This window comes from Paenarthrobacter sp. NPDC089322, assembly GCF_040684895.1.
GTDB lineage: Bacteria > Actinomycetota > Actinomycetes > Actinomycetales > Micrococcaceae > Arthrobacter.
The window spans coordinates 56348-113651 of the sequence record NZ_JBFBGW010000013.1; the positions used below are offsets into that span (position 1 = coordinate 56348).

Below are 57304 nucleotides of genomic sequence, written 5' to 3' on the forward strand. Positions count from 1 at the left end.
GCCACGGGAAATACGGATCATCTCTTCACGCGGAACAACCTTGATGCGCTCGCGGACCACGCCGTTGCCCGCAGCCTCCGCCTCGCCATCGCCATTGCTTCCTTCGACGCCGGCCGCGGACTCGGACCATGCGGTGCCGAGTGCGATCTCGTGTGCGTCCAAGCGGTTCCACCCTTCCCAGGTGGTGTATTCGATGCCGCGTTCTTCCAGAAGGTCGATGATCGCCTGCGGATCCGGGTTTTCAGCGGGCGGCAGGTTAAGGCGGTCCTCCAGGAGGCAGCCGATGGTTTCCAAAGCATCCCCCTTGGTGTGGCCGATCAGACCGACGGGGCCGCGCTTGATCCATCCGGTCGCATAGATGCCCGGCACGTGCTTGCCGTCGGCGTCCAGGACGCGTCCGCCGTCGTTGGGGATGACGCCGCGGCGGGCATCGTACGGAAGTTCTTCCAGCGGCGAGCCGTGGTATCCGATAGCCCGGTAGACCGACTGCACGGGGTACTCCAGGAACTCCCCTGTGCCCTTAACGTTGCCGGTACCGTCCAGTTCCATCCGCTCAAACTTGATGGCGGAGACTTTGCCGGGGTTCTGGGGAGAATCGAGGATTTCCACCGGGCTGTGCAGGAAGTGCAGGTGCAGGCGCCGGGAGGACGGCTCCTCAGCTTCGGCGTGCTCCTCCACCAGCCAGTTGGTCAGCGTGTTGACCATGGTCTTGATCTGGTTGTTGCTCCGGATGGCTTCGTCGGAAGCTTCGTCGAACTCGAAGTCCTCCGGGTACAGCACGATGTCCACGTCATCGCAGTGCGACAATTCGCGAAGTTCCAAGGGCGTGAACTTTACCTGGGCGGGGCCGCGGCGCCCGAAGACGTGCACGTCGGTGACGGGAGACTTCTTGAGGCCTTCGTAGACGTTCGCCGGAATTTCGGTGACGAGCAGTTCTTCGGGGTGCTTTACCAGCATCCGGGCCACGTCCAGAGCCACATTTCCGTTTCCGATGACGGCGATTTCCTTGGCGTCGAGGGGCCAGTCACGGGGAACGTCGGGGTGTCCGTCGTACCAGGACACGAAGTCGGCGCCACCGAACGAGCCCTCAAGTTCAATGCCGGGGATGTTCAGGTCCGCGTCCTTGATGGCTCCGGTGGAAAAAATCACGGCGTCATAGAAGGAACGGAAATCGTGGAGCGTCAGGTCGCGGCCGTAGGTCACATTGCCCAGGAAGCGGATGTCGCCGCGGTCCAGCACCTTGTGCAACGCATTGACGATGCCCTTGATGCGCGGGTGGTCAGGAGCAACGCCGTAGCGGATCAGACCATAGGGCGCCGGGTAGGCCTCAAAAAGGTCAATGCTGACCTCGACGTCTCCACCTTTGACTTCGTTGGATTTGGTCAGGATGTCCGCGGCGTACACGCCGGCGGGCCCTGCGCCGACGATGGCAACGCGAAGCGGACGTTTGGGGGTGGTGGCTGAGTTGGACACCGTGAGCCCTTCCGAAGCAGTGAGCCACGCCGCTGGTTGGGGCGCGCAGATTCCAATTCTAGAGGCCGACCCTACGCCCGGCGGCTCATATGGCAGGAGTCACAAGATTTCCTAAAATTGAGTTCAACATTGCGGAATATTGCGCCTTTGAGCGGTGTTGCCGATTTTGTGTCGACACCCGAGCAAATCACCGCAACCTCATCGTCTCCAGCACAGCCAACGACGGCGGCTCATGGGAGCGGCGGTGAAGACGCCGGCGGCGTCAAGTCCGTGAGGAGCGAGTCGACGGCGGGAATCCTGTTCGGCATCGGCGCTTACGGACTGTGGGGGCTGCTTCCCCTGTATTTCTTCGTGTTGATGCCGGCCGGTGCGATCGAGATCGTTGCGAACCGGATTGTCTGGTCGTTGCTTTTCTGCGCGCTGCTGATCACCATCACCCGGGCATGGAGAGTCCTCGGGAGGGCGTTGAAGGATCGCGCCGTGTTTGGCTCACTGGCCTTGGCTGCCGGCCTCATCGCGGTCAACTGGCTGACATATACCTTCGGTGTCACCACGGGCCATGCCGTGGAAACGTCGCTTGGTTACTTCATCAACCCGCTGGTCTCGGTGCTTTTGGGCGTCTTTGTCCTGAAGGAGAAACTCCGGCCCCTGCAATGGACGGCAGTGGGAATCGGCTTCGTGGCAGTGGGAGTCCTGACCTTCTCCTACGGCCAGCTCCCGTGGATCGCCTTGATCCTCGCCTTCAGCTTCGGCCTCTACGGATTCGTCAAGAAAAAGGTGGGCCCCAGGGTTGATGCGCTCACGAGCCTGACGGTCGAAACCGTCGTCCTGGCGCCCTTTGCCGCCATCACTATGGTTGTCCTTGGAGTAACAGGCGCAGCCACTCTGACCACCCTTGGTGCGGGGCACTTCTGGCTGATCGTGGCCTCCGGCGTCATCACAGCCGTCCCTCTGCTGTTCTTCGGCGCCTCTGCCCGGCGCTTGCCCATGACCACCATCGGCTTGCTCCAATACTTCGCCCCGGTCCTGCAGTTCATTGTTGCCCTCACCGTGTTCAACGAGGCCATGACCTCAGCCCGCTGGATCGGATTCTGCGTGGTGTGGCTGGCCCTGGTGCTGCTGACCATCGACATGTTCCGCACTGCCCGGAAGAACTCGGCGTTGAAGAAGCAGGCGCGGCTCGAAGCTGCATAGGCCTGAGCACTTTTGTTCAATTCTGTTGAGGTGCCCCTGAAGCGGACATATTGTTGCGGAAACTTCCCCAACAACAGTCTTGAACGGAGCAGTTTTGAACGTTATTGGAACCCCCATGAGCCGCAGGACCCTCTTCAGAACCGCCGGGGCCGCAGCACTTGCCGGCCTCCTGCTATCCCAAGCAAACGCTTCCCATGCAACATCCGTACCGGGGTTGCAGGAACTCATCGACCGCCGGCGCCTCGTCCTTGTTGGAGGCCGGAGCGCCGCAGGAATACCTGAACTCGCGGCGCAGCTTGAGGGCATGGGCCAGACTGCCGGTAAGTGGTGGGCAGCCATGGACAAAGCCCCCGTCAGGACCTCACTGTGGAGCGATATACCCCTCACGGGCATCGGGCAGTCTGCCGCTGCGACCGGCAACATGGGCCTGCACTTCAACCGCCTTTATGACATGGCATTGGGCTACGCCGTCCCGGGTAATCCGTACGCCGGCAACCCCGAACTGGCCGCAGACGTGGTGGCTGGCCTGCAACTCCTCAACGACACTGCGTACAACCCCACAATCCGCGCGGCGGGCAACTGGTGGTTCTGGGAAATCGGTGTTCCCCGGAGGACCGTGGACATCCTCACCCTCCTGCACGCCGAAGTCCCCGAAGCCCTGCGGACCTCCCTCTTGGCGGCGGTGCGGTGGTTCGCGCCCAACCCGAATTGGCGCGGTCGTGCTACGACGCTGGCCGAGACCGGCGCCAACCGCGTGGACAAGTCCCTTGCCTGCTGCATGCGCGGGATCCTGGACAACAATACGGATGAGATTGCCTTGGGACGGGATGCCCTGAGCGACGCGGCCGGTGCCGGGAAGAACAGTGTTTTCACCTACGTGAGCAGTGGGGACGGCTTCTACACGGACGGTTCCTTCGTGCAGCACTCGTACCTGCCTTACGCGGGTACCTATGGCGTGGTGGCCTTGGCCGGCATCGCCGAGATCATCGCGATGCTCGGTGGAAGCGCGTGGTCCGTGAGCGATCCCAAACGCTCGATCCTGCTGGACGCTGTGGAAGCCACGTACGCGCCGTTCGTCTGGGACGGCCGCATCATGGACACCATTCGTGGGCGTGCAGTCTCCCGGCAGCGCGAACCGGATTATGTGAGCGGCTTCGCACTGATCTCCGCTGTGTTGTTGCTGGCACCCGGCTGCGACGAGCCGTACAGGTCGCGTTTCCTGGCTTTGGCCAAAGGGTGGCTCGAGCGCTGTGCGGACCAGAAGCTCGTGGGTCACCCCACGCAAAGCCTGGCGAAGTCATTGCTGTCCTTCGGTGTCCTATCCAACAACGCGGTGGTCTCCGCGCCCGCACCCGTTTACAGCCGGATGTTCGCGGACCAGGACAGGTTGGTCCACCATCGGCCTGCCTGGGGCTGTACTGTCAACCTTTCCTCCAAACGGATCGGCCGCTACGAGTGGGGCAACAGCGAGAACAACCTGGGGTGGTACCAGGGCGATGGAATGACTTTCCTGTACACGCGCCAGGACCCGTCGCAATTCAGTGCGGACTTCTGGCCGACCGTGGATCCCTATGCACTGCCCGGCACCACCGTCAACAATCAAGTCCGCGCGAGCGGAGCGGGAAGCGCAGGTACCGGCATCCCCCGGGCCTTCCAGGCTTTCGCCGGAGGCCTCGCAGTGAACGGGCGATGGGGTGTCATCGGTATGGATCACCTCAACCACAACATGACCCTGTCCGGCCGGAAGTCCTGGTTTTTCCTGGATGATGCGTTGGTTTGCCTCGGCGCGGGCATTACCGGCACAGGCGGCGCCGAAGTTCACACCACCATCGAGAACAGGTCTTTCGCCGCCGGCTCTGTTCCCGTCGTGCGGGCCGACTCCCGGATCCGGAGCCTGGCCCGGGGGATTCACCGGTACCCGTCAAACGCTCCGCGCACTTTGACGGGCACGGTGGCTACGTTTTCCTGGATGCGCCGGGAGTCTCGGGAGAGCTGGAACTTGAAATCGTGCGCAGGACCGGTAGTTGGTATGACATCAACTCGGGGGCCGATACCGGTGGCAGCAAGGATCCCGTTTCCCGTGATTACGTGACCATCACCCACCGCCACGGCAAAGACCCTGCAGGTTCCGGCTACGCATACATGGTGCTGCCTGCCGCAAACCACGACGCCACGTTCTACCAGTCCGCTTATCCCGATGTGAAGGTCCGGGCAAACTCGCCCGAAGTGCAGATGCTGGAGGTTTCCAAGGACAAGCTCGTCCTGGCCAACTTCTTCGCGGCCGGTTCCGGTGCCGGGTATGCGGCATCGGGCCCTTGCGCCATAGCCGCCCACCAGGTGGGAGGCAGACTCTCCGTCTCGGTTGCCGATCCGTCACGTACACAGGGCAGTGTCCGCCTGACTCTGCCGGGGTCATGGGCAAGGGTGGTCCAGGCGGACGAAGGTGCAACGCTCGTTGCCGGCAACACCATTGAAGTCCAACTCAACGGACATGGCCACCAGAAGAACCTGACGCTGGGCACCTAGGCGGGAGTCCGCCGTCGAGCGCGAACCCACTGCAAATACGCGAAAGGAGGGCCGGGATGGAACCCGGCCCTCCTCATGCGCAAGAGAGCTTAAGCGTTGGCCTTGATGGCCTTCGCGAGGACGTCGAGGCCATCCAACAGCAGTTCGTCGCTGATGACCAGCGGCGGGAGCAGGCGGATCACGTTGCCGTAGGTGCCGCAGGTCAGGATGACCACGCCTTCCTGAAGGCAAGCGGCCGCCACGGCCTTGGTGAGCTCGGGGTTCGGTTCCTTGGAACCGGGCTGAACGAGTTCGATGGCGAGCATTGCACCGCGGCCGCGGACGTCGCCAACCACGGAAACTTCAGCAGCCAGTTCACGGAGCTTGCCCAGGGCGAGTTCCTCGATGTGGCGTGCGCGGCCGTTGAGGTCGTGCTGTTCCATGGTCTCAATCGCGGCGAGTGCTGCTGCGCAGGCAACCGGGTTGCCACCGTAGGTACCGCCGAGGCCGCCGGGGTGGACAGCGTCGAGGAGGTCGGCGCGGCCCGTGATGGCGGACAGCGGCAGGCCTCCTGCGATGCCCTTGGCCATGGTGATGATGTCCGGGACAACACCTTCATGGTCAACGGCGAACCATTCGCCGGTGCGGCAGAAGCCGGACTGGACCTCGTCGGCGATGAAGACGATTCCCTTTTCCTTGGCCCATGCGGACAGTGCCGGGAGGAAGCCCTCGGCCGGCACGATGAAGCCGCCTTCGCCCTGGATCGGTTCGATGATGATCGCGGCAACCTGGTCGCCACCGATCTGCTTCTCGATCATGGTGATGGCACGCTTGGCGGCCTCGGCACCGGTGATTTCCGGGTTCTCTTCGCGGAACGGGTAGCTCATGGGCATGCGGTAGACCTCGGGCGCGAACGGGCCGAAGTTGGTCTTGTACGGCATGGCCTTGGCGGTGAGGGCCATGGTCAGGTTGGTGCGGCCGTGGTAGGCGTGATCGAAAGCAACCACGGCGTCGCGGCCGGTTGCCAGGCGTGCAACCTTGACGGCGTTCTCCACGGCTTCGGCACCGGAGTTGAACAGCACGGTGCGCTTTGCGTGGTCACCCGGGGTGAGGCGGTTGAGCTGCTCGGCCACTGCGACGTAGCCCTCGTACGGGGTCACCATGAAGCACGTGTGGGTGAAGTGCGTGGCAGCTTCCTGGACGGCGGCGACGACGGCGGGATCGGAGGCGCCGACGCTGGTCACTGCGATGCCGGAGCCGAGGTCGATGAAGGAGTTGCCGTCAACGTCGCGGATGATGCCGCCGTCGGCGTCCTCAACGTAGACGGGGACGCCCGAGGCGACGCCGGCAGCGACGACGGCCGAGCGGCGCTCGTTCAGTGCCTGCGACTTGGGGCCGGGGAAAGCGCCGTTGATGTTGCGCTTCTGCTCGATCCGGTACGAGAGTTCGTTCGCGGTGGTGGTCATGGAAATAGGCCTTTCGTAAGAACGGGGAGAACTAGGCGAAGAAGTCAGGCATCGAGTGCAGACATCACGTGCTTGATGCGCGTGTAGTCCTCGACGCCGTACATGGAGAGGTCCTTGCCGTAGCCGGACTGCTTGAAGCCGCCGTGCGGCATCTCTGCCGTGAGGAGGATGTGCGTGTTGATCCAGACCGCACCGAAGTCCAGGTCGCGGCTCATGCGCATGGCCGTGCCGTGGTCCGTGGTCCAGACGCTGGAGGCCAGGGCGTATTCGACGTCATTCGCCAACTCAAGCGCTTCGGCTTCGGTGCTGAACTTCTGGACAGTGATGACCGGACCGAAGGTTTCCTTCTGCACGATGTCGTCCGTCTGCTTGGCTCCGGAGATGATGGTGGGCTCGAAGAAGAAGCCCTTCTCGCCTGCACGGTGGCCGCCGGTCTCGATCTTGCAGTTCTCCGGGAGGTTCTCCACCACGGAGGTCACCGCGTTGAAGTGGTTCACGTTGTTGAGCGGGCCGAAGTAGTTGTCTTCGTCGTTCTGCGAACCGGTCTGCAGGGTCTTGGTGTGTTCCACCATGGCTGCAACCATGTCGTCGTGGATCTCGTCCTCGATCAGGACGCGGGTGATCGCGGTGCAGTCCTGGCCGGCGTTGAAGAACGCGAACTCGGCAATGGCCGCGGCGCTCTTCTTGATGTCGGCATCCTTGAAGACGATGGCCGGAGCCTTGCCGCCAAGTTCCAGGTGGGCGCGCTTGAGGCCCTTCGCCGCACCGCTGGCAACGGCGATGCCGGCACGGACGGAGCCGGTAATGGAGACGAGCCCGGGAACCTTGTGGTCCACCATCATGGCGCCGGTTTCGCCGGTGCCGAGGACGACGTTGAGGACACCGGCGGGGAAGATTTCGCCAGCCAGGCGTGCCAAAACCAAGGTTGATTCCGGGGTGGTGTCCGAGGGCTTCAGGACAACGGTGTTGCCGGCAGCCAACGCGGGACCGATCTTCCAGATGGCCATCAGGAACGGGTAGTTCCACGGTGCAACCTGGGCTACGACGCCGATCGGTTCGCGGCGAACGTACGAGGTGTGGCCCTCGAAGTACTCGCCTGCCGACTTGCCTTCCATGATGCGTGCAGCGCCGGCGAAGAAGCGGAGCTGGTCGGCACCGGCTGCGACTTCCTCGGAAGCAATGAGGGAACGGACCTGGCCCGTGTTGCGGTGCTGGGCGTCAACCAGTTCGTCACTGTTGGCCTCGACCGCGTCGGCGAGCTTGAGGAGCATCAGCTGGCGCTGGCCCGGGGTGACGTGCTTCCACGTCTTGAAGGCTTCCTTGGCTGCGGACATCGCAGCGTCCACGTCGGCCTGCACCGAAATGGGCGACTTGGCCACGATCTCCCCGTTGGTGGGGTTCACGATGTCCAGGAGACCCGTACCTGCCGGCGTAACGAATTCGCCGTTGATGAAGTTCTGCAAGGTTTGAACCACGGTGTGCAACCCTCTTTCGGTGTTTGGGCATGGGTTTTTGCTGATCAGAGCCTATGCCAGGGGAGGGTGGCAAGGAATAGTCAGCTGCACACTCAGGCACCCTCCCCTTAGTGCGCTTGACCAGCGCCGGGTTACGCTTGTAACCATGGCAATGTCCCTCGCTTCGCTCGTCGCTGTCCCCTCACTGAAACTCCGCAAGACCGGCCTGGCCGAGACCACGTGGAACCAGGACATCAGCTGGGTGGCCGTGACGGAACTCGAGGATCCGCAACGTTTCCTCAGCGGTGGCGAGCTTGTCCTGACCACTGGACTTCGACTCAAGAGCGCGGCCGACCAGCGCCGCTTTGTCCGCCAGGTTCAGCGCGCCGGCGCCGTGGGCATTGGCTTCGGCATCGGGCTGACGCACGAATCGGTTCCCGAGGCCCTCATTGCAGAAGCCAACCGCTGGGGCTTGCCCTTGGTGGAAGTCCCTTATGAGATCCCCTTTATCGCGATCGGAAAGCTCGTTGCCGAGTCCCACTCCGCCGATCACTACTCCAACCTCGAACGGCTCCTGGCGGGGCACCAGATCCTGGCCCGTTCGCTCCTCACCGGCGGCGGGCTCGGCGAACTGCTCAAGCAGTTGGGCAGCATGTTGCGTACGGACGTGGTGCTCACCCAGTTCAGCGCGCAGCTCTACAACAGCGTCCCCGGAAAACCGGCCCCGACGGCGGATGGTTGGGCTTCGTACCCGATTCCCACCGGCCGCAGGGACGCCTGCACCCTGTGGCTGCGGCAGCCGTTCGTCGACTCCGGGATCGTGAGCTACGCGCAGAACCTCATCAGCGTGGAGCTCAACAACATGGTGAAGCAGCGCCAGGCCCAGCGGGCCATGGCCGGCCAGGTGCTGGACGACGTCATCCACGGCACCCTGGAAACCATCGAAGCCGCTCGCCGACTGGCTGGCGTGGGCATCAACAGCACCAGGAAGAACGTGGTGCTGGTTGCAGAGTCCACGGCCCACCACAAACAACTGGTCAGCATTTCGCTGCCGCAATCGCTGGAAGCGGGCGTCAGCGCCGTCGTCGGAAAGGACCTGGTGACGGTCATCGCTGACGACGGCAGCTCGGCGACCGCCCTCGCCAAGAGCCTCAGCGACCATCTGCAGGAGGCCGGAATCCACGCGGTGATCGGGATCGGCGGTGCCTACACCAAGCCGAACGGCCTGCGGTGGAGCTACTTCGAAGCGCGGGACGCTGTGGCCCACGGCTTGCCCGTCAATGAGCCGGAACGTTTGAGCCTGACCTCCCTGCTGCTCGCGAGCGAGGACGTTCCGCTGGCCGACATGGCCAGCGAGTCGCTGACCCCGCTGCGGAAATTTGATGCCGCCCACGGGGCGGAATTGGTGGCCACGCTGGAAAGCTACCTGAACCACAATGGCTCCGTTGCCGCCGTCGCCGAGGCCCTCACCCTGCACCGCAACACGGTTCGGTACCGCTTGGCACAGATCACGGAACTCACGGGATACGACCCTTCGCAAACGCAGGATCGCGTCCAGTTGTGGCTGGCTTTGGCGGTCCAGAGACTGGGCTCGCGCAACCCGCGGTAGAGCGTTCGACGACGGCGGCCGCGCCGCCTTCGGAGATGGCGTGGAGAGGTTCGCCACAAAGTTCTAGACATTAGACGTCAAACGTCTAACCTTTAACCATGGCTGCGACGACCCCTCTGACTCCCTCGACAGGAAACATCCCCACGATCCCCCCCGCCAGCGTGGCGCATGCCGTACCGGCCGCCCAGGCACCCAAGACGCGCGTCGTCGCCGTCGTTGGCATCATCGCCGTAGTGCTCATCGGCTTGAACCTGCGCGCAGGCATTACCAGCGCAGCAGCGCTGTTCCACGAGTTGCAGCAGGTCCTGGGCTACGGCGCCGTGGTGGCGTCCGTCCTGCCTTCCATTCCGTTGCTCTGCTTCGCGGTGGCCGGGATGGCGACGTCGTGGTTGACCCGGCGTGTGGGGGTCGAAAAAGCCATCTTCATTGCCTTGGCGCTCCTTGCCGGCGGCCTGTTGGTGCGCGGCGTTCCGGTGACAGGTGCGCTGTTGGGCGGCACGGTCCTGGCCATGTCCGGCCTTGCCGTCTGCAACGTGGCCATGCCGTCTTTCATCCGTGAACACTATGCGGACCGCACGTCCATGATGACCGGGCTCTACACCTTCACGATGTCCGGCGGCGCAACCTTCGCCGCAGCCGTCAGCGTTCCCCTGGCCCAGCAGCTCGGTTCGCCCTCCATGGGCTTGGCCGCGTGGGGACTCCTGGGTGTCGCTGCCCTCCTTGGCTTCCTGCCCGTGGTGCTGCACTCACACCGGAACGCACCCAAGGCGGAGCGGGCGATGGTGTCCATGTGGCCGCTCCTGCGCACCAGGCTCGGCATCCTTATCACCGCCATCTTCACGTTCCAAGCCTTCCTTGCCTACGCGGTGATGAGCTGGTTCGCGTACATCCTGACCTCGCAGGGCTTGAGCGCATCGGAGAGCGGCCTGCAATTCGGTGTCATGCAGTTGGTTTCCGTGGCCGCAGGAATGATCCTGCTCGCTTTCGGTTCGCGGCCCGGCATGCTCCGGCCGGCGTTGTACCTTGCCAGCAGCTCCACCTTGCTGGCAATCGCCGCGATGGTGTGGCTCCCCACGTCCCTTGCCGTCATCCCGGCCGTCCTCTTCGGCTTCGGCTTGGGCATTTTCCCGCTCGTCCTGGTGATCATCAGCCGCAGTGGAAAGTCGACGGCGGAAACCACCGCACTGTCCACCATCGCCCAATCGCTGGGATACTTGATTGCGGCAATCGGGCCCTTTGGCATGGGGCTCCTCCACAGCGCCACGGGCGGGTGGGTGCTGCCGTTGAGCCTGCTGTCGATCGTGGCCGTGGCCCTCATGATCACCTGCCACCTGCTCACCAGCAAACGCACTGCATCAAAGACCGGACCGAGGACAGCATGACCCTGACCCCTTCACATCGCCCGGCCCTCGCCGAGGAGATCACCGCAAAGTTGCGGGACATGATCAAGTCCGGTGAATGGCCACTGCAGGAACGCATCCCTGCGGAGCCTGAGTTGATGAGCACGCTTGGCGTCTCGCGGGGAACGCTGCGCGAGGCCATCAAGGCCTTGGCGCATTCCGGAATGCTGGAAGTCCGGCGCGGCGACGGCACGTATGTCCGGGCGAACAGCGAGATGTCCGGCGCAGCCCAGCGCATGTACCAGGAGCACACGCAGGAGCACATCGTGGAGGTGCGGCTCGGCCTGGACACCCAGGCTGCCCGCCTCGCCACCAAGCACGCCACGGTAGAGGACATCGCCGAAATGCGACGCCTCCTGGCGCTCAGGCATGACTCTTGGCAGGCGGAGGACTACCCCACGTGGGCGCGTGCCGATTGGGATTTCCACGAACGCGTTGCCTTGGCGTCCGGAAACCCGCTGCTGCATCAGTTGTACGTCTCCTTCGGCGGTGTCTTCCACAACGACCTCCTCCGCCAGCAGCGCAAGGGTGGCTTCAACGGAATCCCCCGCGAAGGGCACGACGAACTGGTGGACGCCCTTGAGGCACACGATCCCGATGCCGCCGTTTCGAGCGTCTACAGGAACCTGGACTTCTGCGCGGACAAGAGCCCGCTGAACCCCTGACCCCATGCAGGCCACTGTTCTCCGTCGTTGCCCCGGCCGCGCAGGCGACGTGGTTATGACGTCACGGTGATCCCGGCTCCGGCTGCGTCCTTGTACCGCGCGTTGATCAACACGACCTTCCGGCCGGCCCGGTCCAGCAAACTTGCGGCGACGCTTGCCCGGTAACCTGTGGCGCAATGAACCCAGATGCGGCATTGGGGAAGCTCCGTGATGCGCTGCAACAGGCCATACACGGGGACGTTCAGGGCATCCTTGATGTGGGAAACTTCAAATTCGTCCGGCCGACGCACGTCCAGCACCACATCCTCCGGCCGCCTATCTTTCAAAAGGGTTCCCCAGTCCCCGTGCGGATACCTGGAATGCGGAGAGCCGGGTGCCAAGGCCCCCACCCCGCCGTCGCCTTCTTGTCCTCCAGGTCCATGCACGACGGCGGCTTCCGGCCTTTCGATGCCAATCCTCGCCAGGTCCCGGATCGCCTTCCCGACTTCTTCCTCCGGGCCCAGCAACGTCAGGGGTTGCTGCCACGGAATCACCCAACCGATGTAGCTGGTGAAATTGCTGCCGGAGCCGTATTCGAAACTCACGCTGCCGTGAAGATGGTTGTTCGCGAAGGCCACCCGGTGTCGCAGATCCACCACCCACTCCCCTGCGTTCAGCCGGCGAGAGAGTTCGGCGGGATCTACGGAGTCAGGAAGTGCCAGCTGCACCGGTCCGGGACCAGCGGCATTGAGGGGGCTCATGTGAGCGTAATAGGCAGGGTACTCCGTGATGTTGGCCAGCAACTCGGCCACAAAATGGTCTTCGCTCGGGTCCGTCAGCGCGTGGTTTTGTGCGGCCTGCTCGCCGATCGTCGACTTGCCCAGCCGGCTGGCTGGACCGATCGAACAGAAGGACCCGAAGCCGTGGGTCGGATACAGCGCAGCATTCGGCGATGCAGAGGAAGCAAGCCTGCGGACGGACGAATACTGCTCATGGGCGAGTTTCGCTGTGTCATTGGGTGAGACGAGGTCAGTCCGCCCGACTGAACCGTAAAGCAAACTGCCGCCGGAAAACACGGCCTCCGTGCCGCCGTCGTGCGTGTCATCGCGCACCACGTACGAAAGGTGCGTGTGGGTGTGGCCTGGTGTCGCGACCACGCGTACCTGCAGGCGCCCAACGGACAGGACCTGTCCGTCACTCACGGGAAGCCGGTTGAAGGACACGGCGTCCGCGGCGTTCACCAGGTACGTAGCGCCGTGTTTTTGCGCCAGGACCAGGCCACCCGTGACGTAGTCGTTGTGGAGGTGGGTTTCGGCGACGTGGGTGATCCGCAGACCGGCCTCTGCAGCCGCCGACTCGATCCTGTCGATGTCCCGTTGGGGGTCGATAACCAAGGCCACTGAACCGTCGTGCACCAAGTAGCTGCGGTCCCCCAAAGCGGTTGTTTCAATGACGACGACGTCCATGATTCAGGGTACCGCTGAAGGTTAAACCACAGCGGGGCCACCCACCTCATATGGATGACCCCGCTGTTGCAGGAACTAGACTTGGGCGGCTACGCCGTCGCGGGAGATGTTCACCATGTCCTCGCGGGGCACAACCTTGATGCGTTCACGGGCGACCTCCACGCCATGGGAGGTGCCGGCTTCGGTGGCTGCGGCGCCGAGCGCGAGTTCGTGGGCGTCAAGGGCCAGCCAGCCTTCCCAGCTGGTGAACTGCACGCCACGGGAATCCAGGAGCTCCACTACGGCATCTGCCGCGGGAACCTCGGCGAACGGCAGGTTTTCGCGGTCCTCCAGGAGGTAGGTAACGGTCTCGAGTGCGTCACCCTTGGTGTGGCCGATGAGGCCCACGGGACCACGCTTGATCCAGCCCGTTGCGTAAAGGCCCGGCACGTGCCGGCCGTCGGCGTCCAGGACGCGACCGCCGTCGTTGGTCACGACGCCCTTCTTGTGGTCGAACTCGACGTCCGGCAGGGCAGAACCGAAGTAGCCGATGGCGCGGTACACGGCCTGGACCGGGTAGTCGATGAACTCGCCGGTGCCGCGGGCGTTGCCCGTGCCGTCCAGCTCCGTGCGCTCGAACTTGATGCCTGCAACCTTGCCCGGGGTCTCCGGGGAGTCGACGATCTCCACCGGGCTGTGCAGGAAGTGCAGGTGGAGGCGGCGCGAAGCCTTGAGCTCGGAGAGGTCTTCCGGCTGCTCCGCGATCCAGTTGGTCAGCGTGCCCACCATGGTCTTGGTCTGGTTGTTGGTCTGGACCTGGCGGTCGGACTCTTCATCGAACTCGAAGTCCTCGGCGTAGAGGATGATGTCAACGTCCTTGGAGTGCGAGAGTTCGCGGAGTTCCAGCGGCGTGAACTTCACCTGGGCCGGGCCACGGCGGCCGAACACGTGGACGTCGGTGACCGGGGAGTTCTTGAGGCCGGCGTAGACGTTGTCCGGGATTTCGGTAACCAGCAGGTCATCGGCGTGCTTGGACAGGACGCGGGCAACGTCCAAGGCCACGTTGCCGTTGCCGAGGACTGCGATCTCCTTGGCGTCCAGCGGCCATTCGCGGGGAACGTCGGGGTGGCCGTCGTACCAGGAGACGAAGTCGGCGCCGCCGTAGGAACCCTCGAGCTCGATGCCGGGGATGTTCAGGTCCGCGTCCTTGATGGCGCCGGTGGCGAAGATGACGGCGTCGTAGTGCTTGCGGAGGTCCTCGATGGACAGGTCCGTGCCGTAGTCCACGTTGCCGAAGAAGCGGATGTCGCCGCGGTCCAGGACCTTGTGCAGGGCGTTCACGATGCCCTTGATGCGGGGGTGGTCCGGGGCAACGCCGTAGCGGATCAGGCCGTACGGTGCCGGGTAGCGGTCAAAGAGGTCGATGCTGACGTTGAGCTCACCGCTCTTGACGGCTTCGCTCTTGGTCAGGATGTCAGCTGCGTACACGCCGGCAGGGCCGGAGCCAATGACGGCGACGCGAAGCGGACGGTCCGCAGAACCTACGGGGGTGCTAATTGACACGGCTGTGTTCCTTCTTCTGTTCAGGCCTCCCAACTGAGTCGCAATAGTGCGCGTTTTGAGGGCTCAAAACGTGCTCTACTGCTACTTAGTTGGGCCGGGGGCTAGTTGGTGCGGACGCGTGGACGGTTGGGGGTAATGGTGCTGTAGTCAGCGGTCTTGAAATGCTGTGGGGCGAACGGGCTGACGCGGACAACATCGCCGATCACGATGACTGCCGGATTGGCCACGCCAACGGCGTCCGCCTGGTCCGCTATGGTCCCCAACGTGCCGATCGTGACGCGCTGGTCCGGCAAATACCCGTTCTCCACGATACCTACTGGAGTGTCCAAAGGCAGACCCGAGCCCGCCAGCGCCGCCGCGGACTCCCGCAATTGCGCCACTCCCATGAGCAACACCACAGTGTGATCCGGGCGGGCAGGGACTTCGGACAACTCTTCATGACCGGTGACAACGCTGAAGCCCTTGGCCAGACCGCGGTGCGTCACCGGGATGCCGGCGGCAGCGGGAACCGAAATCGCGGACGTCACACCGGACACAACTTCAACTTCGACGCCGTTCCGCCGGCAAAATTCTGCTTCCTCACCACCGCGTCCCAGGACGTAGGGGTCACCGCCTTTGAGGCGGACCACGCGGTTGCCCTTGAGGGCTTCCTCCACGAGGATGCGGTTGATCTCAAGCTGCGGGACAGGATGGTGGCCAGGCGTCTTACCCACCTCGATCACGCGGACGTCAGGCGCCAGTTCCTTGAGCAGCTCGCGAGGGCCAAGACGGTCTGCAACCACGACGTCGGCCTGGCCCAGCAAGCGGCGGCCGCGGACTGTGATGAGTCCCGAGTCGCCGGGACCGCCTCCGATGAGTGCTACCGAACCGGCACTTGATGGAAGACCCGGCTTGCGGTGGCGGCGAAGCGGAAGGTCGCCCGTTTCAAGCGCCGTAGCCACGGCATTGCGGAGTGCCATGGCCCGGCGCGGGTCTCCCCCGGCGTTGATGGCGATCTTGACGTCATCCACCACGGCAACGGCGGGAGTCCACGCAGCAGAAGCTTCATGGTCGGAGGCGTTGACGCACCAAAGCCGCTGCGCCTCGGCGTCGGCGGCTACCTGGGCGTCCACAGCGGAAGTGCCGGTAGCAGTCTGGACGAACCAAACGCCGTCGAGATCTTCCGTGCGGTACTCCCGCGGCTCCCAGGTGAGGAGGCCGGAGTCGGCGAGTCCGCGAAGGTTTTCAGTGGCAACCGGTGCGACCACGGTGACTTTTGCACCGGCGTCGAGCAGTCCCTTGGCGCGGCGCTCCGCGACGGGGCCGCCGCCCACAACCAGCACCGGGCGGCCGAGCAGCCGGAGTGCTGTGGGATAAATGTCCTGTATTGCCATGAAAAAACTGTAGGGCTGCGCCGTAACATGCTTCAAAGGCTCGGAAACACCCGGTAACGCTGGGTAATTTGGCGTCATATACGGGATTTCGGGTTTCCGTGCTGATCCGCGGAACTGCGGAGTCTCAGCGGTTCTTGAGCCCCAGGTAGTAGGCCCGCTGCTCTTTGCCCAGATGCTCGATCGCGTAACGAAGCGCCGTCCGCGGCATGGTGGCTGCATGCTCGTCGAGGAAGGCGAGGAGGCGCTCGCGGCTGCTGCGTCCGGCATCCCGGACCCAGCCGCCCACCGCTTTGTGGATGAGGTCCTCTTTGTCATGGAGCAGGATCCCGGCGATCGCGAAGGTATCGTCCAGCTGGCCCTCCCTGATGAAGGCCGATGTGGCAACGATGGCCGTGCGGCGCTCCCACATGTTCCGGGAACGCGCCAGCTGGTAGAGCGGATCGCGCGGCTTGTCCATGAGCCAGCCGCCCACAACCTGCCCCGCAGCCAGGTCCACGAGGTCCCAGTTGTTGATGCGGTCGTGCCGCCGCAGGTAGAGATCATAGAGTTCGTGGCGTCTTTGCTCGGGGGTCTTTTTCTTCTGGGCCTGCAGCGCCATGATTTTCACGGCCCCCGCCCTGGCCTCGTGGATATCTTCTTCCAGGAGCTTCTCGATGTCCTTCAGTTCCATGGCCACGAACTCTTTGCTCAGCGTGAATACCTCGCCCATGCGCACGCCCATGAAAAAATCACCCTCGGCATAGTCCCCCTTGCCTGTCTTGAAGTAACGCTGGTACTTGGCTTGCTCCACGTCCGACTGGCGGATTCTCAGGCGCTCCAAAAATGCGAGGGCGGTGGGCCGGGTTCCCGGCGCCGGTGCGGCGGGCTTCCTGGGGGCGTTTCCGTCTTTGGGCGCTTTTCCGTCCTTGAGGATCATGCCTCCATCATGCGCTTAAAACACGGACCATCCAGTGCGGGTGGTGAATTCGTCCAGGGCAGCAACCCCGGCAACGGAGTTGCCTGACTTGCCCAGGCCCGGGCTCCACACGCTGATGGAGCATTTGTTGGGGACCACGGCAACGATTCCGCCGCCGACTCCACTCTTTCCTGGAAGCCCCACCCGATAGGCGAACTCGCCGGCGGCGTCGTATGTTCCGCAGGTCAGCATGACGGCGTTGATCCGCTTGGTCTGGGCCGGAGAGAGCAACAACCTTCCATCGGCCCCCAGCCCGTTGGCAGCGAGGAACCGGGTTGCAAGTGCAAGGTCCTCACACGTCATGGCAACGGCGCACTGCCTGGCGTAGGAATCAAGGACGTCGTCCACGGGGTTCTCCAAGTTGCCGCAGCTTGCCAGGAAATGGGCCAAGGAGGCATTGCGATGTTTGTTGTCCAGCTCCGATTTCGCCACACGCAGGTCGGATTCGATTCCAAGGTTGCCCGTCTCCTGTCGCATCAGATCACGGACCGCCTCCGCGGCATTGCCTGTCAGACTGAGGAGCCTGTCCGTGACAACGATCGCGCCGGCGTTGATGAACGGGTTGCGGGGTATGCCGTCCTCGCTCTCCAACTGGACCAAGGAATTGAACGGGTTGCCCGAAGGCTCGCGGAACACGCGCTTCCATATACGGTCGCCCTCGGCAGCCAATGTCAGGGCCAAGGCAAAAACTTTGGAAATACTCTGAATGGAGAACTCCACATGGGCATCCCCGGCCGAGAACACTTCGCCTTCCCGTGTGACCAACGAGATCCCGAATTGATGTGGATCCACTGCACCGAGCTGTGGGATGTAATCGGCGACTTTTCCTTCGCCGACATGCGGCCGAACAGCTCCGACAATGTCCTCGAGAAGGTTCTGAATGTCCATGGTGCAACCTTTGCTTTCTGCGTCGCCCCTCGTCATTGAAGGGCGTTTCGGGCGCAACTGCGTTCGGGCGTATCCGGGTTTGCGCGCAGTTGCGCTCAGCCAGCAACAATACCGGCGTTTAGTGCGGGGTGATTCCAGGGACAAGAGTCGTACGAACCCAGCCGCATCTTGAGGCTCAGTGCCGGGTCCTCTCCCTCTTCGGATTCCAGCCGATAGCCGGCGCGATGTGCTTGGCGACGTTACCCAGGAGCTTTGCGTTGTAGTCCACCCCAAGCTGGTTGGGCACGGTCAGCAGGACAGTATCGGCAGCCCGGACTGCTGCGTCTTTCGCCAATTCTTCAGCCAACTCATCCGGCGCCCCGATGTAGCTCCTCCCGAAACGGGACAACGCGCCGTCGAGAATCCCCACCTGGTCCTGCCTGTCCGCCTGGGCGCGCAGGCCGAAGTAGTGGTTATCCTGCTCGTCGGCTATGGGAATCACGCTTCGGCTGACCGAGATCCTCGGTTCAAAATCGTGTCCGGCCGCTGCCCAGGCTTCGCGGAACAGGGCGATCTGTTCTGCCTGCAGTTCATCGAACGGGACGCCCGTATCCTCGGTCAGGAGGGTGGAACTCATCAGATTCATGCCCTGTTCCGCTGCCCAGATGGCCGTTTTCCTGGTACCGGCACCCCACCAAATTCGCCGCGAAAGTCCGGGTGACTGCGGCTGGATCGGCAGTAGTCCGGTTGCCCCGCCAGCGTAATGCGGATCCGCCTCCGCAACACCGTGTCCGGCAATGGCCCTGCGGAAGAGCGCTGTGTGGCGACGTGCCATGTCGCCGGCGTCCTCGCCCTCTGCCGGGAGGTACCCGAAACTCGCTGCACCGTTTTTAGCGGGCTCGGGTGAACCACGGCTCACACCGAGCTGCAGCCGGCCGTCGCTGATCAGGTCAGTGGCAGCGGCTTCCTCTGCCATGTAGAGAGGGTTTTCGTAGCGCATGTCGATCACGCCGGTTCCCATCTCGATCCGGGTGGTACGCGCAGCAATTGCACTAAGTAGCGGGAATGGCGACGCCTGCTGCCGGGCAAAGTGGTGGACGCGGAAGAATGCGCCATCGATACCCAGTTCTTCTGCGGCCACGGCGAGTTCAATACCTTGCTTGAGGGCCTCGCCGGCAGTGGGTACCAAAGAACCCGGGACCTTGGCCCAGTGACCGAAGGAGAGGAAGCCGATGCGTTTCATATGCACGTTGGGAACAACGCACTCCTGTGCCGGCTCATTCCTCACTCAGCACGGCGATAGTGCATGGAGACCGCGCCGTTTGTGAGCGGGGCGGCCGAGATCAGTTCGAGGCGTCGGGTTGCGGGCAGTCCGCCTTCGTACAGGGTGGGGCCGTGGCCGGAGATCCTGGGATGGACGAGGAACTTGTACTCGTCGATCAGGTCCAATCGGTCCAGCTCTGTTGCCAGTTTCCCGCTGCCCACAAGCAGCCCCTTGGGAGTCCTATCCTTGAGCTCCTGCACCGCAGCGCGCAGGTCTCCGACGACGTGGTGACTGTTGTTCCACGGGAAATCGTTCCGCGACGACGACACCACGTACTTGGGCTTGGCATCCAGCTTCAGTGCCCACTCGAGCAGCGCCGGCGGCACATCGACCTCACCGCGTGCCACCGCGGGCCAGTAGCTCTCCATCATTTCGTAGGTGGTGCGGCCCCAAAGCATAGCGCCACTCTCGTCCATGATGCGGGTGAAGTGGACGTGCGTCTCGTCGTCGGCAATACCCTCCCGGTGGTCGACGCAGCCATCCACAGTGACGTTGATACTGAACGTTAGAAGGCCCATTCGTCGATTCTAGGACCACGAGGGCCTGACCGGATCATACAGTTGCCCGGCGAAGCAAGCGCACGTGTACCCCTCCATGATGAAGCCAGTAGCCTTGAAGGAAACAGTGAGGAGGACAGCCATGGCAACACACCTTTACCGTCATGGTTCCTCCCTGCGCACGGTAACTCTCCTGGTTGCCGTAGTCGCCCTCATCACTGGGCTCTTGGGCATGCATGTCCTTATCGGAACGAATGCCGCCCACTCGATTGCGGCCGAGGCTGCTCCTGCGCCATCAACTGTTCATGACAGCCACCCCGATGCGGGTTGCTGCGGCAACTGCTCCGGTGGGCACTCCGTCACCACGAATTGCATTCCCCATCTTTCCGCCACAGGCCTTGCCGCGCCGGAACCGGGCGGGACTGTGAGCATCTCCACCCCATTGCCTGCTATCCCGGGCAGCATGTGGATCATGTCCGGCCATCACCCGGGCAGTCCTTCCCCGGGCGAGTTATCCATCAGCAGAACGTAGAACGCCGGCCACACGGACAGGCACCTGTCTGTATTCCAGTCGCCAAACACCTCTACCGGGCGCCTTTGCGCCCTCCACTGCTAAGGACTCGATCTCCATGAATACGAAGAAATACCTGCCCCTTGCCGCCACAGCCGTTGCCGGCGCCATTGCCCTTGCCGGCTGTGGCTCCTCCGGTAATTCCGGCACCTCGCCTTCCATGCCGGACATGCACCATGGCAGCTCCAGCGCCTCCTCCGCCCCGTCCTCCGGCAACACTGCCGGAGACCATAACAGCGCGGACACGATGTTCGCCCGGATGATGATTCCGCACCATGCACAGGCCGTGGAGATGTCCGACATCATGTTGGCCAAGCAAGACGTCCCCGCCGCGGTGATTGACCTGGCCGAACGGATCAAGGCCGCACAAGGTCCTGAGATCGAAAAGATGACCGGCTGGCTCCAGTCCTGGAACGAGTCGGCCACCATGTCCGCAGGCGGCCACGGTGGCCATGGCATGGAAGGCATGATGACCGACGCCGACCTTCAGAAGCTTCGCGATGCCCAGGGCACGGAAGCCGCCCGGTTGTTCCTGACCCAAATGATCGCGCACCACGAAGGCGCGGTCAGCATGGCCCGGGATGAGACAACCCATGGAACCAACCCCGAGGCCGTCCAGCTCAGCAAGGACATCGTGGCGTCGCAAGAGAAGGAAATCCAAGAGATGAAGGACCTCCTGGCCGGTCTGTAGCCCCCCTCCAACGCTCTCTCACCGATGACCCCCTTCAGGCGAACCGTCTCTCACCCGGTGATAGAGGGTTGCCCGAAAAGGGGCCATAGGTGAGCGAGCGTTGGTGGTTTAGGTAAGGCAAAAGCCCGACGGCGGGAGGTCGCCGTCGGGCTTTTGCATCGCGTTCGCGTGACGTCGGGTGGGTTAGCGGCTGCTTCCCGCGAGCAAACCGCGGCGCTGCAGAAGGCGCTTCTCGATCGGGCCGAACACGAGGAGCTCGATGAGGATGCCCACGAACAAAATCAGGAGAATCGCGGACATCACCACGGCCATGTCGGACAGGAGCCTGCCTTGGTCGAGCAGCGAACCGAGGCCGAAGCCGATAGTGCCGCCCACAGCGATAATTTCCGCGGCCATGAGGGAGCGCCACGAGAAAGCCCAGCCCTGCTTCAGGCCGCCGATGTAGCCGGGAAGGGCCGCGGGAAGCACAATCTGTAAGGCCATCTGCAACCGGTTGGCACCGAGGACCGTTCCCACACTGCGGTACTGCGGAGGGATCTGGTCCACGCCGGAAATCAGGCCGTTGATGATGGACGGGATCGCGCCCATGAAGACCACAAAGTAGACGGTGGCGTCCGTCAGGCCGAACCAGATGATGGCGGCCGGAACCCAGGCCACGGACGGCAGGACCTGCAAACCGGAAATGAGCGGGCCGAAGGCACGGCGCAACGGAGCAACCTGCGCCAGGATCAACCCGATCGGGGTGGCAATGACAACGGAGATGAGGAAGCCAACCACGCCGCGTTGCAGCGAGGTCCAAACCGCTTCCTGCAGCTTGCCCTCGCCCCACAAGGTGAGGAACTGGTTGAAGACATCCACGGGCCCGGGAACGAGGTCGCGCCGCTTGAACTCCAGCGACACATAGAACTGCCATGCGAGAACAAGGACAACCAGCGCCACCACGGGAAGCAGCACGCGCTTCCACTCGATGCCTCCCCGGCGCCCGGTGTCCAGTTGGAGGTTGTCCAAACCGGCTTCCAAGTCGCGGAGCTCGGAGGCGTTTCCCTTCAGCGACGGCGAGGTGATGTGGTTGGAGTCAGTCACGGGCTGGGTCCGCTCTTCGGTGGTAGTCGGGTTACTTGGCATGGCGGCGGATCTCCTCGCGAAGTCGGCGGGTAATGACGCCGGTCAGCTCCCCAGCGCGGCCAGCATCAGTACGGTGCTCCTCGGTGACGTCCCATTCGGCAACCACCCGGCCGGGGCGCGACGACAAAAGCAGCACGCGCTGGCCCAGTCGAACAGCTTCGCGCACATTGTGGGTGACGAACACAATGGTGCGGCCGGTTTCCTTCCAAATGCGCTCAAGCTCGTCATGCAAGAGGTCTCGGGTGATGGCGTCCAGGGCAGCGAACGGCTCGTCCATCAACAACAACTGCCGGTCCTGGGCGAGCGAACGCGCCAGGGCAACGCGCTGACGCATGCCTCCGGACAACTCGTGGGGACGCTTGTCGCCCGCGCCTCCCAGGTGGACGAGCTCCAACAGCTCAGTCGCACGGGCGCGTCGGCTCGCTTTGGTGCTGGACTTGTCCGCCAACTGCAGCGCGAGCTCGATGTTGCCGCGGGCGGTCAGCCATGGGAACAGCGCAGAGTCCTGGAACATGAAGGCCGCACCGTCGCTGGGCACCTCTAAAGCGCCCGACGTCGGGTGCTCAAGTCCCGCCATGATGTTCAGGAGGGTGGACTTGCCGCAGCCCGAGGCTCCGAGGAGGGCAACGAATTCGCCCTTCCCGATGGTGGCGTTGACGTTGTCCAGCACGGGGGCGCCGTCGCCGAAGCGCTTACCCAGGTTCTCCAGTACGACTGGCATGGTCCCGTCCTTCGTTTTGTTGATTCGTGTAGCTGCTTAGTCCTGGCCGAGGCCGGCGGCGGAGGTCTTTTTGCCTTCGACCTCGTTGAGGGTGCGGAGGTCGAAGATGCCGTTGATGTCGGCTTCCTTGGTGGTGCCGGCCTTGACGCCGTCCTCGAGGAGCTTCTTGTACGTCCCGGCCAGCGGGTCGGTGGTGAAGGTGATGTTCTGCAGGGCACGCTCGATCACGTTGCCCGGAAGCGGCTTGCCGGCGGTGTCCTTCAGCACGGCGTTGATGGTGCTGGCCTTGTCCGCCGGGGACGCGTTGTTCAGCCACTTCACGGACTCCACGTGGCCCTTCAACAGCGCCTTCACCGTCTCGGGGTGTTCGGCGGCGAACTTCTTGTTCACGATCAGGATCGTGGTGGTGAACTCACCCTTGTCCCACAAGTCCTTCTCGTCCACCAGGACCTTCGCCCCGGCCTCAAGCACCAAACGCGAGGCCCACGGCTCAGGCAACCACGCGCCGTCGAGCTTTCCATCCTGGAACAGCTTCAGCGCCTGGGCGTTTTCGGTCGGGTTGATGTTCACATCACCGCTGCCGTCCACGTTGGTCTTGTAACCCTGCTCCCCCAGCCAGGCCCGCAACGCCACATCCTGCGTCCCGCCAAGCTGCGGCGAGGCCAGGACCTTGCCCTTGAGGTCGGCCGCGGAGGTGATCTCCGGCTTCACCACCAACTGCGCACCACCTGCCGCCGCGCCGGCGATGATGCTGATGGACTCGCCGTTGCTCTTCACGAACGAGTTGATTGCCGGGTTCGGGCCAATATACGTGGCGTCGATCGCGCCGGCGTTCAGCGCCTCAATCGCGGCCGGGCCGGCGTTGAAAATCTGCGTGCTGAGCTTCGTATCGCCCAGTTCCTTCGCGATGATGCCCTGGCTGATACCCACCAGCGCCGGAGCATGGGTCACGTTGCTGAAATAGCCGAGCTTGAGCTCAACCGCGGGCGACGTCGCCGCAGCCGGTGCGGCCTCGCTGCTCCGGGAAACGGCTGACGCCACGGCTGCGCCGGCACCGATCAGCAGGACCAGGCCCACGGCCAGGGCGATCTCAAGGGTGCGGCGGCGCTTGGGCTTGGTGGTCTCACCGGCGACGATGCGGATGGTGCCGGGTTCGGGTTTTTGTGACTCGGGGGTGTTTGCCATGGGGAGGTCCTTAGTGAAGCCGGATGCGAAGAGGGCGAAGATCAGGCCCCGTGACATCGCCCGTTCAAGGCAAGGCAGGACCAATCCGAAGAGGTCATGCCTTCACAGTAGGGACTGTCATATTTCCGCTTCAATCCCACAGAAACCAAGCTTCACGCAGGGTCACGTGGCGTCATATTCGCTGCCAGGTCTTCAATGTCGTGCGGCGTTGTGCGGCAGCACCCGCCGATGAGCCGCGCCCCCAACTGACGCCAGTTCGCGGCGTTGCCGGCGAGGGTTGCTCCGCCTTGTCCCGCGGGCCCGGGTCCCGGGGCGGCTTGTCCCGCGGCGGCAGGTCCCCAGGTCTTGGTCACGGCATCGTACGTCTCCCCCGAATTCGGATACGCCACCAAGGCCGCGTCCGTGGCGTCCCGCAGGGCGCCCAGTGCGGGAGTCACCAGCTCCAGCGGAACGCAGTTAACCCCGACGGCGACCACGCGCGGTTCCGCGCGGAGCAGCGCCGCCACGTCCGCAAGGGGCGTTCCGTCGCTGATGTGCCCACTGTCGCGGAGCGTGAACGTAAACCAGGCATCGACGTCGAACTCCGTCACGAGCTGCAGCAGCGCCTCCGCCTCGGCGAACGACGGCAGTGTTTCGCACGCGAGAAAGTCCACTCCGGCGTCCACCAACGCAGCGATCCGTGGACGGTGGAAATCACGGAACTCCACCGCAGAAAGGGTGTAGTCGCCGCGGTATTCGGAGCCATCAGCAAGATATGCGCCGTACGGACCCACGGACCCGGCAATCAACAGAGGCCCCGAGGCAGGGTTCTCCGCGAGGTATTCCTGCCGGGCTTCGTCGGCCAGCCTGACGCTGCGGGCCACCAGTTCCAGGGACTCCTCCACGGAAAGCCCACGCTGCGCAAACCCCTGCGGAGTCGCCTGGTAGCTGGCCGTGATCGCTACGGAGGCACCGGCGTCGTAATAATCGCGGTGGACCTGCTTGATCAGGTGCGGCTGCTCCAGCAGCACCTTGGCCGACCACAGGGCGTCCTCAAGGTCACAGCCGTGGGCTTCCAATTCCGTGGCGAGGGCACCGTCGAGGACGAGGTCCTTACCGGCGTCCAAGAGTGTGCTGAGGGTGGTGTTGCGAGGCATGTCATGCTCCTGCTTCAGAGGGTCAAAGGAAAAACCGCAGCTTGTCCGGGACTCCCGGCGTACAACGCGGGGATTCGCGAACAAGCTGCGGTTTTGTGTCTGTCTATGACCTTAGATGACGTAACGTTCGTCTTCATGGTCGCCCGGGTGGTCCTTGACCAGACCGGCGGCGAGGGTGTTGCCGTCGATGGGGTCGATCACCAGGAAAGCGCCCGTGCGACGGTGATGCAGGTAGTTCTCCAAGGGCAGCGCCGCGGCAAGGCGAAGCTGCGCGTGCCCGATGTCGTTGAGCTCCAGCGTGGACGTGGGCTCAACGTTGAACGTGGCCAGGTCCAGCTTGCCGCTCACGGCCCGGACCAGCGCCTGGACCGTGCGCGTACCGTGCTTCACCAGCACCTTCTGGCCTTCACGCAACGGCTTCGGTGAGAGCCAGCACAGCGATGCGTACAGGTCGGCGGTGCTTTCGCGGACCGTTCCTGCGGCGGCGATGGTGTCGCCACGGGCGATGTCGATCTCGTCAGCCAAGCGGATGGCCACCGACTGCGGGGCTGCTGCTTCCTCAAGCGAACGGCCTGCAAAGTCGATCCCCACCACGGTGGTGATGCGAGGTTCGTGGCCTGGGCTCAGAACGGTGACTTCATCGCCGATTGTGACGGAACCTTCAGTGATTTGGCCTGCGTAGGCACGGTAGTCACGGTAAGCCTCGACGTCGAGCCCGCCAGCCACAGCGTCGGGAGCCAAAGCGCCCTGCGGGCGGATGACCAGCTGGACCGGGAAGCGGAAGCTCTCCAGCTCGGCTTCAAGCTCATCTGCGGCCGGGAGGGTTTCAAGGACTTCAAGCAGCGCCGGACCCGTGTACCAAGGGGTGCGTTCGGAGCGGTCCACCACGTTATCGCCATCAAGCGCGGACACGGGAACCACCAGCAGATCAGCAACGCCATCGGAACCAAGGCCCAGCTCACGCGCAACCTGCTGCACGTCCGCTTCAATGTCCCGGAACACCTGCTCGCTGAAGTCCACGAGGTCGATCTTGTTGACGGCCACAATCACGTGGGCCACGCGCAGCAGCTGCAGCACGGACAGGTGGCGGCGGGTCTGCTCCAGGACACCCTTTCGGGCGTCAATAAGCACGACGACGGCATCCGCAGTGGAGGCGCCCGTCACCGTGTTCTTGGTGTACTGAACGTGGCCGGGGCAGTCCGCCAGGATGAAGCTGCGGCGGTCCGTGGCGAAGTAGCGGTACGCCACGTCGATAGTGATGCCCTGCTCACGCTCGGCACGGAGGCCGTCGGTCAGGAGGGCGAGGTCGATCCCACCCTTTTCCCCACCAAAGCCGCGGTCGGCAGAAGTGCGGGCAACGGCGTCGAGCTGGTCAGCAAGAATCGCCTTGGAGTCGTGAAGGAGGCGGCCCACCAGAGTGGACTTGCCGTCGTCGACAGATCCGGCAGTTGCGAAGCGGAAGAGCGTGGACGGAAGCGGCGCAGACTCGAGTCCGTCTTCCAGAAATGCGGTTTCGGTGCTCATTAGAAGTAGCCGTCCTTCTTGCGGTCTTCCATGGCTGCCTCGGAGATGCGGTCATCTGCACGGGTGGCGCCACGTTCGGTCAGGGTGGAGGCCGCGACTTCAACTACGACGTCGGCCACAGTGTAGGCGTCGGACTCGACGGCACCGGTGCAGGACATATCGCCCACCGTCCGGTAGCGGACCGTCTTGGTAATGACGTCCTCATGCGGCAGCGGCTGGGAAACCTCGCCCACCGCACGCCACATGCCGTCACGGGCGAAGACCTCGCGCTCGTGGGCGTAGTAAAGGCCGGGGAGCTCGATGTTCTCACGCTCGATGTAGCGCCAGATGTCCAGCTCGGTCCAGTTGCTGATGGGGAACGCGCGGACGTGCTGGCCAACCGTGTGGCGGCCGTTGTACAGGTTCCACAGCTCGGGGCGCTGGTTGCGCGGATCCCACTGGCCGAATTCGTCACGGAGGCTCAGGATGCGCTCCTTGGCACGGGCCTTGTCCTCGTCACGACGGCCGCCACCGAACACGGCGTCGAACTTGTTCTTCTGGATGGCGTCCAGCAGCGGAACAGTCTGCAGCGGGTTACGGGTACCGTCGGCACGCTCGGCCAGTTCGCCGCGGTCAATGAACTCCTGCACGGAACCCACAACGAGCTTCAGGCCAAGACGCTCCACGGTGCGGTCACGGAAATCGATGACCTCCGGGAAGTTGTGGCCGGTATCGACGTGCAACACCGGGAAAGGAACCTTGCCCGGCCAGAAAGCCTTAGTGGCCAGGTGCAGCATGACCACGGAGTCCTTGCCGCCGGAGAACAACAGCGCGGGCTTCTCGAACTCGGCCACAACCTCACGAATGATGTGAATTGCTTCCGATTCCAAAGTGTCCAAAGAAGAGAGGCGAGCCGACTGCAGAGCCGTAGCAGCAGATGCCGCCCCGGGAGTGGGCGCAACGCCGAATGCCGCCCCCGCCCCTTCGCCGCGCGGCTGATCTTCGATCAGCCCGGCGCGCGGCTCCGACAGGCCCGATGCCACTCCCTGGGCGGCATCCGGCGTTGCGTTGGTTGTGTAAGTGCTCATGTGTGTAGTCCGCATTCTGTCTTGTCGGATCCTGACCAGCGGCCTGCCCGGGAGTCTTCGCCCGGGGCCACTTTGCGGGTGCAGGGCTGGCATCCGATGGACGGGTAGCCCTGGCTCAGGAGGGGGTTGACGGGGAGGATGTTGTCCTCGGAGTACTCCACCAGCTGGTCGAAGCTCCAGTCCACCATGGGGTTCACCTTGACCAGGCCGAAGCTCTCGTCCCAGGTGACCACGGGGGTGTTGGTGCGGGTGGGGCCTTCGTCGCGGCGCACGCCGGTGAACCAGACCTCGTAACCGGTCAGGGCACGGCGGAGAGGCGCGACTTTGCGGAGTGCGCAGCACTGGCCGGGGTCGCGGGCAAACAGATCCTTGCCGAGCAAGCTGTCCTGTTCAGCCACCGTGTGCTCCGGGAGGACGTCCACAACGTTGACGCGCAGGTTCGCCGCAACTTCGTCGCGGGTCTCATACGTTTCCTTGAAGTGGTAGCCCGTCTCCAGGAACAATACGTCGACGCCCGGCAACTGGTCGGCAACCAAAGCGGGCAGGACGGCGTCGGCCATTGAGCAGGCCACGGTAATCGCGGGCAACTCGAAGTTCCGGGCCACCCAGGCGATGGCTTCGCTCGCGGAGGCGTTCCAGCCGAGCTCAGCAGCTCCGGCTTCGGCCAGCGCCTTGAGCTCGTCGTTGGATCGCTTGAGGGCTGTGGTCACTGCAGGTCTCCTTCATCTGCGGAGTGTGCCCACTCTGCGAAGGTCTGGCCCTCGGCGCCGACTTCGACGAACTTACGGACCACACGCTCCACGTAATCGGGCAGGTCTTCCACCGTGACCTTGAGGCCGCGGACGGTACGTCCCAAGCCGGCTTCCTCGCGTTCGTTGTTGGCCAGCCCGCCACCGAGGTGGACCTGGAAACCCGGGGTGGGGTCGCCGTCGGGCGTTGGCAGCATCATGCCCTTAAGGCCGATGTCCGCGGTCTGGATACGGGCGCAGGAGTTCGGGCAGCCGTTGATGTGGAGGGACAGTGCCGTGGGCAACTGCTTGGTCTCCACGAGGTCGGCCAGGCGGCGTTCCAGTTCGGCGATGGCCGTGGCGGCGGTGACCTTGGTTTCCACAATCGCGAGCTTGCAGAACTCGATGCCCGTGCAGGCGATGGTGCCGCGGCGGAACACGGACGGGCGGGCGGAAAGGCCCAAGGTGTCCAGTTCGCTGATGAGCGGCTCCACCTGGTCCTTGGCGACGTCGAGGATGACAAGCTTCTGGTGCGGAGTGGTGCGCAGGCGGTACGTGCCGTGCTGCTCCAAAGTGTCGGCCAGCTTTACGAGGGATTCACCGGACATGCGGCCCACCGTGGGCGTGACGCCGATGAAGAAGTTGCCGTCCTTCTGCTCGTGGACGCCGATGTGGTCACCGGGGGCGTTCGGCTTGGGAGCAGCAGGACCGTCCGGAAGCTTGAAGCCAAGGTATTCGTCCTCGAGGATCTGACGGAACTTTGCCGGGCCCCAGTCATTCATGAGGAACTTCAAGCGGGCCTTGGTGCGCATGCGGCGGTAACCGTAGTCGCGGAAGATGCTGGTGACGCCGAGCCATACTTCGGCGGCGACATCCGGGGACACGAAGACACCCAGGCGTTCGGCGAGGCGCGGGTTGGTGGACAAGCCGCCGCCAACCCAGAGGTCGTAGCCTGCACCGAGTTCGGGGTGCACGACCCCAACCAGGGCGAAGTCGTTGATCTCGTGGACAACGTCCTGGGAGGGGTGGCCCGTAATCGCCGTCTTGTACTTGCGCGGCAAGTTGGCCAGCTCGGGGTCGCCGATAAAGCGCTCGGCGAGTTCGTGGATGAGCGGCGTGGGGTCGATGATCTCGTCTTTGGCGATACCTGCCACCGGCGAGCCGAGGATGACACGCGGAACGTCGCCGCAGGCTTCAGTCGTGGAGAGGCCAATGGACTCGAGGCGGCGCCAGATTTCCGGCACGTCCTCAACGCGAATCCAGTGGAGCTGGATGTTCTGGCGGTCCGTGAGGTCGGCCGAGCCGCGGGCGAAGTCCACGGAGATCTGGCCAATGACGCGGAGCTGCTCTGTGGTCAGCGCGCCGCCGTCGATGCGGACACGCAGCATGAAGTACTTGTCTTCGAGTTCGTGCGGTTCAAGCGTTGCCGTCTTGCCGCCGTCGATCCCGGGCTTGCGCTGGGTGTAAAGACCCCACCAGCGGAAGCGACCGTGCAGGTCCGTGCCGTCGATCGAGTCGAAGCCTTCTTTGGAGTAGACAGACTCAATGCGCTCACGGACGTTCAGCCCGTTGTCTTCCTGCTTCCAGGTTTCGTTGGCGTTGAGGGGCGTGGTGCCGTCAACCTTCCACTGACCGTGGGGCTTGGCGGCAGGGCGGGTGCGTGCTGGGCGCGAGGGGACTGCGGCGTCCGCGGGCGCACCGGCTACAGCTGTATCTGTCATACATCGAGGGTAGGTCTGGCCAGTTTTCGCCAGCAAAGGTCCGGAAACGCTAAGTCACCTAGGGAAACATTTCGTCACGAAGCACTTTTCGGCCTTGTCCCGCAGTCGCACCCATGCTGCGTGCAAAGGCGCGCCTGAAGGTGTGTTTTCGGGGTTTTTCCGGTTTTTGCAAGGGTCACATCACTTGACAAGGCGCGCTTGTCACAAGCGCGCCGACGCAGCTTGCTCCTCGCCTCGGGGCGCCGGAAACGTGCGACCTATGACGCTGCCGCAAGCACCGAGTCGTACCTTTCCAAGGCAATCTCCGCGAGGACACCTGACGGCAACAGCGGCGCCGTAACAACGTCCGCCCCGGCCGTGAACAACTGGTCGTGGAAGTACCCGGTAGCCAGGAGGTAGGAGGCTACGAAAACCCGGCCACCTCCCGAGCCGAGTTCCTCGCGCAAGGAGGCAACGCCGTCGGGCACTGTTGGCTGCGCGCTGGCACCATAGGCGACCCGCACCTTGTTCGGCAGCAGTTCGGCGAGCAGTCGCGCCTGTTCCTCGGAGTCCACCGAACCGTCCGGAAGTGACGATCCTGCGGCGGCCAGCAGCACGCCGTCGTTCTCGTTCAGTCCGGCTGCGCGCAATTGGGCGGCGAGCAGCTCCGCGAGCCGCGGATCCGGACCCAGCGGCCTGGCGGCCACTACCTCGGGCCGGCTTTTTATGGCCTTTGGCACGTCAACCTTGATGTGGAAGCCGGTGGAGAGCAAAAGCGGTACGACGACGGCGGCAGTCCCCTCAGGCAGGCCCTCCACCACACCCGACAACTCGGGTTCCTGTACGTCCACGTACGCCTCAAGCACCTGCAACCCGGGGCGGAGGGCTTCGATCTCGGCCATGACCTGGCGGATGGCGGCTTGGCCCTCGGCGTTGCGTGTTCCGTGGGCGCAGGCGATCAAGACGGGGCTGTTCATGGGAGCTAGCGTAACGTTGAGGCAGCATCTGTTGAGAACCGCAGTAAGAAAGAACCCGTCCATTTGATTTCCATTGACATTGTTCTTTTGTGGCTCGACTTGGCCGGCGTGTTCTTTTTCGCGGTCTCGGGGTCGCTGCTGGCTGCGCGGAAACAGTTCGACATTCTCGGCTCCGTTCTCCTCGCGTCGATCGTCGCCCTGGGCGGCGGCGTCATCCGCGACATCATCATCAACGACGCTCCCCCGGTCGCATTCACCAATCCGGTGTACCTGCTCCCGCCGGTGCTCGCCGCGCTGCTGGTCTACTTCCTGTTTTCTTCTGTCCAGCGCTTTACCTCGCTTTTGACCCTGTTCGACGCCGGCGGGCTGGCGCTGTTCTGCATCACCGGCACGCTCAAGGCCATCACCGCGGGAATGAACCCCGTGGCCGCGATCCTTCTGGGCGTCACCACAGCGGTGGGTGGCGGCTTGTTGCGCGACATCACGGCAAACGAGGTTCCTACGCTCTTCAACGCACGCGACCTTTACGCATTGCCGGCCTTTCTCGGAGCGGGGCTCACCACCCTTTTGTGGCATCTGGGACTGTTCAGCGGATTGACTGCTTCCGTTGTTGCCGGGGTGGTTTTTGTGTTCCGTGTGACCGCGTGGCGCAAGGGCTGGTACGTGCCCCTGGCCGTCCGCGGATGGCAGCGCACGGGGGTCGGGTCTACGGGAAATCCGGGCCCCCGCGATTAGCTAGGATAAGAGCATGACTGACATGTTCCTCGAGAAATTCCGCGCGCTGGTCCCTAAATATCTCGAGGATGAATGGCAGGAAGAGGACGGCCTCACGCCCGAAGAGTTGGACGACGCCCTCGCCGATCACTCCTTCACCATCCCGCTGGTCCTGCGCGAGTTCTACCTCGCACTCGGCGGTTGCGAGGACGTCATGGAGGCCTACCACTACTTCTGGGACCCCGAGGAACTTGAGGTGGATGACGAGGGCTTCCTCATGTTCCTTGAAGACGAGGAAGAACAGTTCACATGGGGCTTCCGTACCGGCGATCTCAGCATCCCGGACCCCATCGTCTGGCGCCGCAACAACGCCCGCGGCCAGTGGAAGAGTGAAGAAGGTACGTTCTCCGAGTTCGTCTTCGACATGTTCGAATGGGCCTTCAACGACGAAGACTAAGCTTTTCGCTCAGCAGCCCCCGCGCTTTTGGTAGCGCGGGGGCTGTTGTGTTTCACCTGCTGTTGGCGCCGTGGCTTGTACCGCCGCTACCTACTTCGAGCGAGGATCCGACGGAACACGCCGTAGTGGACGGCTTGGGGCCGCCTTTTTGGCCGCGAAGTCAGTCGTGGCGGTACAGTGCCTGGCTCAAATTACGACGGCGGCTGGCTGGCTATGTATCGGAAGGGGCCGTAGCGGCCAGCTTCCCTGTTGCGAAGCACGGTCAGAACTTCGTCCACCATTCGCTCCGGGTGATACACAACGTCTGCATAGTAGTAATGCAGGCTCATGAGGCCGCTGCGCAGGCCAGCATTGTTCCGGTAGTGGTCCTTCTTCACTTGTTTGGCCTCGAAGTGTGTGCCTCCGTCGAGTTCGACGATCAGACAGTCCTCAATGAGACAATCCACCTCCCCTACTCCTGGGACTTCCGCGTGCATCTCAACCTTGAGGCCAGCGGCAGTGAAGTGCCTGTGTGCCAACACCTCCAGGAGTGAGTCGGCCCGCGGCAACACCAGATTTAGGATGGCTCGGAGTTGTCCATTCCGGTTGCCAGTCATTTTTTCTCCCAGAAATTTGGTCGTCAGCAATGCTTGGCTCACTGCGCTTTGCACCATGACCAGTGCTTCCAGTTCCGGCAAACACCTCATGGCATGCAGCAAAACGTCTGCCACTCCAGCCACAGGCAAGTAAGGATGAGCCGGGTGCCGGCACTCGCCGTGGTGCACTACCCGCCGCCGAGCCAACCCCGTTCCGCAACTAAGATGCAGATCCTCGGCATCGTGAAGGGTCCACAGCTGGTAGAACCGGGCCGCCGAAACACATGTCAGCTTTCCGTTAGCCCGGAACGCGGCAACAACACCAGGATCGGCATCTTTGGAGACATATACGCCCCGGTGCAGTCTGGCGATCCGGGAGGACGTGACCGCATTCGCCAGTTCCCGGCGACTAAACCCTGCGGTGTAGAGGGATTTGGTGGTCGCTGCCCCGTGGCGCATCCGAAGAAACTGATCAATGTCCATGAGCCCATGCTGGGACTCCTGAGAATCAGGCGTCAGGGTCGAATGGCGCTATGTGGACAACCGGCCGGGCCTCCAGCACCCACTTTGAGGGCGCGATCGGATAGAACAGACCTTCATTCCGGCGTGTCATGGGGTTTCAGGAAGCAAAGTGGGTGGTGACGGCGCGGGGGATCTGTAAAATCGCAGCACTCGAATGAAAAACCTCATTGACCCACAAAGTTGCATATGTGACAGGTTTGTCATAAGCTATTCACGGATCCACTAAATGCCTCCGGTGGGTCTGATGCGAACGGAGATTGTGGTCCCGGTTCGGTGCAGCGTATGACTCGTAACGTTGCAGCGGACCGGGGCCATTCCGTTTTAAGCAAAGAAGATCCCCCACGCCAGGCGTACCGCCACGACCCACATTGCCGCCGAAAAAGTGGGACACGCCGCGGAACAGGGCTTTTTCACCGACCTACCCAACCAAAGTGGGTCGTGGCGGTACACGAAGCAACAAAAAGGCAGGCATCCGTGCCCCTAAATGGATCAGATGCCTGCCTTTTGAAAAAACCGGAGCTTAGCTGCTGCGGTCCACCACAGCGTGGGCGAAATTGGTTAGCGAGGCCTTTACAACGCCCTCGGGCAGCGGGGCCAAGGCCGCGATGGCTTCATCGGACCACTGGCGCGCGATCTTCCAGGACTCCGCAGTGACAGGGTGCTCGCGCAGGCCGGCGACAGCAGAAGCCAGAGCGGCGTCGGAGGACAAGTCGCCGTCAACGAGTTCCAGCAGGGAGCTAGCGGACGCATCCCCGGCAGCAGCATCGCGTCGCAGCAGGAGTACGGGCAACGTGGGCACGCCTTCGCGGAGGTCTGTCCCCGGGGACTTGCCGGATTTAACCTTGACGCCGGTGACATCGATGACGTCGTCGGCAAGCTGGAAGGCCACGCCAACCTTTTCGCCGTACTCCACCAGCACGTCCTCGTACTCGGGAGCGGCCCCGGCAAAGATCGCACCGAGCTGGCCGGAAGCGGCAACGAGGGAGCCGGTCTTGTCAGCGATGACGGACAGGTAGTGCTCCACGGCGTCTTCGTCCTCGCGCGGGCCCACGGTTTCGTGAAGCTGGCCGAGGCAGAGGCGCTCGAACGTCCTGGCCTGGATCCCCAATGCGCGGGAACCGAGCTCGGACACGAGGATGGACGCGCGGGCAAAGATGAGGTCGCCGGTAAGGATGGCCACGGAGTTGCCCCACACTTCGTGGGCAGTCGGAGCGCCGCGGCGGAAGGGGGCGGAGTCCATGACGTCGTCGTGGTACAGGGTGGCAAGGTGTGTCAGCTCAACCACCACGGCAGCCTGGACAACCTCGGGACGCGAGGCATCGCCAAGGTGGGCACACAGCAGGGTCAGCAGCGGACGGATGCGCTTGCCGCCGGCCTCCACCAAGTGACGCGACGTCGCATCAGCCAGTGGATCGGAGTTGGAGATGGCTTCACGGAGCTTCTTCTCCACGCGCGCAAGGTTGGTGGTAATGGCGGGGCCCAGTTCGGCATCCCCTGCGATGGCGGCAAAACCGGCGGGCAGCTGGAGCCCCGTAGCGATCGCGGTGGTGTTGGGGGCAGGCTCAACAGACTCCGGCAGGCCGTGTCCGGCATGCGTCCAGCTGTGTTCGGGAGAGTTGGTCACGGCTTAACCCTAACTAGTTGTTGCGGAAACCGCGGTGTCGGAGCCGGCCACCGAAACAGCACGGGCAGAGGAAGTGTTGGACGTGGCCGGCACGAGCATTTCGAGGACCCGGATGACCCTGTCCTCGAAGCCCTTCGCCGACGGGTCGGTGAGGTTGGCAAGCATCCGCACCACAAAGCGCATCAGCACCGGAATCGGCATGCCCGTGCGCAGTGCAAGCTTCATGACGGCGGGCTTCCCGATCAAGAAAGCAAAAGCACGGCCCAAGGTGAAGTGCGAACCCCACTGGTCCCGCACATAGTCCGCGTACCGCGAAAGGTGCGCATCGGCGTCGTGCGTGGTCCAACCGGCGGAGGCGGACCGCGAAGCGGCGTCCACAATAAACTCCGCCGCGAACCGTGCCGACTCCATGGCGTAGGAGATGCCTTCGCCGTTGAACGGGGACACCATACCGCCGGCGTCCCCCAGCAGGAGCAGCCCGGGCGAGTAGTGCGGCGTGCGGTTGAAGCCCATGGGCAGTGCGGCCCCGCGGATCTCCCCCACTTGGTTTTCGGGCGTGAATCCCCACTCGGAGGGCATGCCGGCGGTCCATTCGCGGAGGACCTGCTTGTAGTCGAGCTTGCCGAATTCCTTGGAGGAGTTGAGGATGCCGAGGCCGACGTTGGAGGTGCCGTCGCCAACACCGAATACCCAGCCGTAGCCGGGCAGGGGCTTGCCGGACTTGCCGGGGAGTTCCAGCCAGCCTTCCATCCACTCGTCCTCGTGACGAGGCGAGGTGAAGTACGTGCGGACGGCGACGCCCAGCGGACGATCGTCGCGTTTGTGCATGCCCAGCGACACGGCGGTTCGCGTTGAGTTGCCGTCCGCGGCGAGTACGACGTCGGCATGGAAGTCGCGCTGTTCGCCCGTCTTGCGTCCGGACTCGTCAAGGATGGCGGCGCGGGCGCCGATGACACGGCCGTCTTCGTCCTGCAGCGCGGTGGTGACGCTGTGGCGTTCAAGTACGACCGCACCGGCAGCCTGGGCGTGGCGGGCCAGGTCCTCATCGAAGCCAAGGCGGGTACGGATCAGTCCGTACGTTGGAAAGTCGGATACTTCGGGCCAGGGCAATTCGATGGTGCGCCCGCCGGCAATCAGGCGAAGGCCCTTGTTCCGGCGCCACCCCTCGTCAACAGCGTGGGGCAGTCCAAGCTTCTGGACCTCCCGGACCGCGCGAGGGGTGAGGCCGTCGCCGCACACCTTTTCGCGGGGAAAGGACGTCTTTTCCAGGACCGTGACGTCGATGCCTGCCTGGGCGAGGTAATACGCGGCGGTGGACCCGGCGGGGCCCGCGCCAACTATCAGTACTTTCACGTTGTCCTAAGTCAGCCCGACTGGGTGCCGGTCTGCCGGCGGGGTTTGATCTGGCGGCGCAGCTTGGCGACGGGAACACTTTCGCGGTGCTCGGCCGGTTTTTGGGCGCGGTGGACGGCAACGATTCCACCACTCAGGTTGCGGTATGTGATATCGGTCCAGCCGGCATCGGCCAGCCATTGGGCAAGGTGGTCCTGGTCCGGCCAGGCACGGATGGACTCCGCCAGGTACACGTAGGCGTCCGGGTTGGAGGAGACCTTGGTGGCGATGGCCGGCAGCGCACGCATCAGATATTCGGTGTAAAGGTTGCGCCACAACGGAACCACGGGCTGGGAGAACTCGGCGATGACCAGGCGACCGCCGGGCTTGGTGACGCGAAGCATCTCGGCCAGGGCTTTGTGGGGTTCGTTGACGTTGCGCAGGCCGAAGGAGATGGTGCTTGCATCAAAGCTGTTGTCCGCGAACGGCAGGTTGGTAGCGTCGCCGGCAATGAAGTCAATGTCCGGGCGGCGGCGCTTGCCCACTTTGAGCATCCCCAGGGAGAAATCGCACGCGACAACATCCACGCCTGCATCGGCATACGGCTCGCTGGAGGAACCCGTTCCCGCGGCGAGGTCCAGAACGCGCTGGCCCGCCTTCACATCCATGGCATCCACGACGATCCGGCGCCACCGCCGGGTCTGTCCCATTGAGAGAACGTCATTTACGACGTCGTATTTGGGGGCGACATCGTCAAACATCGTCGCAACTTCGTCCGGACGCTTTTCCAAGGATGCTCGGTTCACCCTGCAATTGTCGCAGACATTCCGCCAAGTTTGCTGCCTTGTAGAAGAAGGGGAGGGTTCTGCTTGCGCCCGGGAGTACTGTAGTTCCATCATGACCAGCACGCTCCGCACCTTGACAGTCCCCCTCGATGTTGAATCGTCCTCCGGGGGGCTGCCGTCGTTTCTGGTGCGGGATGACGTGCTTTGCTGGTCCCGTCGCGAAGCCGGACTCGTTGGCTACGGCGAGCTCACGCGCTTCAATGCCACAGGCCCGGACCGGTTCCTCGAAGCCGATATCTGGTGGCGGCACCTCATCCTTGAGGCCGGGATCACCGATCATGTTGAGCTGCCGGGCACCGGTCCCGTCGCGTTCGGTTCCTTCGCGTTCTCCAAGACCTCTCCGCACGTTTCACGGTTGATCCTTCCGGAATTGGTGGTCGGCATCCGCGATGGCCGCGGCTGGGCAACCCAGTTGACGTTCGACGACGCCGAACTCACCGAGGCGGGTGTCCTCGCCGCCGTTGACCGCTGGCTTTCCGGCGGGAACGGTGAGGAGCCCGCGGCAGGAGGTTCCGACGTCGGGCTGTCACCTGAGGCTGTTGCAGCGGACGGTTCAGCCGGCCACCTCAGCCGGGGTTCCCTTTCGGAGGCCGACTGGATGCAGGCTGTCTCCAACGGCGTGGAGGAAATCCGCGCCGGTAAGTTGGAGAAGCTTGTGTTGGCGCGCGACGTCGTCGCGAACCTTCCAGCCGGAGTCAACGCTGCGGAGGTGCTTCGCCAGCTCGCGGCGAGGTACCGGGAGTGCTGGACGTACGGCGTCGACGGCCTGGTGGGGGCGACACCCGAAATGCTGATCCAGGTGGAGGGCCGGACTGCGCAAGCACGCGTACTGGCAGGAACATTGGACCGCCGGGATGCGGAGGGCGTTGACGGCTCCCCCATGGCCTACGCGGAACGCGTGCTGGCCGGATCCGAGAAGCAGCGGCACGAGCATGAGATCGCGATCGATTCGCTGACCCGGCAACTGGCACCGTTCTCCGAGGCCATGAACTCCCACAGCGAGCCATTCATTCTTGAACTTCCCAACGTGTGGCATTTGGCGTCCGATGTGAAGGCCGAGCTGGCGGACATCGAGGGCCACGTGCCAACGTGCCTGGCGTTGATCAATGCCTTGCATCCAACGGCGGCCGTGTGCGGAACGCCTACCTTGGTGGCGGGCGCTTTGATCCGCAAACTTGAGCATCTGGACCGGGGACCGTATGCCGGCCCGGTGGGTTGGCTTGATGCTGCAGGCAACGGCGAATGGGGCATTGCCCTGCGCGGCGCCGTGATCGAGGACGCCAACACGGTGCGGCTTTACGCGGGTTGCGGGATCGTGGAGGGCTCGCAGCCTGAGGCCGAGCTTGCCGAGACATGGGCTAAGTTCAGGCCGATGCTTGAGGCGCTCGGCATTAGCCGTTGATTCCGGGATTCCAGACTCGGACTCTGTAAGTGCCCTTGCATCTTCGCTAAAGTAGTTATCCAATAGTGAAACTTCGTTTCCTGTGATGCACATCTCATGTTCGGCGCTACACTAAAACCGACTCAGTTCAGCATCCACTGCAACAAAAGGTAAAAAACATGCAGATCTCCCGTTCGGTTCTGTCCGGCACCAAGATGGCAGCAGTCCTCGCAGCAGGCGCCCTCGCCCTGACCGCTTGCGGTGGCTCCTCCACCCCGGCCGCCTCCCCGGGTTCGGGTCCCCAACTCATCAACGCCGGCAAGCTCACCGTTTGCTCGGACATCCCCTACGAGCCCTTCGAATTCCAGAAGGACGGCAAGAACGTCGGCTTCGACATGGACATCGCCGCAGAAGTTGCCAAGGACCTCAAGGCCGAACTCAACGTGGTGGACAGCTCCTTCGAAGCAATCGAGACCGGCACCGCACTGACCGGCTGCGACGTCTCCATCTCCTCGATCTCCATCACGGATGTCCGCAAGAACGTCATGGACTTCTCCACCCCGTACATGGACGACGACCTGACCCTCGTTGCCACTTCCTCGTCCGGCATCACCAACCTGGACGGCGCCAAGGGCAAGAAGGTGGGCGTCCAGCAGGCCACCACCGGTGCACAGTACGCCAAGGACAAGGGACTCGACGCCCAGCAGTTCGAGGACTCCGGACTCCTGGTCCAGGCCCTCAAGGCCGGCACCATCGACGCCGCCGTGGGCAACGGCTCCGTCCTGGGCTACGCCATCAAGGACGACTCGAACCTCAAGCGCGTTGAAGACTACGCAACGGGAGAGAAGCTGGGCATTGCCATCAAGAAGGGCAACACCGCCATGGCCGATGCCGTGAACGGCACCTTGAAGCGCATCACCGACGACGGCACCTTGGAAAAGTTCAAGACCACCTGGTTCGGCGAGTCCGGCAAGTAGTTTCGAGCCCCCGGCTCCCTGAATCCACGCAAGCGGGGCCCCGTAACGATATGTTCTGAAGGAACAGTTCGTACGGGGCCCCACCTGCGCAACACGAATGTGAGAACACCATGGCAATGACTGCACGTCAACGCGCCAAAGTCAGTCTGTACGTCCAGGCCGGGATCTTCGTTGTGGCCATGGCCGCAGTGATCCTCGCCGTGGATTGGAAGACCGTTGGAAACAGCGTCTTCAACTTCGCCAAAATCGGCCCGATGTTCCCGGATATTTTCCTGGTAGGCCTGAAGAACACCCTCATCTACACGGCCCTCGGCTTCATAGTGGGCTTGTCGGGCGGCCTCCTGCTTGCCCTGATGAAGCTTTCCTCCTTCCCGTTGTACCGCTGGATTGCCACCGGCTACATCGAGTTCTTCCGCGGCGTCCCCGCACTGCTCGTCTTTATCGCCTTTGGCTACGGTGTGCCGCTGGCCTTCGGAATCCAATGGGACGTCAACGTCATCGTGATGGTGTCGTTGGGTATGGTGGCCGCGGCTTACATCGCTGAAACGCTCCGCGCCGGCCTGCAGGCAGTTCCCAAGGGGCAGATGGAGGCAGCCCGCTCGCTCGGCATGCCGCACTGGAGGGCCATGGTTTCCATCGTCATCCCCCAGGCATTCAAGATCGTCCTGCCCCCGCTGACCAACGAGGTCATCCTGCTCACCAAGGACTCCTCGCTGATCTACGTCCTCGGCCTCACTGTCTCCCAGTACGAGCTGACCAAGTTCGGCCGTGATGGCATCTCCAGTCTCGGCGCCGGGTTGACCCCGCTGCTCGTGGCCGGCGCCTTCTATCTGGTGATCACCATCCCCTTGAGCCTCCTGGCACGGAAGTTCGAAAGCCGCTCCGCGCGGACGAAGCGATAGGCAGGACAGTCATGAGTAACCCCAACGGAAGCACCGCGACAGTTCGCGCAGCCGGCGTAGACATCAAGGACCTTCGGAAGTCCTACGGCAGCAACGAGGTCCTCAAAGGCATCTCGCTCTCCGTCGAACCGGGCCAAGTAGTGTGCCTGATCGGACCCTCCGGCTCTGGAAAGTCAACGCTCCTGCGCTGCGTCAACCTGCTCGAGCAGCCGAACGCGGGCACCATCAACGTGGGCAAGTTTGAGGCAACCGACCCCGACGTCGACCTCAACCGCATGCGCCAAAGCGTGGGAATGGTGTTCCAGCACTTCAACCTGTTCCCGCACCTGAGCGTCTTGGACAACTGCACCATCTCGCAGATGAAGGTGCTCAAGCGGTCCAAGTCCCAGGCCGGCGACGTCGCACGCCGCAACCTGGAACGCGTAGGCCTGGGACACCTTGCGGACCGTTTCCCGGACCAGCTCTCCGGTGGACAGCAGCAGCGCGTCGCGATCGCCCGCGCGCTGTCCATGGATCCGCAGTTGATGCTTTTCGACGAGCCCACATCCGCCTTGGACCCCGAGACCGTGGGGGACGTCCTTGCCGTCATGCGCAAGCTCGCTCAGGAAGGCATGACCATGCTCGTGGTGACGCACGAGATGGGCTTCGCCCGCGAAGTGGCGGACCGCGTGGTCTTCATGGACGGTGGCGTCGTGGTGGAGGAAGGTCCGGCGGAACGCGTCATCAGCGCCCCCTCACAGCCGCGGACCAAGGAGTTCCTGCGCCGGGTCCTTGATCCGACGCACATCGACGTCGTAGAGGACTGACGCCACGCAAGCCGGCTGGCGCCGCGCGTTCTGGCTGGCGCCGCGCGTTCTGGCTGGCGCCACGGAAACGGGAGGGCGACACCCATATTTGGGCGTCGCCCTCCCGTTTGCGCGTCGCCTACGAATTTGGGTGTCCCAAAGAAGCGCGACGACGGCGTGGAACCCCGGCTGCTTCAAGCTCGCGTTCCAGCGTGCCCAACGTCAGGTCGCTCCACACCAGCCGGACCACACCACGGCCCGTGGCCCGGATGGCGTTCTCGCGGTTCTTTTCATCGATGACAACCTGGGATGCCGTCCGGCCCTTGAGGTACTCCGGCTTCATGTACTTCTCCCGACCGTCGAACTCCCCCACCAGTCTGACGTCCTCCCAGTAATAGTCCGAGTAGACGGTCCCCGACTTCGTCCGGATTCCATACTGCAGCACGGGTGCAGCAAAGCCCGCCACGTGCATGAGTCCGCGGCAGTAGGACTCGCCCGGCGAACCTGAATTCGTGACGCCAAACTGCACAACTGCAGCCATGCGCATTCGAGCTGCTTTCGAATACCTGTGGTCAATGGCATTCAGAAGCGCATCCCTCTCTACGGACTTGCGGTTACGTTCACTGGATAGCAGGAAGTCCACCGGAACAACAGCCTCCGCAAAGGGCACCGAGGCCGCAATATCCAGCACGGTGCGAATGGGGTCAGTGACGAGGAACCCATTCACTTCCTGCGGCTGAACAAGCGGTGCTGCGACAAAATGCCGCTTGACGCCGGCCCGGGATCGTCCGCCGCCGGAATACGATGTCAGGGCATGGATGGGCTGGCGCCCGAGGATGGTGGGAATTCCGTGGATGGACGCCGCCGAGTGGTGAGAAAAGACGGTCGCGGACAGGAATGTTTCGGCCGCTGCCTCAATCTTGAGAGAGTACCGATTCCATTGCTCGAGTGCCGCCCACCTCTGGGCGTCCACATACACACCGTGCCGGATCCTCACGAGCTTTCCGGCCCTGGCGGCCTCCGACAGTTTCCTCGAATTTTCGCCGATGAGGGATAAATCCTTGGCAAGAATCAGTTTGGGTAGCCTCCGCATAGCCCCAGTCTTCGGCCATGCCAAACCGCGGAGTAGGCTCGGCCTGCCATATGTGGAAATATTCGAACGGTTTCACCGCACCACGCGGGACAGCCTCGTTCAGCCGCGACACGGAAAAGCGCCCACGCCGCCCACATTTGGGTGTCGGCAGCCCGTTTGCGTAGCGCGAATCAGGGAGCCAGGCGCACCCGGATTCGGGTGTCACGGCTACCCTGCGGTCAACACCTGGCCCACGGCACTGGAGACGGCCTCTTTGATCCGAGCATGGAGTCCGCGCAGGCCCACCCGGTCCACGCGCACTTCCACGATGGTGCGGCCCTTCAGCGGTGACTTAAGTGCCTCGGTGAGTTCCGCCGTCGTACTTACGGCCCGATGCCCGACGCCGTACGCAGCGGCAAGTGCCGCGATGTCCACTGAGTGCGGGGTACCAAAGAGGCGTTCGACGGCGGTGCCGTAGGCGCCTGAGTCTTCCACCGCGCCGTGTTCGAGCAGGCCGAAGATCGCGCCGCCGGAGTCGTTGAGGACCACGATGCGCAGGTCCGGGACGGGTTCGCCCTGGCCAAGGAGGAGACCCCCGGCATCGTGGAGGAAGGTGACGTCGCCGAGGAAGACCGTGGTTTCACGGCCGCTACCCAGCGCGATTCCTGTGGCCGTGGCGAGGGTGCCGTCAATGCCGGCGAGACCGCGGTTGGCGTAAACGGTAGCGATGGGTTCGGGATGGGGCTGGCCGGCGAGATCGACGTCACGGATGCCGTTGGAGGACCCGAGCACGAGTTTTCCGCGTGTGTCTTCCCAGACGGCCGCCCCAACGGCAGGCCCGACTGCAAGGGGCTCCCCGGACAGCACGCCGTCCAGCGCGTGCTGGGCAGCGGCCCCTGCGAGCAGCCAGGAGTCAAGCCATTCCGCCGATCCGCGACCGGAAAATTCCGCCAGTTCAGGCAGGGTTTCAATCGGCGTTTCGGGGCGTCGGCCGGCCTCGTACCAGGCCACGGGAACCGGTTGGTAGATGGCAGATTCCACGGACGCGCGTGCCAAAAGAGCCGCGACAGGCCGGGAAAGCGTCGCCCGGCCGAACAAAACCACACGCTCGATCGGGAATCCAGACTCCGGACCGAAGTGGTCCAACAGCACCCGGTACGGACCTACAGCATTGGGGCCGAAGCGCGCATTAGACGACGGCTCCGCAAGGAGGGGAAGTCCGTGGGCGCGCGCGAAAGCCTCGGCTACCGGGCCGGCGTCGTGGCCCGCCAGGACCACTGTGCGTCGCTCAGGCAGCGAAGCGGGAGCCGCCGGAAGATCGAGTGCCTGGGGACCGGCGTCGTAATGGAAAACGCTGTGCCCGGCGGCAGGGGGAAGGGCGTCACCGGCCGCCGGTACCAGCGGATCCCGGAACGCAAGGTTCACTTGGACAGGCCCGGGCGGCGTGTCCTCCAGCGCCCCGGTCGCAGCGTAGATGGCGGTGGCAACTGAGCGTTGCGGGTTGTCCCCGGCAGCGACGTCGACGGCGAAACGTACGTGCTCACCGAAAAGATCGAGTTGGATGGTGGTCTGGTTCGCCCCGGTACCGTGGAGTTCCTCGGGACGGTCCGCCGACACCACCACCAGCGGGACCGCAGCGTGGTTGGCCTCCATGACTGCCGGCAACAGATTCCCGACGGCGGTACCCGAGGTGGTGACCACGGCGGCAGGCGCTTCGGTTGCGAGGGCGAGGCCGAGTGCGGTGAATCCCGCGTCCCGTTCGTCGATCCTGACGTGGAGGATGACCTTTCCAGCGGCTTCCGCTTCGGCGAGGGCGTAGGCCATGGGCGCGGAACGCGAACCCGGCGCGACCACCACATGCCGCACACCGCCGTCCAGCAGTGCAGTGACGGCGATCCTGGCGGCGGCGATGGATGTCAGAGAGTCCTGGGAAGTCACCGTTCCAGTCTATGGGCGCCCCGCCGGCCGAAAGTGCGAGAGGGATCGCCAAAAGGCAGCCATACGTGAGAGAGGGATCGCCAAAAGGCAGCCATACGTGAGAGAGCGATCCCCAAAAAGCGGCCATACGTGAGAGAGCGTCGGTAACCCCGGACGCTCTCTCACCGAATACCCCCAAATCCCCAACCGTCTCTCACCGAATACCCCTTAACGCAGAACGCTCCTCCACCCCGGGCCGAGGTGGAGGAGCGTTGCGCGGTCGAACTACTTGCGGAAGACCTGCACTACTGACGGACGCGGTGCCGCCGCCTGGCCGGGACCAGGGTTCCCGTCGCGGACGTAGTCGGGGAAGAGCGAGAACTGCTCAGCGAACGAGCCGTCTTCACCCGGGTGCTGTACTGCGACGAACACAGTGCGCTCGTCATCGTGGATGATCGGGCCACAGGTCTCGGCGTCGCGCGGAACGGCCAGGAACTGCTCCACCTTTCCGCGCTCAGCACCTTCCAAGGTGACCTTGAAGAGACCGTCGTTGTAGCCGATGACACCGGGGGCGCCGTCGGTGGAAATCCAGAGGTTTCCGACGGAATCGAACGCCACGTTGTCCGGGCAGGAGATCGGTGAAACCTTGTCCTTCGGGAAACCTGCGAAATAGGTGGAGTTGTTCTTCGCGGGATCGCCGGCAACCAGAAGCAGCGTCCAATTGAACTTGGTGCCCACCTGGTCCGGCCCTTCCGTGATTTCGACGATGTGACCGTCGCGGTTCAGCGTGCGGGGGTTCACCTCCGTGGCGCCTTCCTTGCCGGTCTTGCCGCGGTCCGAGTTGTTGGTGCAGGCAACGTAGACCTTGCCGGTGAAAGGGTTGGGCTCTACGTCTTCGCAACGGTCCATCTTGGTGGGGCCAACCTTGTCGGCGGCAATTCGGGTGTAGACGAGGACCTCGGCAACGGTCATTCCGTCAACAGCGGACTCGCCGTTGACAACCAGGGGCAGCCATTCGCCGGTACCATCGAACGCCCCGTCGGCAGGCAGCTTTCCTGATCCGTCGATTTCGGCTACCGGGGAGTCGCCCGTGAAGCGTGCCACGTAGAGGTCACCCTCGGACAGCAGGTTCATGTTGTTTTCCCGGGCAGCTGCGGAGTCGCCCGGCTGGTACGTGCCCTTGGAGACGAACTTGTAGAGGTAATCGAAGCGCTCGTCGTCGCCCATGTACGCAACAACTCGACCGTTCGGGGCGACAATCACATTGGCGCCCTCGTGCTTGAAGCGCCCCATGGCGGAGTGCTTCTTCGGGGTGGAGTCGGGGTTGAACGGATCCACTTCCACAATCCAGCCGAAGCGGTTGGTCTCGTTGGCGTAGCCGGCGTTGCGGGTGTCGAAGCGCGGTTCGTCGAGTTCCCATCCGCGGGCGGTGGCGGTGGGTGTAATGCCGTAGCGCTTGTCGCCGTCGCTGGTACCCGGAGCAGCGAAGTAGCCGTTGAAGTTCTCTTCACCGGAGAGAATGGTGCCCCACGGGGTGGTGCCGCCTGCACAGTTGCCCAAGGTGCCCTTGATCCACCGGCCCTCGGGGTCATCGATGGTCTTGACCAGGTTGGTGCCGGCCGCAGGGCCGGTCAATTCGTAAGTGGTGTCCGTGAGGAAGCGACGGTTCAGGGGTGCACCCTGAACGTAGCTCCACGGCTGGTTCTTGTTCTTGCGCTCCAGCTCAACCACTGTGAGGCCGTGACCTGCGCGGCCAATGGCGCGGGTCTCCTTGGCATCAAAGTCCTTGGGGAGCATGATCTTTTCGTTGGTGTACTCGTGGTTTGCGAACAGCACCGCACGGCGGTCCTTGGACCCGGGGATCGGAAGGATGTCCGTGTAGTCGTTGTTGTAGCCGAACTGGCGTGCCTGTGCAGCAGCGGTCTGCGCGTGGAGGTCGAAGGCCGGCGAATCAGAGAACAGCGGATCGCCCCAGCGGATGATGGGCTTCCAATCGAAGCCCTCCGGGACGGTGAAGGCATCCACGGAGGCGTCCACGGGCTTGATGGCCGTGAACTGAAGCTTGGACTTCTCGAAGCCCTTCTTTGCAGCGTTGGACAGTCCCTGCCCGCCATCGGCCACTGCGGAATCGGTACCGGTTACTGCACCGCCGAGAACGATCGCGAGAGCACCTGCAGCGCCGAGGCCCAGGGCGGCACGACGGGACATTGCCGTGGCGGCGATGTCGCGGAAATAACCGTTGGAGCTCGTGTTACAAACGTCGCCCGAGCAGGCGTTGTCACACTTCAGGGCGCAGGTTACGGCGCTGCGCTTACCCTTGGTGTGGCCGAGCATGGGAAGCAACGGAAACGTGCGTCCGGTGGTTTCAGACATGGGGGACCTTCCAGAGTTCGAACGGGGTTCCCTGTGAGCCTTTCAGCGGAAACCGAATCCGAGAGGACTCTCTGGTTAAGACTCGGTGAACAAACCTTGCCCCGAAGAAGCCAGCACGGCGTGCACCCGGCGAAGCCTCTCAAGCCACCAATCCCGACGCTCCCCCGATGCCGCGTACTGCTCCAGTAGCCCGGGATCGGCGACGGCCTCCCGCAAACGGATTTCGCCGTCGTCCGCTACCAAAGGATCCCGGCTGATATCCGATTGGAAAAGCGAAACCGTGCCCAGGCCGCACGCGTAGGGGAGAGACGGCAGTGCTGCTGCGAGCGCCAGTCCGGCCCGGATGCCAACGGACGTATCCAAGGCGGAACTCACGACGGCGGGCAGCCCGGCTTGGGCGACGATGTCCAGGGCGCGCGCCACTCCCCCAAGCGGCGCTACCTTGACCACGATGAGGTCGGCGGCTCCGGCTTTGGCCACCCGAAGGGGGTCGTTTTCCTTCCGGACGCTTTCATCTGCCGCGATCAGTACAGGGGTTCCTGCTTTAGAGAGCCGGCGACGCACCTCAGCCAGTCCTTCAATGGTTGGAACCGGTTGTTCGGCATACTCAAGCCCCAGGACCGACAACGCACCGAGCGCCTCCACGGCCTGATCTACATCCCAGCCCCCGTTGGCATCCACGCGCAGGGCAGCATCCGGGATTTCCTTGCGGACCGCGGCGACGCGGGCGACGTCGTCGGCCAGACCCTGTCCCCGCTCTGCAACCTTGATCTTCACCGCATCAATGCGGCCAAACCTGGCCAGCACGTCCGGTACTCGATCGGCGGGGACTGCGGGAACCGTGGCGTTCACGGGAATCCTGTCCCGAAGCGCCGGGGGGAAACCCAGCCAGCCCGCTTCCAAGGCGGAGCACAACCAACGGGAGGATTCGTCGTCGTCGTATTCCGGAAAGGGGCAGAATTCACCCCAACCGACCGGCCCTTTCAGAAGGAGCGTTTCGCGCTCCATGATGCCGCGGAACTTGACGCGCATGGGCAACGAAACAACGTGGGCGGCATCGAGAAGTTCTTCGAGCGGTGGGATCTCAACGGGCATAGTGTCACTGTACCGGCGCCTCCAACGGCCCTCAGCCCTCGTGTGAGGCTATGTGGAAAACCCGCCCTAGTCCGTCCAGAACCTCCGGACCCGTCCCAGTGCCTCGCCCACTTGCTCACCGGACAAGACAACAGAAGCCTCGTCCATGCCCAGCCCTTCCCACTTGGCTACGAGCCGGGTATCGCCCTCGAGCGGAAGGGGCCACAGCCAGTAGTGTGCTGATGACTGAACCATGTCGTCATTACCGCTGCCACCGCCGCCGCCAATCATGGTGAGGACCGGGCCGGTCACGTCATCGTCCTCGAACATGGACGGGGTTGGGCGGGATGCGATGGCTTTGCGTCCGTCAGGGTAGCCGACGCCCACCATGAGCCCGACGTCCGCCGAAAGAGAGGACCCGGGATGGTTGAATCCCTGGTCCATCACGTCGCGCCATTCCCTGTCCGTTTCTTCCCCCCGGCGCACTATCCACACGACGTCGAGGACACACCCGGTGGAGTACACCTCCACTGACTTCAACGCCATCACCATCCGGGGACTGTTGTGGATGAACTCACCGATGGGGACCACTCCAGGCAGTTCGTCCGACGGCGGACCGGACCAGCCAGAGCGCAGCGGCTGGGGTTGGCGCGGCCTTGGGGGTGGTTCAGGGAGGTCGTCGAAGAACGTCATGCTTCATCCTTGCACCGCCACAGGGGTAAAGGGAGGGTGACCTAATAAACGAGAGCGCTGAACCGCGCTATCCTCTGAATCACGACTCACTTCGGGGGAAACATGACACAAGCAGCACACGGTTCCGCTACGCCGGCCGGTTGGTACCCCGACCCCATGGATCCCCGCCAATTGCGCTGGTGGGACGGCGTGCAGTGGACGGCACACTTGACGCCGGTGAACGTTCAATTTCAAGCACTGTACAAAACGCCGCGAGTGCTGGTCAGCGCCGAAACGCCGGTCTACAACCCGTTCATCTGGGCCATAGTCCTCCTGCCATTGGTCAGCCTGTTGCTGCTGTTCACGTGGCAGCCCGAGTTTCGAACCATGACCACGCGCCAAGGCGTCACCACCATCGACCCGTTCTCGATCTACACACCCACGTATTTCGCGCTACAAATTTCAGGTTTCGTCATCTATGCCTTGTCGGTGTGGTTCGCCTTCCTGGACCGTCAACGGTTGGTGCGTTCCGGCGTCGTGCGTCCTTTCCACTGGGCGTGGACGTTCCTGAGCCCGGTGGTCTACATCATTGGCCGGTCCGTGATCGTGCGGAAGGTGGCACCCAACCGGGGCCTGTGGCCTGTGTGGGCGACGATCGGTATGACCATCATCAGCTTGGTGGTGGCCAGTATCTGGATGTCCTCCATGATGCAAGCGTTGTACTCCCAGTTCGGGTACTCAGTAAACGCCTAGCGCAGTAAGCATCCTCACACGCGTTAGGTAGACTGCTGATTATCCGCTGGAAAGGAACTGCCGTATGAACCGCAAGGCCACAGCACTGGACGTCGCCAAAAGGGCAGGGGTGTCCAGGAGTGCGGTCTCGTTGGTGCTCAACGGCCGCGGCGACGGCAATGTGGCCAAGGAGAGCCAGGACCGGATCCGCCTCGCCGCGCAGGAACTGAACTACTCGCCCAACGCCATCGCCCTCAGTTTGCGGAACCAGCGTTCCCGCGTGATCGGGATCGTTTCCGACGAAGTAGTGGTCAGCCCCTTTGACGGCAACATCATCGGCGGCGCAGACGACGTCGCCCGCAGCCGCGGATTCGTCACAGTAGTCATGGACACAGAGCGCGACGCAGCACGGGATGCGAGCGCAATCGAGACCCTCCTGGATCGCCAAGTGGATGGGCTCATGTACGTCACCGTTGGCCTCAAGCCACTCGATGTCCCCCATGGCATGCTCCGCGTGCCGTCCGTGCTGGCCAACTGCTATGACAGCAGCCCCGAGCCGCAATTGCACCACGTCATCCCCGACGAAATCACGGGCGGACGCGAGGCAGCGGAGCACTTGCTGGAGTTGGGGCACCGGGACATCGCCCTCCTTGCCGGGGCAGCAGATTCACCGGCCGCTCCCCTCCGTGTGCAGGGCTACCGCGACGCACACGCTGCTGCGCAGTTGAACGTCAACGAGGGCCGGATCATCATGGCCGGATGGGACATCGACGCCGGCTTCCACGGCGCCATGAAAATGCTCGACGGCGCGTCCCCGGCTGAGCGGCCGACGGCCATCATGTGTGCCAACGATCGCCTCGCAGTCGGCGTAGCCCTCGCCGCAGCCCGCCTTGGCCTCCACATTCCTGGCGACCTCTCCGTGATGGGCTACGACGATGAAGCAAGGATCGCCGACACCATGGTTCCGGCTCTCACATCCATGGCCCTGCCGTTGCGGGAGATAGGCCGAGCTGCCATGACCACACTTTTGGACACGATTGAGGGAAGAGCCCAGGACGACCCCGCATCCTCAGTGGAAACAATGGTGCCCTGCCGATTGGTCGTGCGCGAATCGACGGGCCCCGTGCCCACCCGATAGTGCCGAGAGCTACTCCGGGAGGGTCAGCTCCCAGACATCGGCGGTCGCGCCTTTGGGCAGGGTGAGCTGCCATAACTCGTCGGGGGCGGGGTATGCACGGAGCGTCGTGGCCACAGAGCCGGCACGATACACCTCCACGAGCGAAGCATCGACGAAGATCCGGAGCTCCTCGCCCGCGGCCACGGATCCCGAATAAACAACCTGGGCCGCGTCCCCGGCACCGGACACCAGGGCCAACTCCACGATCCCGGCGGAACCAGTCACCACGGAACCAGTCACCCGAACCTCGGCAAACCCCGGAACCTCCACGGCCGCTGAGACACCGGAAGCCACGAGCGACCCCCGATACGCATCGATCTCGGGCACGGGAGACACAACCAACTCCCCGTCAACCACGGACAGGAGGCGCGGATGCGTCAGGACACCCGACCACCCGGCGTCGTCGATTTCTTCCTGGGTGCGGCCCCGCCGCCCGTCACGTCCGGGACCTTCGTTGGCCCAGCCCCACAGCAGAGCCTTAGGCGTCGAACCAACCGAAAGCTGCACAACTTGGGGCGCATAGAAGTCCTTGCCAAAGTCCGACTTTCCACCGGACGAAGGCGTGAACACAGGCAGCCCGGAAACGGGATCCGCCGAAAGGGACCCGACCAAGTGGCCTACGCCGTTGGCGTGCTCGTGGTCGTCGCCGGAAAGCCAGAGGGAGAACATCATCACCCATGCTGAGCCAGAAGAAGACGGTACCTGCACCAACTGCGGGCATTCCCAGATCTCCGCCGGCGCAAACGCAGCAGCAACAGGATCGGCCGAGGTGAGCCAGATGCCTTGGTACTTCCAATCATCAAGAGACTCCACGGTGTACAGCAACAAAGCGGCGCGGCCATCAGCAAGACCTGCGCCCTGCACTGCATACCGCGCTCCGTTGAAGTGGAAGATGAACGGATCACGGACCGCAGTTACCAAGGGATCCGCTGGCATGGAGGCAGCAACATGGCCGTCCTGCTTCCACGTAACCAAGTCCAAGGAACCGCGGGCAATCACTACCTGTGAGTGCCCTCCATGGTCACGCACACCCGAATATGCGGCGGTTGGCACTCCACCATCTGATGTGACCACACCGGTCCAGCAACCTGCAGAGTCCGGTCCCCCAGGCTGCGGCGAAAGTGCAACCGGGTGCTCCTCCCAGTGCACCAGATCCGCAGAGCTCACGTGGCCCCATTGGATCTGCCGGTGCCGGGCGGACTCGGGGTTGTACTGGAAGAAAACGTGGTAGCGGCCGTTGATGTAGCTGATCCCGTTGGGGTCGTTGATCCATCCTCGGGCCGGTCGCGGATGGAAGCGCGGGAACGCCGGGTCCGGATGCACGGCTGCAGCCGCTAAGGAAGAGAGTGCAAGGTCCGTCATTGGAACCCTTTCAGTGAGAAGGAAAATCTATTTGCCCGTACCTGCGGTGAGTCCGTCCTGCAGCGCGCGCTGGCCGAACATGAACACCACCAGCGCAGGAATCATGGAGAGGACAACGCCGGCGAGTACCACGGAGATGCTTCCGGTGCCGAGGTTGCCCTGCAGCGAGACCAGGCCCAGCGGCAGCGTGAAATTCTGCTCCGAGATGGTCATGATCAGGGGCCTGAAGAATTCGTTCCAGTGGAAGTTGAACGCCAAGATGCCCACGATCGCCAGGCCCGGCATCGCCAGCGGCGCATACACCGAGCGGAAGGTCCGCCATGGCGAGGCGCCGTCGATCGCTGCCGCTTCAGCGAGCTCACCCGGCAACCCCATGAAGTACTGGCGCATCAAGAAGGTGCCGAACGCCGTCGGGATGGCCGGAAGGATCAACGCGAGCAGCGTGTCCGAAAGCCCCACGCCGCGGATCAGCATGAACACGGGCACGATCGTCACCTGCGCCGGCACCATCATGGTCGCGAGCACGATCGAGAACAGCGCCCCGCGCCCTCGAAAGCGAAGGTGCGCAAACGCGTAACCCGCCAAGGCAGCGGTCACCATCTGCCCGACCGCGATCAGCCCGGTCACGAGCGCACTGTTCAGCACCAGCAGCACGATGTTGAGCTGCTTGAACACCTGCCCGTAGGACGTGAAATCGGGGTCGAGCGGCAGGAAGGCGGGCGGCAGTTTGAACGATTCCGACGGCGGCCGCAGCGACGTGGACAGCGTCCAGAGAACGGGTCCCAGGACAAAGACGGAGGCGATCAGCAAGACGGCGACGCGCCCGGCAACGGACCAGTCGCGCTTCTTCCGAGTGACAACGGGCGCCGTGGTTTCAACGCGATCAGAAATGATGGTCATGGCGGGCCTTACTGGTAGAAGACGAATCGTTTGCTGAGCCGGAACTGCGCGGCTGTGATGGCCATGATGATGATCGTCAGGATGACGCCGATCGCCGAGGCCTGACCGAATTCGAGTCGTTGGAACGCGGACTCGAAGATCACCATCACGGCTGTGCGGGTTGAGTCGCCGGGCCCGCCTCGGGTCAGGACATAGGGCTGGTCGAACACTTGCAGCGCGTTGATGATCGCCATGACCGAGGCCACCAGCGTGGTGGGGCTCAGCAACGGCAGCGTCACGTAGAAGTGTTTGCGCCAACCGGTGGCGCCATCGATCGATGCGGCCTCGTACGTTTCCACCGGAATCGAGGCAAGGCCGCCAACGAACAGCAGGAACGAGAATCCGAAGTTTTGCCACACGTAGACAAGAATCACGACGGCGGCAGACCCGCCGGGCGTCGTCAGCCACGGTACCGCTGGGACGCCAATGAGGGACAAGAGCCAGTTCACGACGCCGAACTGCTCGTTGAACAGGTAGCGCATGAAGATGGACACCGAAGCCGCGGACAGGATCAGCGGGAAGAAGAACGCGGAGCGGAAGAACACCCTGAGCCATGCCGGGAGCTTCTCCTGCACCAGAATGGCCAAGCCGAGGGCCAAGCCAAGCTGGAGGGCGACGGCCACCACCACGAACACGATGGTGTTCAGGAACGAGACCCGGACGGTGGGGTCCTGCACTACCTCGGCAAAGTTATCGAACCCCACGAACGTGGGCGCGGAGATGATGTCCCAACGGAAGAAGGCGAGCGCCACCGAGGCGACGATCGGCAGGAGGGTGAAGATCCCCATGCCCACGATGGTCGGGGCAAGGAAGGCCCAGGGCAGCCAGCGCTGCTGGACCCGGCCGCGCTTTGACGGTGTGCGGTTCTTGTGGGCGGCCTGGCGGCCAGGTTCCCTCCCCGTTCCGGTGGGTGTACTGGTTGCCGTGCTCATGGCTGCCTCCTCAAGGCAAGTTCGAGGTCGCGCTGCATGGAGTCAAGTGCCTGCTTGAGTTGGCGTTCATCACCGCTGACAGCCAGGCTGACATTTTTCATGAGGGCCGTTTCGACGGCGGCCTGCTGGGGAGGTGCCGGAATGGGACCTGTGGTGGGGAACTTGTCCAGGGTGTCGTAGAAGACTTTCCAGTTCCGTGGACCTGTTCCGGCGTACAGCTGCTCGTTGACCATGGAGCGCCGGGCGGGTGTGGTGTTGGGCGTGGGGAACACGATCTGCATGGCCTCGAGGCTGGAGCTGAATTTCACCCATTCCCACGCAGCGTCCTTGTCCTTCGCGGTCTTCATAATGGCGTAGCCGGCGGTTCCGAACTGGTGCCGCTGGGACCGCCACTTGGGGAAGAACTGGACGTCGAACCCGTCCTCAGTCATCCCCGCCTCATGGAGACCCTGCACCCAATAGCCGCCTGCCGGCGTCGTACCTATCCTGTTGGAGGCGAAGAGGCCGATCAGTGAGCTGCCGCCGCCTTCCTCGGGCCGGACGCCTAGTCCGTCCTTGACCAGGCCGCGCAGGTAGTCGAAGGATTCGAAGACGCGGGGATCGTCGGCGTTGGGTTCGAGCCATTGGTAGCCGCCGGAGCGGAGGCCGCGCGATGGATCGTTGCCGTAGAAGCTGTCCCAGAGCCATCCGCCGCCGCCGGACTTGGTTTCTTTGAGGAAGCTTGTCTCGTTGGCGTAGAGCCACGGCACCACTCCGCCGAACAGCCGGTTGGTCCAGTAGTACGGGGTGAAGTCCTGGGGCTTGGCCTTCTTCATCGCGGCGAGGGTGGCGCGGAAGTCGGTGTGGGTCCAGTCGTCGGCGGGGCGTTCCAGGCCTGCCAGCCGTAGCGACGCGGTGTTGTAGTACATGTTGGCGGCGTTCCAGTCGATGGGGAGCTGGAACAGGCTGCCCTTGTACATGAAGGCTTCCACCAGGCTGGGGTGGACGTCCTCGAAGTACTCTTTCATGTGGTCTGCGTCGCGGCGCAGGTATTCGTCCAGCGGGTGGGCGAGCTTCTCGGCGAAGAGTTGCGCGCCTTCCGTGGCCACGTACACAACATCCGGCGGGGTGCCGGCGGCCACCATGGTGAGGATCTTGGTGAAGAAGTCCTTCCAGTCCACGGCTTGGATGGCTTGGACTTTGACCTTGATCTCTGGGTGGACCTTCGCGAAGGCGTCGATGACCTTCTGGCGGGCTGCGGCGTCCGCGGCGGTGCCCATGATCGCGATGCTGAGGCTGTTGTCTCCCCTACCCGGGATGTCCGTCCCGGTCAGTCGCGGCCACGACGCCGCGGTCGCTCCGATGATCCCCGCACCGAGGGCAGTGAGGGCGGTTCTGCGTGTGAATTGTCGCAAAGCCCCGTTGGTTCCCGGCATGTAGATTTCCTTCCCTAACACGTGTGAGGAAGCCTATTTCGGCCACCTAACACGTGTCAAGCGTCACAGGAATGTTGCGCAGATCTCACTTCCGCCCTGCAGCCAGGAGCGCTTCACATGAGTCACTCAGCGAAGTGTGGCAGTGTAGAGACAATGAGTTCCCAGCAGTTCCGCGTCAGCGGGAGGTCGAGCAAACGGCCTGTTCAGGAGCGTGCCGCGGGTGCAGGCACGGGCTTCCTCTTCTGCCTTGCCACGATCGCCAGCATGGTTGGCCTGGCCGCGACGTACTACTTCTTCGTCCGCACCACCACAGGTCAATTCATCGATGAGTCGGCCTTGGTGGAGGCGACGGAGTTGAGCGGCTCTGCAGGAAAGGCATCCACGGAATTCCTGGACGCCTTGCCCGTACTCTCCCTGGCGATCGCCACACTCGTGGTGGTTTTCGTGACCGTAGCGCGCCGCCGCTGGACTGCCGCTGGAATTGCTGTTGCGGCGTGCATCGCCGCCAACCTCGCTACCCAGATACTTAAGTTCTTCATTCCCGACAGGCCCGATCGCGGCGTCCAAACACTCGAACTGAACTCCCTCCCGTCCGGCCACACCACGCTTGCCGCATCTGCCGCTGCCGCTGTCTTCCTCATGGTTTCGCCCCGGTGGCGGCCCCTCGCCGGTTTCCTTGGCAGCACGTTCGCCGTGGCCACCGGGGTTTCCACGCTCATTAATCAATGGCACCGGCCGGCCGACGTCGTGGCCGCCTTCCTCGTTGTGGGCGCGGTGATGTTGCCGGCCGGCTGGTTGATTCTTCGCACCGGCAACGGCTGGAACGTGTGGCGCGGCTATGGCGAGCATTGGGCAGCATCACGGCTCTGGGTCTACCTGACCGTACTTGCGTTGCTCGCCGCCGGCGCTGTAGCGGGCTACTCGCTGCTGCAGGTCATGCCCGGGCTCAGCACGGACAGCACCACGGACTACTTCCGGGCAGGAACGGCCTTCATTGTGATCGCCGGATACCTGTCAGCCCTGGGTGGCACCTGGCTATTTGGTTTGGCGGCCAGGAAGCGTTAAAGCACGACGGCGGCACGCGCCTTGCGTGAGGACCGCGGCTTCTGTTGGAACTGACTTACTCCTGCGGACGAACCGAGTCGAAGAACCGGGGATTGGCGGCACGAACTCTACGATCCCGGGCTTGAGCTTGGATAAACTCCCTGTCCTCATCAGTGAGCGGCGTACCACCATGGGCATCAACGGGAGGGGCCTCCCCCGTCTCATTGCTCAGGATTGCAGTCAGCGTTCGCGGGACGATCACGCTTCCCGGGTTATCGATCAGCCATTGCTGCGTTTCGGGAGAAAGCTGGTTCCAGAATTCCCTGATGTGCATAGCTTGCAGAACCGCCCTTCAGTTTTGGGGAGTTTTCGCGGGTCTCCCATGTTCAGCGCAAGGGAGATTGACTTCCGCCCTCCAGTTGCGAGGGCGGCTTGAGCAAGCCCACATTCCCGGGCGGCCGACGCCAAGCTGCGCTACGGGAGGGCCCGGCATGGTGGGAGAGGAGATCCTCAAGGCCTAGGTTACGCCGGGAGAGCTGATTGGTGGACCCCTTTCCGCGCAAACATTTGGGTCCGTTTTCCGGTGGAGCGACGGCTAAAAAGGACGGCCGCCATGCTTACAGCCCAGCGCAACGACTCCAAACTCCATGTACAGTGCGGAGGCCTCAAGGCCTGCCCCGCATTTAGGTTGAAGGTTCATGAATGCGGTAGGCTTGCCCGGACTCAACAAAGCCATGGGGGCTAACATGACCATCGAATCTCCGCAAGTCAAACGAGATGAACCTGTGGAAAACGGCGTCACCGACGACGCCGTGCTAACCACCACTGTCGCCGATGCAGCGGAAGCGATTCTGATCGAATCGGACTCCCTGCACGACTGGCTAACCGAAGAAACACGCAAGGGCAATTTGGCGTAGCGCCGGCGTCGGCCCGCGCAAGGCTGACCAGCGGCGTCCCCTATAAACCTCAGCCGAGGAGTTCTGAGCGACCGCTCTGGATTCCTTGAGCCGACTCCTTTAGAGTTATTCCATTCGCTTGAATAACCTCAGGGGGTCACCGTGTCCGTAACTGATACCCGGCATAGCACCGCCCGGGGGCTGCCCGCATCACGGGACCTCGTGGTCGACTTCATCCGCGTCGCCTGCATGTTTGCGGTGGTTGCCGTGCATCTGCTCATGATGGGGATTAGCGTGGACGAACTCGGCATCGGCGTTGTCAATCCCCTCACTTCACTGAGCTGGTTCGCCCAAGGCACGTGGTTTGCCCAAGTGATGCCGCTGTTCTTTG

Annotated in this window: 51 protein-coding genes (2 of these 51 cut by a window edge); 19 read left to right on the top strand and 32 right to left on the bottom strand. The window is 63.5% G+C overall.

Annotation, left to right across the window (positions count from 1 at the left end; translation table 11 throughout):
• Positions 1-1473, bottom strand: the 5' portion of a protein-coding gene (locus AB0N65_RS13685; RefSeq protein WP_364162320.1) for an FAD-dependent oxidoreductase. 3 nt of this gene lie to the left of the window's left edge; 1473 of the gene's 1476 nt are visible here — the first part of the coding sequence; it begins with the start codon at positions 1471-1473; the stop codon falls past the left edge of the window.
• Between the two features lie 129 nt (positions 1474-1602).
• Between AB0N65_RS13685 and rarD the strand changes: the two genes are divergently transcribed.
• The 3 genes from rarD (at position 1603) to AB0N65_RS13700 (ending at position 5193) form a co-directional block, all read left to right on the top strand.
• The gene (gene rarD, locus AB0N65_RS13690) at positions 1603-2667 is read left to right on the top strand and encodes an EamA family transporter RarD (protein ID WP_364162486.1); all 1065 of its coding nucleotides are present in this window, start codon (positions 1603-1605) and stop codon (positions 2665-2667) included.
• Positions 2668-2782: 115 nt separating this feature from the next.
• A complete protein-coding gene (locus tag AB0N65_RS13695) occupies positions 2783-4759 on the top strand; it encodes a polysaccharide lyase 8 family protein (protein WP_364162322.1) in 1977 nt (658 codons plus the stop codon).
• Positions 4660-5193, top strand: a complete 534-nt coding sequence (locus AB0N65_RS13700; RefSeq protein WP_364162489.1) for a polysaccharide lyase beta-sandwich domain-containing protein — start codon at positions 4660-4662, stop codon at positions 5191-5193. Before AB0N65_RS13695 ends, AB0N65_RS13700 begins: the two co-directional genes overlap by 100 nt.
• Before the next feature lie 89 nt (positions 5194-5282).
• Here AB0N65_RS13700 and gabT read toward each other — a convergent pair whose 3' ends face one another.
• Complete coding sequence (gabT, locus tag AB0N65_RS13705; protein WP_364162325.1) at positions 5283-6638, bottom strand: 4-aminobutyrate--2-oxoglutarate transaminase; 1356 nt, start codon at positions 6636-6638, stop codon at positions 5283-5285.
• Between the two features lie 44 nt (positions 6639-6682).
• A complete protein-coding gene (locus tag AB0N65_RS13710) occupies positions 6683-8113 on the bottom strand; it encodes a gamma-aminobutyraldehyde dehydrogenase (RefSeq protein WP_364162328.1) in 1431 nt (476 codons plus the stop codon).
• 145 nt (positions 8114-8258) lie between these two features.
• Between AB0N65_RS13710 and AB0N65_RS13715 the strand changes: the two genes are divergently transcribed.
• The 3 genes from AB0N65_RS13715 to AB0N65_RS13725 all read left to right on the top strand — a co-directional run bounded on the left by AB0N65_RS13715 (position 8259) and on the right by AB0N65_RS13725 (position 11766).
• Entirely contained in the window at positions 8259-9701 is a 1443-nt protein-coding gene (locus AB0N65_RS13715) for a PucR family transcriptional regulator ligand-binding domain-containing protein (RefSeq protein ID WP_364162331.1), read from the top strand.
• 98 nt (positions 9702-9799) lie between these two features.
• Positions 9800-11083, top strand: a complete 1284-nt coding sequence (locus tag AB0N65_RS13720; RefSeq protein WP_364162334.1) for an MFS transporter — start codon at positions 9800-9802, stop codon at positions 11081-11083.
• Positions 11080-11766 carry a FadR/GntR family transcriptional regulator gene (locus AB0N65_RS13725; protein ID WP_364162337.1) on the top strand — a complete coding sequence of 229 codons (687 nt, stop codon included), beginning with the start codon at positions 11080-11082 and terminating at the stop codon, positions 11764-11766. Before AB0N65_RS13720 ends, AB0N65_RS13725 begins: the two co-directional genes overlap by 4 nt.
• Before the next feature lie 53 nt (positions 11767-11819).
• On the opposite strand, the gene AB0N65_RS13730 is transcribed toward AB0N65_RS13725, so the two are convergent.
• The 7 genes from AB0N65_RS13730 to AB0N65_RS13760 form a co-directional block, all read right to left on the bottom strand.
• Positions 11820-13211, bottom strand: a complete 1392-nt coding sequence (locus tag AB0N65_RS13730) for an MBL fold metallo-hydrolase (RefSeq protein ID WP_364162340.1) — start codon at positions 13209-13211, stop codon at positions 11820-11822.
• Between the two features lie 75 nt (positions 13212-13286).
• Positions 13287-14753: an FAD-dependent oxidoreductase gene (locus AB0N65_RS13735; protein WP_364162343.1), complete on the bottom strand. Its 1467-nt coding sequence runs from the start codon at positions 14751-14753 to the stop codon at positions 13287-13289.
• A gap of 101 nt (positions 14754-14854) precedes the next feature.
• Positions 14855-16126, bottom strand: coding sequence for a uroporphyrinogen-III C-methyltransferase (gene cobA, locus AB0N65_RS13740; RefSeq protein WP_364162346.1), 1272 nt, complete (start codon positions 16124-16126; stop codon positions 14855-14857).
• Positions 16127-16250: 124 nt separating this feature from the next.
• Positions 16251-17042 carry a DNA alkylation repair protein gene (locus AB0N65_RS13745; RefSeq protein WP_364162349.1) on the bottom strand — a complete coding sequence of 264 codons (792 nt, stop codon included), beginning with the start codon at positions 17040-17042 and terminating at the stop codon, positions 16251-16253.
• Positions 17043-17057: 15 nt separating this feature from the next.
• On the bottom strand, positions 17058-17969 hold the full coding sequence (locus tag AB0N65_RS13750) for a glutaminase (protein ID WP_364162352.1): 912 nt from the start codon (positions 17967-17969) through the stop codon (positions 17058-17060).
• 175 nt (positions 17970-18144) lie between these two features.
• Positions 18145-19191 (bottom strand): LLM class flavin-dependent oxidoreductase, encoded by a 1047-nt coding sequence (locus AB0N65_RS13755; protein WP_364162355.1) that lies wholly within the window; start codon positions 19189-19191, stop codon positions 18145-18147.
• Positions 19192-19232: 41 nt separating this feature from the next.
• A complete protein-coding gene (locus AB0N65_RS13760) occupies positions 19233-19790 on the bottom strand; it encodes a dihydrofolate reductase family protein (protein ID WP_364162357.1) in 558 nt (185 codons plus the stop codon).
• Between the two features lie 121 nt (positions 19791-19911).
• On the opposite strand from AB0N65_RS13760, the gene AB0N65_RS13765 reads away from it, so the two are divergent.
• Positions 19912-20301, top strand: coding sequence for a DUF6153 family protein (locus tag AB0N65_RS13765; protein WP_364162360.1), 390 nt, complete (start codon positions 19912-19914; stop codon positions 20299-20301).
• A gap of 97 nt (positions 20302-20398) precedes the next feature.
• Positions 20399-21031: a DUF305 domain-containing protein gene (locus tag AB0N65_RS13770; RefSeq protein ID WP_364162363.1), complete on the top strand. Its 633-nt coding sequence runs from the start codon at positions 20399-20401 to the stop codon at positions 21029-21031.
• Positions 21032-21214: 183 nt separating this feature from the next.
• On the opposite strand, the gene AB0N65_RS13775 is transcribed toward AB0N65_RS13770, so the two are convergent.
• From AB0N65_RS13775 to AB0N65_RS13815, 9 genes are all read right to left on the bottom strand, one after another.
• Positions 21215-22156, bottom strand: coding sequence for an ABC transporter permease (locus AB0N65_RS13775; protein WP_364162366.1), 942 nt, complete (start codon positions 22154-22156; stop codon positions 21215-21217).
• Entirely contained in the window at positions 22146-22877 is a 732-nt protein-coding gene (locus AB0N65_RS13780) for an ABC transporter ATP-binding protein (protein ID WP_364162368.1), read from the bottom strand. The genes AB0N65_RS13775 and AB0N65_RS13780 overlap by 11 nt, the downstream gene beginning before the upstream one ends.
• 36 nt (positions 22878-22913) lie before the next feature.
• Positions 22914-24062, bottom strand: coding sequence for an ABC transporter substrate-binding protein (locus tag AB0N65_RS13785; RefSeq protein WP_364162371.1), 1149 nt, complete (start codon positions 24060-24062; stop codon positions 22914-22916).
• A gap of 152 nt (positions 24063-24214) precedes the next feature.
• Positions 24215-25198, bottom strand: a complete 984-nt coding sequence (gene mmuM, locus AB0N65_RS13790) for a homocysteine S-methyltransferase (RefSeq protein WP_364162374.1) — start codon at positions 25196-25198, stop codon at positions 24215-24217.
• 111 nt (positions 25199-25309) lie between these two features.
• Positions 25310-26722, bottom strand: coding sequence for a GTP-binding protein (locus AB0N65_RS13795; protein ID WP_364162377.1), 1413 nt, complete (start codon positions 26720-26722; stop codon positions 25310-25312).
• The gene (cysD, locus tag AB0N65_RS13800; RefSeq protein WP_364162380.1) at positions 26722-27789 is read right to left on the bottom strand and encodes a sulfate adenylyltransferase subunit CysD; all 1068 of its coding nucleotides are present in this window, start codon (positions 27787-27789) and stop codon (positions 26722-26724) included. Before cysD ends, AB0N65_RS13795 begins: the two co-directional genes overlap by 1 nt.
• Positions 27786-28499: a phosphoadenylyl-sulfate reductase gene (locus AB0N65_RS13805; RefSeq protein ID WP_364162383.1), complete on the bottom strand. Its 714-nt coding sequence runs from the start codon at positions 28497-28499 to the stop codon at positions 27786-27788. The genes cysD and AB0N65_RS13805 overlap by 4 nt, the downstream gene beginning before the upstream one ends.
• Positions 28496-30238 carry a nitrite/sulfite reductase gene (locus AB0N65_RS13810; RefSeq protein ID WP_364162386.1) on the bottom strand — a complete coding sequence of 581 codons (1743 nt, stop codon included), beginning with the start codon at positions 30236-30238 and terminating at the stop codon, positions 28496-28498. The genes AB0N65_RS13805 and AB0N65_RS13810 overlap by 4 nt, the downstream gene beginning before the upstream one ends.
• A gap of 257 nt (positions 30239-30495) precedes the next feature.
• Positions 30496-31257: a sirohydrochlorin chelatase gene (locus tag AB0N65_RS13815; RefSeq protein ID WP_364162389.1), complete on the bottom strand. Its 762-nt coding sequence runs from the start codon at positions 31255-31257 to the stop codon at positions 30496-30498.
• Between AB0N65_RS13815 and AB0N65_RS13820 the strand changes: the two genes are divergently transcribed.
• Together AB0N65_RS13820 and AB0N65_RS13825 are read left to right on the top strand one after the other, a co-directional pair.
• Positions 31258-31929: a trimeric intracellular cation channel family protein gene (locus tag AB0N65_RS13820; RefSeq protein WP_364162392.1), complete on the top strand. Its 672-nt coding sequence runs from the start codon at positions 31258-31260 to the stop codon at positions 31927-31929.
• 13 nt (positions 31930-31942) lie between these two features.
• A complete protein-coding gene (locus AB0N65_RS13825) occupies positions 31943-32365 on the top strand; it encodes a hypothetical protein (protein ID WP_364162394.1) in 423 nt (140 codons plus the stop codon).
• Between the two features lie 191 nt (positions 32366-32556).
• Here AB0N65_RS13825 and AB0N65_RS13830 read toward each other — a convergent pair whose 3' ends face one another.
• From AB0N65_RS13830 to AB0N65_RS13845, 4 genes are all read right to left on the bottom strand, one after another.
• Positions 32557-33423, bottom strand: coding sequence for a type IV toxin-antitoxin system AbiEi family antitoxin domain-containing protein (locus AB0N65_RS13830; protein WP_364162397.1), 867 nt, complete (start codon positions 33421-33423; stop codon positions 32557-32559).
• A 559-nt stretch (positions 33424-33982) separates the two neighbouring features.
• A complete protein-coding gene (locus AB0N65_RS13835; protein ID WP_364162400.1) occupies positions 33983-35086 on the bottom strand; it encodes a polyprenyl synthetase family protein in 1104 nt (367 codons plus the stop codon).
• Between the two features lie 9 nt (positions 35087-35095).
• Positions 35096-36439 (bottom strand): geranylgeranyl reductase family protein, encoded by a 1344-nt coding sequence (locus AB0N65_RS13840; RefSeq protein ID WP_364162403.1) that lies wholly within the window; start codon positions 36437-36439, stop codon positions 35096-35098.
• A gap of 11 nt (positions 36440-36450) precedes the next feature.
• Positions 36451-37224 (bottom strand): demethylmenaquinone methyltransferase, encoded by a 774-nt coding sequence (locus tag AB0N65_RS13845; protein WP_364162406.1) that lies wholly within the window; start codon positions 37222-37224, stop codon positions 36451-36453.
• Between the two features lie 91 nt (positions 37225-37315).
• On the opposite strand from AB0N65_RS13845, the gene AB0N65_RS13850 reads away from it, so the two are divergent.
• The 4 genes from AB0N65_RS13850 (at position 37316) to AB0N65_RS13865 (ending at position 41329) form a co-directional block, all read left to right on the top strand.
• Positions 37316-38665, top strand: a complete 1350-nt coding sequence (locus AB0N65_RS13850) for an isochorismate synthase (protein ID WP_364162408.1) — start codon at positions 37316-37318, stop codon at positions 38663-38665.
• Between the two features lie 158 nt (positions 38666-38823).
• Entirely contained in the window at positions 38824-39621 is a 798-nt protein-coding gene (locus AB0N65_RS13855; protein ID WP_364162411.1) for an ABC transporter substrate-binding protein, read from the top strand.
• Positions 39622-39731: 110 nt separating this feature from the next.
• Complete coding sequence (locus tag AB0N65_RS13860; RefSeq protein WP_364162414.1) at positions 39732-40523, top strand: amino acid ABC transporter permease; 792 nt, start codon at positions 39732-39734, stop codon at positions 40521-40523.
• Positions 40524-40534: 11 nt separating this feature from the next.
• The gene (locus AB0N65_RS13865) at positions 40535-41329 is read left to right on the top strand and encodes an amino acid ABC transporter ATP-binding protein (RefSeq protein WP_364162416.1); all 795 of its coding nucleotides are present in this window, start codon (positions 40535-40537) and stop codon (positions 41327-41329) included.
• Positions 41330-41447: 118 nt separating this feature from the next.
• Here AB0N65_RS13865 and AB0N65_RS13870 read toward each other — a convergent pair whose 3' ends face one another.
• From AB0N65_RS13870 to AB0N65_RS13890, 5 genes are all read right to left on the bottom strand, one after another.
• On the bottom strand, positions 41448-42401 hold the full coding sequence (locus AB0N65_RS13870; RefSeq protein ID WP_364162418.1) for a hypothetical protein: 954 nt from the start codon (positions 42399-42401) through the stop codon (positions 41448-41450).
• Between the two features lie 207 nt (positions 42402-42608).
• Positions 42609-44318: a 2-succinyl-5-enolpyruvyl-6-hydroxy-3-cyclohexene-1-carboxylic-acid synthase gene (gene menD / locus AB0N65_RS13875; RefSeq protein ID WP_364162421.1), complete on the bottom strand. Its 1710-nt coding sequence runs from the start codon at positions 44316-44318 to the stop codon at positions 42609-42611.
• Between the two features lie 264 nt (positions 44319-44582).
• Entirely contained in the window at positions 44583-46670 is a 2088-nt protein-coding gene (locus AB0N65_RS13880; protein ID WP_364162423.1) for a PhoX family phosphatase, read from the bottom strand.
• Positions 46671-46745: 75 nt separating this feature from the next.
• Positions 46746-47765, bottom strand: coding sequence for an o-succinylbenzoate synthase (locus tag AB0N65_RS13885; RefSeq protein WP_364162426.1), 1020 nt, complete (start codon positions 47763-47765; stop codon positions 46746-46748).
• A gap of 66 nt (positions 47766-47831) precedes the next feature.
• On the bottom strand, positions 47832-48437 hold the full coding sequence (locus tag AB0N65_RS13890; protein WP_364162429.1) for a hypothetical protein: 606 nt from the start codon (positions 48435-48437) through the stop codon (positions 47832-47834).
• A 102-nt stretch (positions 48438-48539) separates the two neighbouring features.
• On the opposite strand from AB0N65_RS13890, the gene AB0N65_RS13895 reads away from it, so the two are divergent.
• Both AB0N65_RS13895 and AB0N65_RS13900 read left to right on the top strand, forming a co-directional pair.
• Positions 48540-49169, top strand: coding sequence for a DUF2510 domain-containing protein (locus tag AB0N65_RS13895; protein ID WP_364162432.1), 630 nt, complete (start codon positions 48540-48542; stop codon positions 49167-49169).
• Between the two features lie 64 nt (positions 49170-49233).
• Complete coding sequence (locus tag AB0N65_RS13900) at positions 49234-50286, top strand: LacI family DNA-binding transcriptional regulator (protein ID WP_364162435.1); 1053 nt, start codon at positions 49234-49236, stop codon at positions 50284-50286.
• Between the two features lie 9 nt (positions 50287-50295).
• Here AB0N65_RS13900 and AB0N65_RS13905 read toward each other — a convergent pair whose 3' ends face one another.
• Genes AB0N65_RS13905 through AB0N65_RS13920 form a run of 4 tightly spaced genes read right to left on the bottom strand, consistent with a single transcriptional unit; the run spans position 50296 to position 54973 of the window.
• The gene (locus AB0N65_RS13905; protein WP_364162438.1) at positions 50296-51687 is read right to left on the bottom strand and encodes a glycoside hydrolase family 32 protein; all 1392 of its coding nucleotides are present in this window, start codon (positions 51685-51687) and stop codon (positions 50296-50298) included.
• 27 nt (positions 51688-51714) lie between these two features.
• Positions 51715-52587, bottom strand: a complete 873-nt coding sequence (locus AB0N65_RS13910; RefSeq protein ID WP_364162441.1) for a carbohydrate ABC transporter permease — start codon at positions 52585-52587, stop codon at positions 51715-51717.
• A gap of 8 nt (positions 52588-52595) precedes the next feature.
• On the bottom strand, positions 52596-53558 hold the full coding sequence (locus tag AB0N65_RS13915) for a sugar ABC transporter permease (protein ID WP_364162443.1): 963 nt from the start codon (positions 53556-53558) through the stop codon (positions 52596-52598).
• Positions 53555-54973, bottom strand: coding sequence for an extracellular solute-binding protein (locus AB0N65_RS13920; RefSeq protein WP_364162446.1), 1419 nt, complete (start codon positions 54971-54973; stop codon positions 53555-53557). The genes AB0N65_RS13915 and AB0N65_RS13920 overlap by 4 nt, the downstream gene beginning before the upstream one ends.
• Before the next feature lie 153 nt (positions 54974-55126).
• Here AB0N65_RS13920 and AB0N65_RS13925 point away from each other — a divergent pair, with 153 nt between their 5' ends.
• The 3 genes from AB0N65_RS13925 to AB0N65_RS13935 form a co-directional block, all read left to right on the top strand.
• Entirely contained in the window at positions 55127-56038 is a 912-nt protein-coding gene (locus AB0N65_RS13925; RefSeq protein WP_364162449.1) for a phosphatase PAP2 family protein, read from the top strand.
• A 725-nt stretch (positions 56039-56763) separates the two neighbouring features.
• On the top strand, positions 56764-56934 hold the full coding sequence (locus AB0N65_RS13930; protein ID WP_364162452.1) for a hypothetical protein: 171 nt from the start codon (positions 56764-56766) through the stop codon (positions 56932-56934).
• Positions 56935-57075: 141 nt separating this feature from the next.
• Positions 57076-57304 carry the start of an acyltransferase gene (locus AB0N65_RS13935; RefSeq protein ID WP_364162455.1) on the top strand. 1088 nt of this gene lie beyond the right edge of the window, so 229 of the gene's 1317 nt are visible here — the first part of the coding sequence; the start codon lies at positions 57076-57078; the stop codon falls past the right edge of the window.

Bases quoted from the DNA above. Each gene is read 5' to 3' on its own strand.
- AB0N65_RS13695 (WP_364162322.1), top strand. From the start codon at position 2,783: ATGAGCCGCAGGACCCTCTTCAGAACCGCCGGGGCCGCAGCACTTGCC.
- gabT (WP_364162325.1), bottom strand. From the start codon at position 6,638: ATGACCACCACCGCGAACGAACTCTCGTACCGGATCGAGCAGAAGCGC.
- AB0N65_RS13715 (WP_364162331.1), top strand. From the start codon at position 8,259: ATGGCAATGTCCCTCGCTTCGCTCGTCGCTGTCCCCTCACTGAAACTC.
- AB0N65_RS13720 (WP_364162334.1), top strand. From the start codon at position 9,800: ATGGCTGCGACGACCCCTCTGACTCCCTCGACAGGAAACATCCCCACG.
- AB0N65_RS13725 (WP_364162337.1), top strand. From the start codon at position 11,080: ATGACCCTGACCCCTTCACATCGCCCGGCCCTCGCCGAGGAGATCACC.
- AB0N65_RS13730 (WP_364162340.1), bottom strand. From the start codon at position 13,211: ATGGACGTCGTCGTCATTGAAACAACCGCTTTGGGGGACCGCAGCTAC.
- cobA (WP_364162346.1), bottom strand. From the start codon at position 16,126: ATGGCAATACAGGACATTTATCCCACAGCACTCCGGCTGCTCGGCCGC.
- AB0N65_RS13745 (WP_364162349.1), bottom strand. From the start codon at position 17,042: ATGATCCTCAAGGACGGAAAAGCGCCCAAAGACGGAAACGCCCCCAGG.
- AB0N65_RS13750 (WP_364162352.1), bottom strand. From the start codon at position 17,969: ATGGACATTCAGAACCTTCTCGAGGACATTGTCGGAGCTGTTCGGCCG.
- AB0N65_RS13755 (WP_364162355.1), bottom strand. From the start codon at position 19,191: ATGAAACGCATCGGCTTCCTCTCCTTCGGTCACTGGGCCAAGGTCCCG.
- AB0N65_RS13760 (WP_364162357.1), bottom strand. From the start codon at position 19,790: ATGGGCCTTCTAACGTTCAGTATCAACGTCACTGTGGATGGCTGCGTC.
- AB0N65_RS13765 (WP_364162360.1), top strand. From the start codon at position 19,912: ATGGCAACACACCTTTACCGTCATGGTTCCTCCCTGCGCACGGTAACT.
- AB0N65_RS13770 (WP_364162363.1), top strand. From the start codon at position 20,399: ATGAATACGAAGAAATACCTGCCCCTTGCCGCCACAGCCGTTGCCGGC.
- AB0N65_RS13775 (WP_364162366.1), bottom strand. From the start codon at position 22,156: ATGCCAAGTAACCCGACTACCACCGAAGAGCGGACCCAGCCCGTGACT.
- AB0N65_RS13780 (WP_364162368.1), bottom strand. From the start codon at position 22,877: ATGCCAGTCGTACTGGAGAACCTGGGTAAGCGCTTCGGCGACGGCGCC.
- AB0N65_RS13785 (WP_364162371.1), bottom strand. From the start codon at position 24,062: ATGGCAAACACCCCCGAGTCACAAAAACCCGAACCCGGCACCATCCGC.
- mmuM (WP_364162374.1), bottom strand. From the start codon at position 25,198: ATGCCTCGCAACACCACCCTCAGCACACTCTTGGACGCCGGTAAGGAC.
- AB0N65_RS13795 (WP_364162377.1), bottom strand. From the start codon at position 26,722: ATGAGCACCGAAACCGCATTTCTGGAAGACGGACTCGAGTCTGCGCCG.
- cysD (WP_364162380.1), bottom strand. From the start codon at position 27,789: ATGAGCACTTACACAACCAACGCAACGCCGGATGCCGCCCAGGGAGTG.
- AB0N65_RS13810 (WP_364162386.1), bottom strand. From the start codon at position 30,238: ATGACAGATACAGCTGTAGCCGGTGCGCCCGCGGACGCCGCAGTCCCC.
- AB0N65_RS13815 (WP_364162389.1), bottom strand. From the start codon at position 31,257: ATGGACGGGTTCTTTCTTACTGCGGTTCTCAACAGATGCTGCCTCAAC.
- AB0N65_RS13825 (WP_364162394.1), top strand. From the start codon at position 31,943: ATGACTGACATGTTCCTCGAGAAATTCCGCGCGCTGGTCCCTAAATAT.
- AB0N65_RS13830 (WP_364162397.1), bottom strand. From the start codon at position 33,423: ATGGACATTGATCAGTTTCTTCGGATGCGCCACGGGGCAGCGACCACC.
- AB0N65_RS13850 (WP_364162408.1), top strand. From the start codon at position 37,316: ATGACCAGCACGCTCCGCACCTTGACAGTCCCCCTCGATGTTGAATCG.
- AB0N65_RS13855 (WP_364162411.1), top strand. From the start codon at position 38,824: ATGCAGATCTCCCGTTCGGTTCTGTCCGGCACCAAGATGGCAGCAGTC.
- AB0N65_RS13860 (WP_364162414.1), top strand. From the start codon at position 39,732: ATGGCAATGACTGCACGTCAACGCGCCAAAGTCAGTCTGTACGTCCAG.
- AB0N65_RS13865 (WP_364162416.1), top strand. From the start codon at position 40,535: ATGAGTAACCCCAACGGAAGCACCGCGACAGTTCGCGCAGCCGGCGTA.
- AB0N65_RS13870 (WP_364162418.1), bottom strand. From the start codon at position 42,401: ATGCGGAGGCTACCCAAACTGATTCTTGCCAAGGATTTATCCCTCATC.
- AB0N65_RS13880 (WP_364162423.1), bottom strand. From the start codon at position 46,670: ATGTCTGAAACCACCGGACGCACGTTTCCGTTGCTTCCCATGCTCGGC.
- AB0N65_RS13885 (WP_364162426.1), bottom strand. From the start codon at position 47,765: ATGCCCGTTGAGATCCCACCGCTCGAAGAACTTCTCGATGCCGCCCAC.
- AB0N65_RS13890 (WP_364162429.1), bottom strand. From the start codon at position 48,437: ATGACGTTCTTCGACGACCTCCCTGAACCACCCCCAAGGCCGCGCCAA.
- AB0N65_RS13895 (WP_364162432.1), top strand. From the start codon at position 48,540: ATGACACAAGCAGCACACGGTTCCGCTACGCCGGCCGGTTGGTACCCC.
- AB0N65_RS13900 (WP_364162435.1), top strand. From the start codon at position 49,234: ATGAACCGCAAGGCCACAGCACTGGACGTCGCCAAAAGGGCAGGGGTG.
- AB0N65_RS13905 (WP_364162438.1), bottom strand. From the start codon at position 51,687: ATGACGGACCTTGCACTCTCTTCCTTAGCGGCTGCAGCCGTGCATCCG.
- AB0N65_RS13910 (WP_364162441.1), bottom strand. From the start codon at position 52,587: ATGACCATCATTTCTGATCGCGTTGAAACCACGGCGCCCGTTGTCACT.
- AB0N65_RS13915 (WP_364162443.1), bottom strand. From the start codon at position 53,558: ATGAGCACGGCAACCAGTACACCCACCGGAACGGGGAGGGAACCTGGC.
- AB0N65_RS13920 (WP_364162446.1), bottom strand. From the start codon at position 54,973: ATGCCGGGAACCAACGGGGCTTTGCGACAATTCACACGCAGAACCGCC.
- AB0N65_RS13925 (WP_364162449.1), top strand. From the start codon at position 55,127: ATGAGTTCCCAGCAGTTCCGCGTCAGCGGGAGGTCGAGCAAACGGCCT.
- AB0N65_RS13930 (WP_364162452.1), top strand. From the start codon at position 56,764: ATGACCATCGAATCTCCGCAAGTCAAACGAGATGAACCTGTGGAAAAC.